Below are 44,199 nucleotides of genomic sequence, written 5' to 3'. Positions count from 1 at the left end.
CCACACACCCCCCTAAAGGGGGGTGGTGAAGTGGGGGGCGAGGTGGGGGCCTGGGCTTTCCCCACTTCCCCACCTTTCCCCACCTGCAATTTAGAGGTGGGGAGAGGCATCGCAGCGGCCCCGGTCATGCCCGTTCTCCGACGACGATCACAGGCTTGTCTCGACCCTTTGCCTTGTCGTGAAGTCGCTCGATTTTTAGGATCTTGTTGCCGATCCAGGTCTTCAGCATCGCCTTGATGCGAAGCTTCCCGCTGGCTGAGTCGGCATCGATTGAGAGGGCGCTGCCGATGGCGAAGCCGGCCCAATTGCTTGCCTGTGCGCTCTCGGCCCAGACCCCTGAGGCGATGGCGTCCTGCACCTTCCTGAGGTCGCCGATGTCGACGGCATCGAACAGACCCGGCATCCTCCACGGTGCGACCACGCCCACGAAGTCCTCAGGGCCATCTGGGCCATCGTTGCCCAGCCCGACGCCGACTAGCTCGCGCCATTCCGCCTTCTCCAGTGGCGGCGCCATGTTCGACTTGCCGTCGTCGACCCGGAAGAAGCGGCGGCGGTCGGCCGGCGCCACCTCGGCCTTCTCGGCCTCCTCCAGCGACATCACGTTGAGCACGCGCGCCGAACGGACGGCACCGATCAGCGCGGAGCCGCCGCGGGCATCCTCGACCGTGTACGTGGTCTGTCCGGCGCCGGCCTTGCGGACGTGGTGGACGAGCTCGACGCAGCAGTTACCGGCCTCGCTGATGCCCCCCCAGGTCTTGGTCACCCGGTCGATCGCGCCGTTGTCGTTTTCCGGTACCGCGTGGCAGGAGACGAACGGATCAATGGTCATGACGTCGATCCGACGCTCGCGGATCTCCGCGGTCACGGCGTCGACGACCGGGCGCATCACCGTCACGCCCTCGCCGAGCTTCTGAGCGATGACGATCGGCGTGTCGCGGCCGCTGTCGATGAACAAGCGGTCGCCGATGTCCTCGGCCGCAATCCCGTAGTGGAGGCATGCTGCAGCGATACGCCGCTCGATCTCCTCGCGTGGGTCTTCGCCGTTCCAGATCCAGACCCGCAGCCTTTCTGGCACCGGCACGCCGAGCAGCGGCTTGCCTGTCACCATCGCCAGCGCCTCGACGAGCACCAGACTGGTCTTCCCGAGGCCGCCGGGCGCCACCGTCGCCGTCGGGTAGCGCCGGATGTAATGGCGGCCATAGAGCCAGCGGCGACGCGGAATTGACTTCGGATCGATCCACACGAAGGGCGTCGCTCGGATCGACGGTACGGACTCGACCAGATCCAGCACGGGCGGCGCAAATCGACCGTCCTCCTCGGGCACAACGAAGCTGCGCCGATCGTAGAGAGGCTCGACATTGGGCCGCCCAGGCAACGTCATGCCGCCACCTCGGCGCGGAGGACATCGTTCATGTCCTTGCCGACTCGCGGCATGACGACGTCAACTAGTCGGCCAGTCTCGTGCCAGCGGGTCCCGACCTGGTTGCAGGCCGCGTCGCTTGCGCCGGCATCGCGCTCCCCGAGCACAGTCAGGCACTCGATGCCGTCAAGCACTGGGAAACTCGCAATACCGGCCGTGCTGCCGAGCGCCCACACCGGCCGGATGCCGAGCTGCCGCGCCGCGAGGCACGATTCGATACCCTCGCCGATGGTCAGCCCGGTCGCGACGTCCTCCGGCGGATCGAGCATGATCGCGGCACCGAGCGCGGCGCCGAGCATCTTGCGCCCGAGCTTCGCGCCGGCGGGCGACAGCGCCGTCCTATGGATGCCGACGACCGCACCCGTTCGCACGCAACGGAAGGGGGCGACCATCGCCATCGCCGTCTCGCCCTTGCCCCACGGGCACCGCTTGCTGAAGCGCAGGGCATCGCCGGCGATATCAGCGGGCAAACCGAGGCCGCGACTGGCCAGATAGGCTTCGACGACGGTCGCCCGAGGATCGCTGGCGGCTTCCCAGATTGCCAGGGCCTGCCGCTGCCGACGCGCGGAGTCTGCCCGCTCCTGCGTCTCGGCCTGCCGGCGCGCCTCGAGCCGCCGCTGCCCTGCCGCCGGATCGGGTCGTTCGTCGCGCCGGCGCAGATGCTCCGGCAGCTCGCCAAGGATCTGCAGCGCACGGTCCTTCGCAGCGAGATCGTCGGTCCGACCGCCGCCGTTCCGCACGGTGACTAGCAGCCCGTCGGGCGCGCCCGGCGAGTCGGTGTACGACGTGCCGCGGTCGGACGGGCCGTGCCCGATCGTCGGGGCGTTCAGCGTCCGCCCGCTGATGTCGCCGCCGAGGGCGGCCTTGAGGATGCGCAGGCGCGACGTCATAGGCCGCGCTCCAACATATCCAGGCGGTCGACGATCTCGGTCAGCCAATCCGCTTGCGTGATCGAGAGCTCGCGCTTCCACTTGATCGCTTCGCCGACGAACCGACGCTCGGACGCGGACAGGTGATTGCCACCGACACGGTGCACCCACAGGGCCATGTCGCGATGGCGCCGGGTCTGGCGGTCCGTGAAGACGTGGATTGGTTGCCGCCAAGGCCTGTAGGCCGGCGCACGCCCGATGGCCGGCATCGGAAGCCGCGGCGAGAGCCCGTGCAGCTCGAGGATCGCGGCGTGGCTTGCGGCGGCTTCGTCCCGCGGCGGCAGCATGATCAATGCTGCCTGATTGGTATCCCGATAATCCGAAAGGATTGTGCGGACGCCCAAGATGCCGGGATTGATTTCGCGCAGAAGCCCAGTGGAAGTGAGGAGGCCGCTCATAGGGAGGCCTCGGCATTGGACGAGCCGAAAGCGAGTTCGGCCACCACGGCTGCGATAGAGGCCGACAGTCTGCAACGGACTGCAATGCACTGCGCTTGGCGAGTGACGAGTGAAGCGCTAAGATCCAAGGTGTCGGGCTGGAATTCGACAATCTTGGAAGCCCGAGCGCTTGGAAAAGCCTCGGGCTTCTTCATGCTGCGTCCCGCTGTGATAGGCCAAGCAGCCGTAAAGCTTCTGCACCTGGAACCACTGCGGCGCGGCCCAACCAGACTGCTTCCAATTCTCCCCGTTTGATCGCTTGATATAGAGCGTTTCGGGATCTCCCGCTCGCCTCAGCGAGCGCAGGGACTTTCACAGGAAGCCCTTGTTGCGCTCTGCGAACTACCTCCTCCAAGATCATCTCGCCCTCCAAAATGCGTCACGGGTGACGCAGCGTTCTCAGTGCTACGAGAAGGCCGCCTTGCTTGTCAATCTCTCTGCGTGCTAGGTGACGCAGAGCATTTCATCGCCTGGTGGATGAGAATGGATGTCTAGGAAGCTGCCGGAAGGCGAAGGCAAGCGTGTGCCCCTGAACATGCGCTCGACTCGAGAACTTAGAGATCGTCTAGAAACTGCGGCCGAAAAATCTGGACGCTCGATCGCACAAGAAGTGGAGTTCAGATTGGAGCAGTCTTTTCGCGAGAGCGATTTGCATGCGATTCTCCTTGGCGGAGACCGAACTGCAAAACTGCTACAATATATTTCTACAGCGATAAAAACTTCAGTTTCAAAAGATGGTAGAAACTGGGAGAATGACCCAGCTCTGGCTAACACCGTCGGGATGGCCTTCTATTATCTTACTTTGAGTTGTAGTAAATCACATCTCGAAGCGATAGGCATGATGCGTGGTGACGAAGATTTTGAAAGACGCGCAAAGTACGCCGCACAAATCATCTCAAATCAGACGATACTCTCATATCGCGGCGACTTAGATCAAGCTGGCGATGAGAAGGCAGGAATTATCACCGCGCCCCAGGCCATTCAACGCTTTATCGTCGATGGAGAGAAGGTCTAGAACTTAGCTTGATGCCTGATTTATCGACCTGCTCGCTGGCGATGATGCTTGATTGCAGCATCCAGCCCCAAGACAGGAGCACTGCGGTCCGCACTGTGGGGTGTTGTGTCCACGACTGCAATCTTGGCGCTCGTGCTTTGACGCTGCTCGTATGCTAGCAGGTCCGGCTCCCTGACGCGGAGCAGCTTACCACCGGCCCGGAACGCCGATAGCTCGCCGTTGTCGATCAGCCTGCGGACGAAGCTGGCCGAGCATTTCCAGCGACCTGCAACCTCGGCGGGTGTGAAGCAGATCACTAGTGGTTTTTCAGCGTGGACGTCCACGTTTGGCGGTTTCAAGCTTCACACGCGCGCCAGCTAGTCGCGTGCAAAACTGAAAGCTCCAGCGTCGCGGGCCCTACAGTCCGGCCGCGTAGAACAGAAGCGGCCCAAGTGCCGGGGCCACGTTTCCGCAGCCAGCCTCATGCCCGGTCTGCTGCCAATAACGTGATTGCATATAAGGGGTGTGTTACGGAACACTTCGATGCAACATCCAAATAGGCCATTGCGGCACGCCGCCTCGCCCACCAGTCTGTAGAGCAAGATCAATATCCAGTAGTTGCTTGAACAGTATTTTTATACCTGAAATACAAGCGTTTACATCGGTATCGTTTGGTGTCTGCATCGAATGCGCCCAGGCGTTGCGAGCCTTGCGACCTTTTTCTAAATAATTGTAGACATCGGCGGAAAGCACGCCGCTAAGCTCTAAGACCTCGGTCATAACAGAAGCTGTATAGTCGCGACCGGTAAGTTTATCGATCCGTTTCCCGGTCATGATGTTATGTTCATTTGTAGATTTCTTACTATCGAGCAATCGCTGCCATGCAACTGAGACTAGTTGCTCGCAGACAGTCCAACCAAGCACGACGCTCTCGCCGAAGCGTTTCTCAACAGATCGCGAGGCCGCCATATACGCACCCTCGACCATTGCGACGGCAGTCGGCGATGAAGCGATAACTTGATCCAAAAGATCAAACGACTTCGCAACAACATCTAATTCCAATAATCTACGCGACATATCGTGCTCACGACGGATCTCATAACTATTGTTGTAAACATTCCGTGCGACAGCACGCTCATCCTCTGTGTCGTCGTAGTATGGCGGGACAGCGTCTAGGCTAATAGATTTGAATGTGTTCCAGGCGTTGACTGGGAAGCCCATTGCCGCGCTTCGCTGACGAACGAGTGCCTCAGCGGTAGTCAGACAAGCTTGATGAGCGTTCATGATCTGCGCGCGAAAAATGGCAATGTTCTCCGCCTGCTGCTCAGCAGCGGTATGCTCTTTTGGCACGCGATGAGGTGCTTCCGGATGTATGTAACCAGGAATAATTGTGTAAGTTGCGGGTAAAAAGTCAGTAAAGTCGAATGCAAATAGTCCGTCCCGTTGGACTCGAATCTTTATACCGCATGCCATCGTGAGGCGCAGTATGGTCTCATGCCCCCAAGTGATTGGTAGCACTTGATTGACTGGAAGCGTAGGCTGCTCACCGATCCAGACGGGCGGAACACGGAAGTAGCTCGCTACAGTTGGTGATGCCCGATCCGGTACGATGTTGGGTCGAAGTACGCTATCTTGGAACTGCGCAGGGTTTTCGCCCTGCTTTACCCCTCGTCCAATCGGGATCTGATCGGCTGCCATAGCTGCTTCATTCTCGTAATCAGTGTTTTGGGACGATGCGCCGTCGTCGAGCCTCACTCAACGGACCCTAAGCGCTCGCTTCTAGAAACAATGCGCGGCGAGCACTATAGCAGTTATAGGCGCGAAGCTGTCGACTATCGTTGCTCGTGCGGATCGCTGCCCTTGCTATCAAGCCGATCACGTGCGCCCAAGCAGAGATCCGTTCTTAGCGGCCCATCAGTGTCACCGCCCCGCTACCATCTCCAGCAGCACCACGCCAGCTGCCGAGACAATGTTGCCCCTGCCGCCCCATGCGAGGGGAGCGGGCGAGGTCACGGCATCCTTGGCCGTCACGATCGGCAGCACGGTCTCCGGTGCCCCCGCCTCGCGATCGCGCTCGTTTCCGTGCAGCCACACGACCTGCCTGCCATGATGGCTCTCGGGTGCGGCGAGGGCGGGTCCAGCGTCCCTGCTGTCCTCGTGGTCCGCATCGCCGTCCATCCGGTCGAGGATCGCGAGCAGGGCGTCGGCAGTGTCGAGGGCGGTCTGGGCGGCTTCCTCGATCATGTAACGGGTCTCCGCCGGCGAGGGCGGAGGCGGCAGACGAGCGGCCGTTCGCGGGCGGAAGGGGTGAACGTCACCCACGCTCAAGCCTCCGGCCGCTCAATGACAGGCAGACCGAACCGCTCGGCAGCGAGACGATGTAGATCGGCGCAGGCGCTCTCCTCCCACCATTCGCCGAGGCCGTTGAGCGCGACCTTCAGCAGGATGGCCGGCAACGTCTGCATAGGAATCTTCTCGAACTCCTCGACCAGAGCGACGAGCTCCATCTCGATCGCGTTCGCCGCCTGCCAAGCCGCGTGATAGCCGTTTGCGTCCCGCGCCTCGTCGCAGCGTTTCGACCAAGCTAAGCACGCGGTATCGTCGTTTGGCCCAGGCCAACGCCCTGCAATGCCTTCAGCCTCGTCATAGAGGCGCGTCATCTCCGCATCTGCCGGGATGATCCGGTGCAGCAGCGGCAGGACGGCGGGGAGTACGGCCAGAAAAGCGGCCTCCTCAGTAGAAAGCGAAGGTGCTGATGCGAGCGCCGGCAGTGGAACGGCGGCAGCAAGAGAGCCCGCCATCACGGCCCGACGCGCCGGATTGGTTTCGCGCTCGACAGGCGCCGGCTCGGGCTTCGGCTTTGGCTTCTGCAGCATGATCCTCGCGGAGGCCGCGGCCTTGCCGGCGCGGGCCGTTGCATCGCGGAGGCCGGCCTTCGTTGCAGTCAGGCGCTCGCGAAGGGTCGGCTTCGTCTCGTCGCTTGGGTGGCGGTTCAGGGGGTTGCGCATATCGGGTTCTCCATAGGGGAAGCCCGCGAGCCGGCCGGCCCGGGGCAAGGGGCAGGACGGGTTTTCAGAGGGTGGTGGCGAGGCCGACGAGCCAGGCGCTGGCGCCGAAAATCGCGATGGCCGAGATCAATTCGTTGGCAGCGCCGACCCCGTGGATGACGTGCAGGTGCAGCGGCATGGGCTGCGGCGCCTGCATGTGGACCACAGCCGCCGGCACCATCCGCCCGGACGGGAATGCCGGCGGGATCGCGGTAGGTGGCATGCCGCCGCCGAGGAGCAGCTGCAGGTCGGCAGCGCGGGCATGGGCCATCTGGAAGGACGGCCACCAGCCGTCGGCGAAATCAGCTTCCTCTGTGAGGAAGGTGCGCAAGTGCGCCAGCAAGGCCATTGCGCCGACGCGGCTGGCACAGGCGGTGACGACCAGAGCGTCGAAGGCAGCGTCGACTTCGTTGTTCGTGATCAGGCTCGGCGCGGTCCGGTAGTTGTCGAGCGCAGCGCAGTGCCGCTGGATCGCGGCGTGGATCGGGTCGGCCGGCGTGGGATGTGCGATCGGTGTCCGGGACGGCAGGTAGGTCGAGAAATCGGGGATACAGGCGTGCTTCATCGTTCGGGCTCCAGAGGGCTCGTGGCGGTGGTGAGGGATGGGGAAGGGAAATACTGACGCCGGACGGACCGGCGCGCGATCAGGCGACCGTGATGGTGATCTCGGTCAGGTCGGCGACGATCGCCGCGCGCTCACCTCCGGTCTCGGCGAGGCGGTGCAGCTGCAGTTCCGTCGCGCCGGCAACAGCGGAGGTACGCAGGAAGGCGACGAGTGCGGGGAGATCGCCCTCGAACGCCAGAACCCCGACGATGCAGGCGAGGCCGGCAGCGTTACGGCTGATCGCGATGAAGACGGCGGGCGCCTGATCCGCGTCGACGACGGGGACGAGGTCGTGAACGCCGGTGACGTAGCGGCAACCGGACCGGCCACGCCAAGCGTAAAGGGCGATGGCAGGTGTGCCGCGAAGGCCGGCGGTGCTGCGCAGACGCTCCTCGCGGATGTCGGCGCGGGATGCGCGGCCGGATTTCAGATCAAGGAGAGCGGTGGTCCAAGAGAGGCGGTCCTTTGTCATGACAGTAACTCGCATATCGAACGGTATCCAGCATACAGATATACGGTAGCTTGTCAACAGGACGGTATCTGGGATACAGTTTGATGCGTCTCCTACTGGTCAGGCCATGTCCATCAAGCTCACGCCGCGCATGTGTCGCGCTGCCCGCGCCCTCGTGGGTTGGCAGCAAAAGGATCTTGTCGAGGTGTCTGGCGTGCCTGGATCGACGATCGGCGCCTTCGAGACGAAGGAGGAGACTGCGCGGATGGCGACCATGAACAACCGCGCCCTGGTCGAGGCCTTCGAGCGCGCCGGGCTGGAGTTCATCCCCGAGAACGGGGGCGGCGCCGGAATCCGGTTCCGGGAGCGGAAGGCGCCGTGAGAGGGCCAGCTCGGAAGGGAGAGCTACGCCCGAGCTTGCACTACATGCTGACCCTGTTGCCCCGGGGGCCGCGGTTCTACAGTGAGTCGCTGGGCGAGATCCTTCGGCTGCCAATGTGCGGCTACGCCATATTGACCGGGGTCACCGCTGCCGATGGTTCGCGGGAGTTGGCGACCACTGATGCCGGCCGCACCCCGTCGCAGGCCTACGCCAGGAACGAAGCCGCATTGCCCGCGAGGCCTAGCATCCAATTCCAGGATGGCGGTGCCCGACACCGAAAGCGATAGAAATATGAGCGAGGAACCTGAGACCAGCGTCCGAATGGGCATCGACGAGAAGCTGCAGCGCTTCAATCAAGCTCTCCTGGGCGAGGACGAACTTGGGGCGGTGGTGCGCGGCCACATCTACATCGAGAGCGAACTAATCGACTTCATCCGAGCGCGCCTCCCCAACCCGGCGGGGATCAAGGATCTCGAGATCGACTACTATGGGCGCATCAAGCTCGCGATCGCCTTGGGCCTAGATGAAAGCTTCGGTCCAAGTCTGAAGTTTGTAGGCACGCTCCGCAACCGTTTCGCTCACAGGCTCGACGCCGCAATTGGCAAGCAGGATGCCGATGCCTTCGAGAAGGCGCTGGGCCCGCACAAAGCGGTGACCAGTGAAGCCTTCAAGACCGCCCACATCAAGAGAGGCACCTTCGAAACGACTGTGGCTATCAAACAGCAGGAGCCAAGAGATCGTGTGACGTTAGGCTTCGTCACCCTTTGGGCAGCGATGGCCGTAGCTGTCTATCAGGCGGCGCGATTGGATATCACGACGTAGAGACCTAGAAACAATAGACAGTACTGACTGACTAATAAATTTTTGGATTGCAAGATGCCTTGGATGCCAAGAAAAACACATATCGCAAATAAAATACCGCCCTACGATCTATCAGAAGCCTTCAAAGATTTTGACTATAAGGATGAAAAATACGGTTCCCTTGTTAGGGCTCTTCGTAACATTGAAGCTGTTAGATCGATCAATCACGACCTTAGCGAAGCAAGGCAAGCGTTTGATACAGCTAGTACAACCTCTTTCGAAAATCGAAAAGATTCTGTCGAGGACGAGTCGGCAATAATTACTGAGGCATTGTTCGTTCACGCTATGATGCTTTATTGTAGGGCTGTACATTCAAGCTCAAGCGCTCGATTTAAAATTGATGTAGTCGGCAAGATGAACGCGAATGAAAAAAGCGATCACAAATATATAACAAAAATACGCGATACAGTCATAGCTCATTATGGTTCTGGTGAAAACTTAGAGCCAACGGCATGGAATAAGGACCATGTCGTTCTGCATCTTAAGTCTCCAAAATTTGAATTCACATACCCAACAATTAGAATAGCACACACTGCAGTTGCTTCCGAAAGACTATCAAATATGATAAACAGATGCATAGAAATCATAATAGAGATAGGAACTATAAAACAGAATATTTTGGCCGAAGAGCTGATGAAACAATTTAGCAACAAAGAATTTATGAAAATTATAGAAGGTAGTGTGTTTGACGAAAGAAGTTTTTTCGGCAAGCTTATGCCTGCCGGTACAACCGGAAGACACGTAGTTCCATCAGGTGAGAAACCTTCGGATTAGAAAATAAACACTGGTAAATTAGAGGTAATGAGGCGACCAATCCGCATCCCAGACGCGTCGGAGATCACCGACGAGACGCCGCTGCTGCTCGACGTTGCCGCGCGCATCGCTTTCCCTGATGGTTCCCTTTCCGGGCTCGCGCTGCGTAATGCGATCGGCCGCGACGAACTCGGCTATGAGCGGATCGGCGGCCGCCTCTACACCACGCTCGAGGCGATCAGGGAGATGCGCACGGCATGTCGGCGGAAGCCAAAGGCCCAAGGCTCTGGTTCAAGCGGGGTAACCTCGGCGCCGACGGCAAGCGCAGGCCCGGCACCTGGACCATCAAAGACGACGGAGGCGTCCGGGTCAGCACAGGCGTCCGCGCTGTTCGCGCTGGAAAACCGCCTGAAGCAGCTCAAACGGCCCTCGCCGAACAGTCATCGCAAGACAGGGCGCCTTGATTAAGTTTAGTTCACCCTCGAGAACATGGGGCCGGGTGACATGGGGCTTCGATTTTAACCTATGACAAGCGACCATCGTGTTGCGCGATCGTTCCTCAGGGGAGTGCAGCATACTCTTGAAATTGTAGCAGAAGATCCAAATAGCTCTCGATCTCATGAGAGACTTATTAACGCAAATATTTTATTAAATGCCGCTGATAACGCCGTAAAAAGATTGGGTAGAGAAAAGGAATACTACGAATCTATGTATTACATAACTTTCAATGGAGGCGATATGGAGCGAAGGTGGCTTAACAGTATCGACCTCTTGCTTGAAAAGTCAGGAATGGCGAGAGCTACCGACGCAAAGCTTCTTGCGAAGGGTACGCGCGAGTGCGTGCGCCTTTTGTACGATGCAGAGCGAGGTGCTCGACGACTGGCTCGGCGACGTGGACTAGCCCCGTCTCGCTGAGAAAGCATCAAAGGCGAAGCGGGCTTGACTAGGACCGCAGGAGGTCTGGTCGCTGATCCAGCGTTCGCCTATCGTGTTGGGGAAGGAGCGGGGCGCCTAAGAATCTATTGTGGCGGAGCCAGGTAGCTTAGAAGGCCGTTGCGATATGTGGCAGCGGTGACAACGCCAATGTCGTTAAGATCAGCCAGAATTAGTCGCCGCCTCTCTTCGATTATCGGCTTATCTATTTTATGAATTCTTTGGAATATTTCCGCATGAGAGGCGCTTGAAGGCAATGAAGTGTCGTATACGCAATACGAAGGGTTTAAATCCAGATCACAATGAAAATCTCTAACTCGTTTGCAGAGAAACTTTGCTACGCCATAGACCCCTGCCTTAGAGTTGCCAGAAGAGCGAGCTGTTTTTACAAGCGTTTCGGCCGTTTCTTTTATTTCTTCGTCAGTGGCTTGCTCCTCCCGGAGTACTGATAGACCGCTGACTTCAGCTACACTGATAGCTCCCTTGAGCAATACGCCTTTTCTTCTGTCGACGTGAAACGGAGATATAAGTATCTTTGTAAGGATTTCCTCATCGCCGACAGGTCCAGATGAAAAATCGCTTGAAATGAACGCTTGGCAGCATCCATTCGGGTGTCTCCGATCAAGTATATCTGCTCGAATTTTTGCTAGCGTCGGATCTTCGAGCCATGCGAAGGTCGACCGGCAGTATGCGCATTCCAAGTGAAGACGCCCTACTTCCGAATGAGAGCAGTCTTGATCAATTCAGGTATGATAGCCCCGTCGAAAGCAACTTCGCCCGGCTCAATACCGTCAATTGAATAGATAATATGGCCTACCTCTCCGAAGTTTAGAGAGGCATCGACCTCATCATTCATTTCCAGGATGGCAGAACCATCAGCATGCAGCGTAGCGATCAAGCGCTCGGCCAAGCCCTCCGCTGGCACGCAGGCATGGACAAAAAGAACAGCCTGAGTGATCGAATCCTGGTTGGGTTCGGCAGCGTCTTCCCCGTCCCAACCGGCCAGAAGCGTCCGAAATCCGGCCAACTCCCGAATGACAGGATCACCAGCGCGCCGCGGACCTATCACGAGCGGAGCGGTTTCAGATACGGCCGTCGTTGCACGTGCAATCTTGCCAGCGACAGCCTCGGAGGGGGCGCCCGCGAAGGATCGAGTAATGGTCAGCTGCTTGCGCTTTGGTGCCTGCTCTGGCGGACGACTCGTAGCTTCAACCAAATCGCCCTGGCGCACATACTCACTCACGGTGTACCCAGCAGCCACAGTGGAAACGATTTCGAGCACGAGGGCGCCTAGGGGTTGAGTGCGATACGATCAGAAGCCGCATCGGTGATAGCGTCCGCTAGCACGACCTTCAATATGGTATGCATCTCATCCAACGTCGAGTAGATCGCGGCAGCTGATTCAAGGGGGGCGCCCGGCCTCGGGGTGTCCTGCACCATGGAGTAGATTCCGACCGATCGCTTTTGGGCCGGCTCGGCCATTACAGCGCCGGCTTCGGGGGCCTCAGCGATATCGACCACATCGATGTTCAAGTTGACTAAGCGCCGTTCGGACGATCCAGGCTCCACGAAAAGCCCAACGTGGGAATGCCATAAGCCTTCTGTTTCAAATCCAAACTTTGGCACATATTTTGAGGCAATATCCAAAAGCCCTTTGTAGTCAGCCGCGTCCGCACTATCTTCTGATACAAACCTATCCCAATACTCAATCTTTATTGCGCCAATGTTTACTGTATTCAAAGCAATGCTTATATGGTTATTCAGCGCCTCTGCAAACCGATTTCTCAAGCTGGCCCACCCGCCATAGAAAGTTGTAGTAAACAAAAACATATTACGAGCAACGATTATTTCGTCGCGCGCCTCGCCGGCTTCGATATATTGGAAGTTTCTAGAGAAGGGAATGCCGCCACCAACATTCCCAAATGCGACGGGATTTGCTCCGATATTAATTACTAGTTGCGCAACGCCGGGGGCGCTCTGTGGCAGGTTTTGCGCCAGCTGTGGCGCGTCCGGAGCAGCTTGAAAGCCTAACTTCGATAGATCCCGCGTCGCAAGTGGAAGCAGCATCTGCCACGGTTTCGTGGAGATATGTTCCGCGAACATCAACGTGACAGTTACGCGTTCAATGGCGTGTGTTTCATGTGCCGGCTGCCAACGCATCGCGATCGTTCGACTCCTACGTTCTGGAAGCATCCTCTTGACACGTTAAAGGACGATTGCCGGGGGGTACACCCGGGTAAGCTAAGCCGGACCTGAACACGCCTGCACCTTTCGGCTCTCACAGATTGTCGGCAGGGCCGTCCCAACCTGAGATTTACCCGCGCGGCGCCCGCCACCCGGCGGCCTTGGCCTCGTTCTCGCTGCAGAACATGCGCTCGCCGGTCTTCGCGTCGATCCTGGTGCGGTTGTAATCGCGCGAGCCCGGCAGATGATAGACCCGCTCGCCCTTCCGGCTGATGTTGCCCTTGATCGTGCAGCTGCCTGCAGCCGGCAGCTCCGCGCGTAAGACCGGCGCGGGGATCGGCCCGTCCGGCCCGCCAGGCGCAGCGAAGCCCATGAACATGCTGCGCTCGCCCCGGCGCCATTCGGACGGGGTCGTGAACGAGCCGGCCCAGATGCCGTGCTTGGCCGTCTTGGCGGTCGTCTCGGCCTCGACGTAGTCCGCGGAGTAGCGGCGGTAGGCGACGGCGTGGCCCTGCGCGACTATCCAGGCGTTCAGATCCTCTGCTCCTTTCCGGCAGACGGCGACGGTGCGGCCATAGCGATCGGTGTCTCGTGGCTCACACGAGATGGGGGATCCGCCGATCCGGTCGGACAGCGCGAGAGCGGCGGCCTGCCCGCACTGGTAGGACTTACCAGCGACGTCCTGGCAGAGCTGCGCCCTCTCGGGCGCGTCGATGCCGTGGAGGCGGATGCGGATGTCGCGGATGACGACCGTGTCGCCGTCGGTAACGCTAGCTCGTCCAACGATAGGCTCAGCGGCCAAAGCGGGACCCGTGAACAGCATCAGCAACATCGGACCGGTGTAGCGCATGCCTACACACTACGGGCTGCGAAGCCGCTGTCGAGCCATCGGTTCTGTTCAACCGCGGCCCACCCTCACAACATCATGCAGTGGATGAAGAACTTGGCATAGCTTCATGATCACGCAAGCGATTGAGGCATTCAATAGAGTGCGGTACCTTGCTACCACATGGCGCCAAGCGCTGGTCCATCTGCCTTCGCCAAGTCCCTTGATCGCCTGGTCGCGGCCCCGCTTCACCAGCGGCCATCCCGTAGCCCCTTCGAGGCCACCCTGACGCGACGGCGCATCCTCGGAGAACCACCATGCGTCTCGTCCGGCCCGCTCTCCTGATGTTCGCTCTGCTGACGGGCGGCCCCGCATCGGCACAGCAGCAGAACAATGGGGTCTACCGGTCGGCCGCGCCGATCACGCCCGGCACTCCCGTTCCCTACGGCGACGGCGTCGTTCTCGCCTGCTCCGCACCGGGGACGATCCGCCTCGTGATGCAGGACGGGTCGCCCTTCGACGTCTACGCGACACAAGGCACCGCGATCCTGGATGATATGGCGGTGCGAGATGTGAATGCCGCGGCCACGACTGCGACCTGCACCGTGACGGTCCTGCGTCGGTTCGGCGTCCGCTGATGCCCCGCCTGCCGTCCGCCGACGACCTCGGGCCCGCCGGCTCCCTCGCCAGCCAGCGCGGTATCGCGAGCTACGACCTGTCGCCGCTCGCCCGCGGGGAGGCGGCCATCGGTGCCGGCATCCAGAAGATCGGAGATGCCGGCCTCGGCATCGGCCTCGACATGATCTCGAAGGACCAGAAGGAGGGTGCGGTCTTCGACAAGGCCCGCGCCGATGCCGCCTTCATCCCAGCCCATACCGATCTCCTCCTGAAGCAACAGGACGCTCCGGACGCAGACGCCTACCAGCAGGGCTCGCAGACCGCGCTGCGCGAGGCGGCCGCCAACATCCGAGACCCGCAGGCTCGCGAACTTTGGATGCTGAACCATGCCAGCACGCTCGCCAGCGGCAAGGTCACCGTGAAGGGCCTCACCGACAAGCGAGACGCCGACCACGAGCTCGCCGGCATCCGAACGGACGAGGACCGCGGCCTCCACACCATCGTCAACGCGCCGAACCAGGCCGATGTCGACACGATGGTTCGTGCGGTCGGGGCCCGCTACGACGAGGCGGCGTCGAAGGGCATCATCACCGAAGTGCAGGCACAGGCCGCCAAGAAGGCCTTTGCCCTGCGCGGCATCACCGCCCGCATCGGCATGCTGGATCCTGAGGACCAGGTCGCAGCATGGAAGGGGCCGGTCACCGGCCGCAACGGCGTGATCGACCGCATCATCGGCGTGGAGTCGAACGGCAACGCCACCGCCCGGAACCCGAACTCGACCGCCACAGGCGCCGGGCAGTTCACCGAGGGCACGTGGCTCGCCACGATCCGGTCGCACCGGCCGGACCTGCTGCAGGGCCGCTCTTCAGCTGCCGTGCTGGCGCTGCGCAACGATCCGGACCTGTCGCGCGAGATGGTCGGCTTTCTCGCCGACGACAACGGCAAAGCGCTCGCGGCGCAAGGCCTGCCCCAGAACCCGACCACCCTTTACCTGTCTCACTTCCTCGGCTCCGGCGGCGCGGCCGCGGTGCTGAAAGCCAAGCCCGGCACGCCCGTGAGCGACGTGCTCGGCGACGACCAGATCGCGGCGAACCGCTCGATCCTCGCCGGCAAGACCGTGGACAGCGTGATCGGCTGGGCCGGCCGAAAGATGGGGGACACGCCCGAAGGCAAGCTGGCCTCCATCATCCCGGAAGACGTCCGTGAGACCGGCCTGCGCCGCGCGGAGTCGCTCTACGCCACGGAGAAGCGCCGGCAGCAGCAGGCGGACCGCGAGCAGGCCGGCGTGCTTCAGGCCCGCATGTCCGACGACCTCGCTTCGATCGAGGCCACCGGGCAGGGCAACGCGCAGTTGCGGGCGGAAGACGTCTCGCAGGCGCTCGGCCCGCAAGCTGCGAAGGACTGGCTCGCCCAGCGCGCGCGGTCCCGCCAGGTGCATGAAGCGCTGGACGGTATCGGATCGTTGCCCGAGGGCGACATCGAGCGGCGCCTGCAGACGCTCGAGCCGAAGCCCGGCGTCGACGGCTTCACCGAGGACATGGGCGCTTACGTCAAGGCTCGGAAGAAGGCCGATGCGCTGATCCAGGCCCGCCGCGCCGATCCGGCGCTCGCGGTTGAGGATCTGCCGGCGGTGAAGGCCGCGCGAGAGGCGGCGCAGTACGAGGGGCCGGCAGACCAGAAGGAGATTACGCCGGCCAGTGCACAGGCGATCGTCCGCGCCCGCCTCGCCTCGCAGAGGCAACTCGGCATCCCCGAGCCGATGGCGGTAACCCGGTCTCAGGCGATGGTGCTCGCGCGCCAGCTTCGCGCGATCGGCGACGACGACACGGCCGGCTTGAAGGCGTTCGTCGGCAAGCTGCAGGGCACCTATGGCGAGTACGCCGACGAGGTCCTGACCTCGACCATTCAGCACCAGAACATCAACCGGGATCTCGCCGTCGCGGCGACGGACGTGCTCGGCAAGATCAGCCGCGGGCAGGTGCCGAATCCGTTCGATCAGCGCCGCCTCGACCGCGCCAACGACGGGCAGCGGCTCGACGACGCCATGGCCGGCCGCGGTGTACAGCCGGCATCCCCCGCGCCGCCGGCCGCCGGCGGTCAGTCCTCCGCGGTAAGCCCGGCAACGCGCAACCCAGGCGCAGCCCCGACGGCTGCCGTCGAGCTTGAGGCCCGGGCGAAGCTCGCCGACCTGAAAGCGCTGATCCAGAACCGCGCCGACCCGGCCGTGATGACCGAGTTCGACGCAACCTATGGCCCGGGCGCCTCGAAGCGCCTTCTCGCCGAAGTCGACCGCCGCCTCGGAACCGGAGCCCAGCGCTGATGCCGCCCGTCGAGGAAGGTCTGATCGTCCCGAATTTCGAGACCGCGGCAGAGGAGCCCCGTGCAGTCGTGCCGCCGGGCTTCCGCGACGAGATCGGCATGGCACTGCCCGAGCCGACGCCGCCACGGCCGCGCACCCGGTTCGACCCGGAAGGGCAGGGCCCGCGCCAGGGCATGAGCTTCGGCGAGAACTTCCAGGGCACGCTCGGCAGCGGCACGATCGAGGGCGCGCTGGATGAGGCGGAGGCGCTGCGCATCGCGCGCGGTGGCGTTCCGATGCCGGAGACCGACGCCATCGGGGTCGGCTCGGGCTTCGTGCCGGAGTTGACGATGGAGCGGGCCGAAGCCGCCCGCGCTGCTGCCCGGGATATGGTGCTGCAGCAGATCCTCTACGACACCGCGCCGACCAATATCACGCCGCGGAGCGTGGCCGGCTCCATTCTCGGACAGGTGGCGGCTCCGTCCAACCTGCTCGGCTTCGGCGGCGGCGTCGCGGCCCGTGCACTCGGTGCGCGTGGTTTCGGGGCGACGGCGCAGGCCGCCGCGACCATGGGTATCCGGGCCGGCGCCACCGACCTCGCGGTGCAGGGCATCCGAACCACGTCGGGCGACCAGGAGCATTTCGAGCCGCTGGAAGCCGTATTGGCCCCGGTCGCCGGCGCAATGCTCGGCGCCGGAGTGCACGCCGCCGGCCAGGCGATCGGCAAGGCCGCCGGCGGCGTTGCAGAGTTCGTGCGGAGCCGCCGAGCGCAGCGGGACGCACTCGGGATCGACCTGCCGCGCGAGGCCCTGCCAGGAGCCAGCGATGTACCTCGCGAGCAGTCGGAGGCAGTGGCGGGCAGTCTGGATCGCATTGCCCCGGCAGAGGCCGCACTGCGCGCCGCGGAGCCGGCGCGAGGGATGCCCACGGCCGAGTCGGACCCAGCTGCGCCCGTGTCCCGCGAGCAGGCGGACGGGCGGGCCGAGGGAACGGGCGGTGTCTCTCCCCCCGCAGCGGGGGAGGGCGGCGTGGAAGCCGCCGCGGTGGATGCGCCCGTAGTGATCCGCGACGAGCCCGTACCGGCGCCGCCGATCGCCCGCACCGAGCCGCCTCCCTTCAAGGCTCGGACCCGCGCCGAATGGGACAACATCCGCCCTGCAGCCGCACCCGACGCTCCGGCCTGGGCTCCGAAGGTCCAGAGCACGCTCGACGAGCTCGCCCGCGGCTTCGACATGGAGCCGCCCCGCGTCAGCGTCGCCAAGCCGAAGTTCGACGATGCGCCGCTGTTCGGCATGAACGACCGGCAGGGCAACATCCTCCTCGCCGAGGGTATGTCTGAGCACCACGCGCTGAACAACGCGGTCCACGAGTTCGGCCACGAGGTCCAGTTCCGGCTGTACGACGCCGCGCCGGCCCAGACGCAGGACGCGATCCAGGCCGCATTCCGGGCGGCGACCGCCCGCGATGCCGGCACCACCAGCCTGAACCAGCTTCGCCCGGTCACCGCGACGCGCAAGCTCGGCGACGCCGGGCAGCCGAAGCGGATCAAGTACCGGCGCACGGGCGATGAGCCGATCCCGGCCGGCTCCGCGGCCGCCGGCTATCAGCACAGCTTCGAGGAGTGGTTCGCCGAGCAGGTGTCGCGCTGGGTGACCCAGGACGCGAAGCCAGTCGGCGTGGTCGAGCGGTTCTTCTCGGGCGTCGCCGACGCCTGGCGGAAGATCTACGCCAAGGTCGCCGGTCACACGCCGCTCGACGCCGAGGTGAAGGCGTTCCTCGACGGGCGCTGGCAGGGGAGCGAGGCCGGGCGGGTGACGCGCGAGCCGGCGCCGAAATTCACCCTTGCGCCCGCGGATCACGACGAGCTCGGCATGGTGAAGCCGGGCAAGGTAGACGATCGCGTTTACCGCATCCTCCGAGACGGCGAGCCGGTCGGCTACACGAATGTCCGGGTGGATGGCGAGAGAGCCGACGTCCGGGACATCTTTACCCATCTCGGCGGCGGCAACATCGACCTGTCGCGCGGGGTCTTCGGGCCGCGGGCGATGTCGCAGATCATGCAGCAGTTCCTCGCCGAGAACCCGGGCGTGAAGCGCCTGACCGGTGAGCGAACGAGCGGTGCGCGCCGAGGCGGCAAGCATGGATTGCTCGGCACGGGCGAGCAGGTCGACATCTCGATCCCGGCTCGCCGCGTCGGGCCGGTCGCGGATCTTGAGCAGACGCTGGTGGCGCGGGGCATCGATCCTCCATCCGCACCGGGCCTGCTGACCAGCCCCGAAACCAGCCTCGTCGAGGCGGCGACCCGTCTGCATGGTGCGCCGGCCGAACGCACGATCCCCCTCGACGAGTTGCGCGCCGCGGTGCCGGGCCAGTCCACGGCCGACCTCGATCTGACCCTCGCTGCCCTTCGCGAGCGCGGCGTGGCGAAGGTCACGGACCGCGGCGTCACCCTCGATCATGCCGGTGTCCGGCAGGTGCAGGAGGCGACCGAGCGGTATGTGCGCGCCGAGGCCGAGGAGGTCGGCGAGTTGCTGTTCCGGAGGCGCGCGCCGGCCAAGGGCATCGAGGAGCCGGATCAGATCCGCCAGGGCCGCCCGGTCGAAGATCAGGGCACCGCCCCGATCGAGGGCGACGCCCGGCCGGAACGCCTGGAGGCCTTGGGCACCCGCTTCGCCGCCGACTTCGAGACGATCCTGCGCACCGGTCGCGTCCAGGCCGGCGCCCGCGGGCAGTTCAGCACGAGTACCGGCGTCGCCCGGGTGCGCTCGCTCGCCGATCTCGACACCACCATCCACGAGATCGGGCACAGCCTGCAGCAGAGCCCGCAGACCCGCGCGGTGGTCGATCCTGTTGTCATCGGCAACCGCGGCGAGCTGGCGCCGCTCGGCGCTGGCACGGGGGAGACCGGCGACGCCGAGGCCTTCGCCGAACTGTTCCGGCTCTACGCCACGAACCGGGCCTATGCCGAGCGGACCTATCCCAACGCGACGGCCGACCTGGAGCGCACGTTGCGCGAGGGGCTGCCGGTACAGGCCGCGGCGCTCGACCGGCTGCGTGCCGATCTGGACGTCATCCACCGGGCCGACAGCGGCGCCGTGGTCGGATCGGACGTCATCACGCCCAAGCCCGATGGGCTGTTCGCCCGCATCCTCGACGTGTTCGGGGCGGACTTCCTCGGGGCCGCAGCGACCGACCCGCGCGGCGGGGTCTACTATGCCTGGCGGGACGCGCTCTACACCCGCCTGCTCTCGCCGCACCATCCGCTCAATCGGGCGATGGACGCGCTCGGCCGGGTCTTCCGCGAGAACACCGGCAAGACCCTCGACCTGCTTCCGCAGGATCACGCCTACATCCTGGCGCGCGTCGGATCCGGCGCCAACGTGACCGCGCAGTCCATGCTCGAGCACGGGGTGCGGGGCGCTCGCAGCGATACGGCGACCGGCGCATCGTTCCGGGATGCGATCGAGGCGGCGATCGGCAAGCGCTACACCTCGGGGCAGTGGCACGATTTCGGTGCCTACCTGACGGCCCGCAGCATGGTCGCGGACTACGAGCGCTTTGCCGCCGGCGAGATCCCCAACCCGCCAGGCAAGCTCTCGGCCGGCGACTACGCCCGGGCGGTGCAGGAGTTCGACGCCAAGTTCCCGACCTTCGCCGATGGCGCGGAGAAGTTCTACGAGTTCAACACCAACCTGTTGCAGCGCCACTACGACAAGGGGCTGTTCACGAAGGAGTACCTCGACGCCTCGCTGGCGCGGAAGGACTACGCGCCCAAGCTGCGCGACATGGAAGACCTTGGCACCAGCGCCCTGACGGGTGGCGGCGCCCGGCGCGACGGGGCGTCGATGATGAAGACCTTCCGCGGCTCGCAGCGCTCGGTCCTGAACCCGCTCGATAGCACCGTGAAGAAGGTCTACGACCTGGAGCAGGCCGCGGCCCTGAACGACACGAAGGCGGCGCTCGCCCGGCTTGCGGAGATCGCCGGCCCCGGCTCCGGCTTCATCGCCGAGCCGATTCCGGCCAACAAGCTCTCGTCCGTCCGGATCGATGTGGTCGACGCGCTCCGCGCCGCCGGCAGCCGCGCCAACGTCGACAGCCTCGACCTCGGCGCCCTGATCCATCAGGCCGAGGGCATGCTGGGCGACGACGTTTTCGCACACGTCTTCCGGCAGGAGCCGATCCGACCCGGGCAGGAGCCGATCACGTTCTACTACGTGAACGGCGAGCGCCGAGCGCTGCGCCTCGCGGACGACGCCTTCGGGCGGGAGCTGCACACGGCCCTGAACGCCATGACGACGCCGGAGCGCAACATCTTCCTCTCGGTGCTGCAGATCAGCGGCGCGGTGCTGCGGCAGGGCGTCACCAAGAGCCTCGGGTTCATCTACCGGAACTTCACCCGCGATCAGGGCACCTCGGTTGCGACCGGAGCCAGGGGCTACATCCCGTTCATCACCGCCTTGCAGGGCGGCTTCGATGTGGTCCGCGGCGGTGGCGACTTCGAGAAGTACCTGAGCTTCGGCGGCTTCGCCGGCGGCGTGATCCATGAGGCGGTCGAGGGCAGCGCCCTGGCCCGCGGCGGCGCGCAGCGGATGTTCCGCGAGAAGAACGTCGTCAGCCGTCTGCTCGGGGCCGGCGCGAAGGCTGCCGAGCTGTCGGAAGCGGCGACGCGGGCCGGCCAGTTCCAGAGCTACGTGAAGCAGGCCAAGGATCTCGGCTTCGACGCCTACAACGCGTCGCTCTACGCGACCTTCAAGGCGAACGACTACATCGATTTCCGCAAGGTCGGCTCGCACATGGCGACCGTCTCCCGGTGGGTGCCGTTCCTGAACGCGTCGGCGCAGGGCACCGACAAGGAGGCGCGAGCACTCATCGGCGACATGGTGCGCCTGGAAGGGAAGCGGGCCCGCGGCGAGGAGCTGTCGCGGATCGAGGCCGACAGCTTGAAGGACTCGCGCGCCGCGTGGGTGAAGACCATGGCCTGGGGCATGATCTTCGGCGGCGGTGTCGCCTACCTGAACAGCGAGGATCCGGAGTGGTTCGGGGCTGCCGCGTGGCGCCGGGACCGCGGCTACAACCTGACCAAGATCGGACCGGACGGGAACTGGTTGTCGTTCCCGAAGCCGTTCGGCTTGGTGCGCAACGTCTCCGACCTGTTCGAGTATGGGGTCGAGTACATGATGCGCAGCGACCCGACGATCGCCGCCAAGCTCGGGAACGCCCTCGCCGAGGCGCACCACCTGCCGTATAGCAACCCGTTCATCGACACGTTCTACGGGGCACGCGCGAACTACGACGCCTTCCGCGACCGGCCGATCGTGCCGCCGTCGCTCCAGGCTTTGCCGCCCTCGGAGCAGTACACCCGCTACACGTCGGAGATCGCCAAGGGCATCGGGCAGGTGACCGGCTGGTCGCCGATGAAGGTCGATTACGCGGCCAAGAACCTCGGCGGCGGGACGGCGATCGACTTCCTGCGCAACGCCGACAGCCTGATCCACTGGATGCAGGACAAGCCCGGCGGGAAGGCGAAGACGATCTGGGACCTGCCGCTCGCGCGCGAGCTCGTCCAGAACCTCTCGGTCGGGGCCGAGGCGACGACCCGGTTCTACGGCCTCGTCGGGCAGAAGGCCGGCACGCTCGAGCAGGCGGCCACCGCCTACGGCCAGAAGATCGCCACCGGCGATCGCACCGGTGCCGAGAGCTACCTGCGCGGCCTGCCGGCGAACGAGCGCGCCTACGCAACCCTGCAGAAGCAGGGCTTCGACGCTAGCGACAAGCTCCTGCACCCCCTGGTGCTGGCCCGGGCCTACAACGCGGTCATCGCCGGCGTCTCGCGCGCGATCGGCGACCGGAACCTGATCCCCGAGGGCGACCTGGACCGGTCGAGCCTGACCCTGTCGCGGCGCGACGCGAAGCCGATCGAGGTGGACGGGCCGACGGGGGAAAAGCTCCGCAACGCGCTCGACGCCTACGCTATGGTGACGGCGCGCAACGCCCTGATCGCGTTCGGTGCCGACGGCATGCAGGGCGTCCCGGTGAAGGACCCGGCCGAGTTCCTGGACCGGATCAAGATCCTGTCCCCCGACGTCGCGCGCGAGCTGCGCGGCCGGCTGGCGGCGAAGCGGCTCTACGATCCGGCTGTGGTCGCGGAACGGTGGCCGGAGGCGAAGGCCCGGCTGCTGAAGGATGGCGAGAACGCAGACCTCTCGGACCTGCTGCCACGGCAGCCGAAGAGTGGAAATCGAGAGCGGAAGAGGGCCATGTCCGATGAGTGAGCAGCAGATCCACCAGCCCGGCAAGCACGAGGCCGCAGGCCTGGTCTCGATGAATGAGATCGAGCGGCCGACCACGCCCGTGACGCGGCACGTCGTCGTGCACCGGGACAAGATCGGCGCCTACGTCGCGCACGCCTGGAACCGCCAGACCAGCGGCTGGGATCGGGAGCGGGGGCTGGTCGAGGGTGCGATCCGCGCGCACGCGCTCGCCTTCCTGGTCCCGCTGGTGCCGTTCGCGAACGTGGCGATCACCGATCGATGCGTCGACTACGAGGAGCTTCGAGGCTTCAGCCTCGCGGAATTCGATGACTGCGCGTTCTACCCGGACCGCACCGTTCTGTGCCCCGAGGGTGTCCCGAACATGCCCGACGAGTGGGTGAGCGTTGGCTTCGGTCGCAGCCCTGCGTCTATTTCCGCCCCCTGCCGCTTCGCGAAGGTCAGCCTCGCCAGCAGATTCCAAAACGTGGCCTTCCATCAGCCAGGCACTCGCGAGGCGCCGACGGTCCTCGTGCGTCACGACGTGGCCGCGCGCGATCTCGTCTCGAAGGAGCGCTGGGGTATCACCGGCCGGCCGGACCTGATGGGGCGCATGGTCGACGACGAGCTGCGCCGCCGACAGCAGGACGAGGAGGCGACGCAACGCCTGATCCAGCAGCCAGGCGGGCTCGACGTGCACCGCCGGCAGCAGCGGGTCGCCCGGCAGAAGGCGACGGACCGGGCGGGCACGGGGCACTAGAACCTTGCCCGTCGTCAGTGCCTGTGGTGTGATACCTCTGCTGCTACCGTGCTTCTTGCCGTGACGCTGCCGTACCTACCGCGCTCCTACCGCCCCTTGCCGTGCGTAGGCGGCTTCAGCACGTGGAGCGGTCCGGTCATGTCCGTCTGGCGATGTCACGACGCCCCCGGTCACGCCATGCAACGTGCGGCCAACCTGCTCACACAGTCCCAGAACGCGCGGGAGTGCCGGGGTCAGGCGTAGGGCGACTGTCGGGGTTCGAAAGACCCATTCCCCGACCATAGATTTGCCGACACGTTTTCCCGACGGTCTTGCGCCGCTTTTGCGTGTCAGATCCGAGCACTCGTCAGAATGACGGGAAAACGGTCGTTTCACTTACTGGCGTTCCTGCTGCGCCTGGCAACTTACCGCACGCCTTTTGCGCGCCGCGGAACCTTCAGCTGTGAGCAGGCTGTAGATATTGTAGGTCTACCGGTCAGCGGTCTTCTATGGGGCTGCCCATGGCCGTACCTGAGGTTATAGCAAAGGCGTAGGCGGTTGCGGGCGATGTTCTTCTAAATGGCTGATGTGTAGGTGTCTGTTGCCCCTACCAATATCAACGCGTCTGACCACACGAGAACCCTCGTAGATTGTCTCTCTAGCCGAGCTATGAGGACAATACGCCCACGTAACATCGCATCAGGAGAGGTCGCGAACCCAGCGGTCGCCGGCCTCGCGAAACCCGGCGTCGCGGTAGAGGCCGGCGCAGAGGTCGTTCCGACCGGTCGGAATGTAGACGGCCGAGAGGCGCGCATGCCCTTCGCCTGCGGCCTCAGCCGCCGCATGTGCCAGCATCGCCGCTTCAACGTCGAGGCCGATGACTCGGCAGCTCATCACGCATTGGACGAGCGCGTCGCCCTCGCGCACGACGACGCCGACGAGCCCGTAATCCGTGAACGTGTCGGCGACCTCGAAGGCGTGGAGCCGCAATCCCTGCCGGAAGCCCGCCTGCATTCCCTCCAACGTCCAGCGCTGGCCGGTGGTGTTGAACTGGTTGGTCTTGTTGATCAGCTCGAAGGCGCGGCGGAAGCGCCCGTGCTCCGCATCCGTAATCGTCACCGGCACGATTCGGATGGCGAGGGTGGCGAGGAACGCCTCACGGGACAGGACCTTGCGCGACTGCTCCCGCACCACCTGGGCCTGGATCATCTCCGTGCGGCGGCCGGATTCGTCGGTGATCGGAGGGCCCTGCGTCTCGGACGACCACAGCAGCGCCCTGCGGATCCCGTAGAGGTCGGCGCCCAGCGTCCGGAGACCGGGAAACGCCGCAGACACGGCCGCGCGCTCCACTGGGTTGTCGTCGATGAACACGACGCTGCTGGGCAGGACGTTCACCTGCTCCAGGATGTCGGCGACGTTGTCGACCTTCGGGTTCCAGTTGATGCGGATCACGGCGAAATCCGAGAGCTGGAGGCGCCCGCCGAGCAGCGGATCCCAGATCGCGCGGATCTTGGCCTCGTCGTTCTTGCTGGCGATGGCCAGGACGATGCCACGGTGCTTGAGGAAGCACAGGGCCTCGATGATCCCCAGGGGCCAGCCCTCGTAGACCGTCGGCGAGAGGTCGCCCTCCTCCGCGACCACCCCGCGCCAGAGCGTGTCGTCGAGATCGACGATCACCAGCTTGACCGCGTCGGCTTGGCGGATCGCCCGGTACATCGCCGCGACCTCCGCCTGGACGGCGTCGAAGAAGGCTTCGATCTTGAGGTCGGAGCGCCGGCTGATCGGTTCGGGCGGGTGCAGGCGCCGCTGATCGTGGGCGTGGTCGTAATCGCTAAGCGTCGAGTTGTGGCTCAGCATCCAGAGGTGGTCGTCCTGGACGTGCATCCGCCCGATCGTCGCGGCGATCTCGTCGAAGTCCAGCACGTAGCTGTTGGCGTAGCCGGCCACTAGTTCCGCGAGCCGCTCGTTGAGACGATCGATGAAGTAGGCGAAGTTCCGCAGGTCGTTCTTGGGCGTTAGGCGCCCGAGCGGATTCTGCTGCGGCCGCAGGAAGTTCACCACGAAGGTCGTCAGGCCGGAGGTCTTGTTCCACGCCATAGCTGCGTCAAGCATCATCATGAGGCGCTGCTCTGCCGCCGCGAACAGGGCGGGATACTCGTCTGGTCGGTGATACCGCAGGTGGGCGAAGCTGTTGTCGGGCAGAATTGCGCGCATCGGCAGCTGCACGATCTGAAGGTCGTAGCCATCGAGGCCGCGCGGGGGAGCCTGCGGCAGCCGGCTTGCGAAGTTGGCGAGGACAAAGTCGCCCTGCACCGGCCGCGTGCGGGCGAACTCGGCCACGAGGTTCTCGACGAGGCAGGATCCCACCACGAGGATCGTCTCGGGGCCCGACGCCGTCGCGGTCAGGTCGTCGGGCACCCGGTAGGCGGCGGCCGTCGGGGCGGTCCCGGCCGGCGCCGCGTCATCGTCGGGCGCCCGCCGCCAGCCCTCGTAATTCTGCGCGAGGCCGTGGACCATGAAATGCGACAGCGGATCGAAACCGGCCGCGGCCACGTCCGGGTGTGCGGTAAGGTAGGCCTTGGCGTCGAAATGGGCGTTCGGGTCGCGATGCTCGCCACGCCCAATCTGGCGGTAATGATCGGCCGGGCTCAAACCGGATTCAGCGACATCATCATAAGCACGAACGTAGTAATCTGGATCGAATCCAGGAATTATTTGAGTTTTTTTCTTTTGAAACGCAATTTTTATAAATCTCGACAGAAACATAACGACCTTTTATCTACGTTCAATGAAGACGGGTTGCGACGATGTTCGCAGGTTCCTGGCGCCGATCCTCCTGACCTAGCTGTTGGAAGAGATCCCATAGTGCTGGCGACGACCCCGCCCCCCGAGCGGACGATCGAGGGTGCAGATGGCGACCGCTACCATGTCTGATTGATGACCTCTTCCCGAAAGGTCAGATCACACAATTTGTTGCCGAACAGACACTGAGCAGCTCGGTCAGCCTGAAGCGCAGCACCCTGCGCCCGTAGCGCCTCGATCTCCGTATGCATCTCGCCGGCATCGATAGCCGCTTCAATCAGCAGTTCCTGCGCCTCGGCGAGCGCCGCGCGCTGCTCCGCGTTCTCGGTCGCGAGCGCTTGGATCACCGCCGCCGTGTCTTCGCTCATCCTTCAGCAACCTGTCCGGCGCATTCTGATCCACGTTGCATCTGCGGCCGGCTGATCCCCCCCGATCCGCTGCGGCGGTCCTGTTTTGCCCCCTATAGCAGGACTGCCACCTCTCCGAAGCTATGAGCAGGCCATAAGCCGGCGCGACGGTTCCTGTTCCCCGCGCCACCGACCTTCACACGACCACCCGACTTAAGGCGTCACGGGCGCGATGCCGGGAACTGGCCCGCATCGGCCTGTCATCGTCTGCTCTCGGTGCGGGGCGGCCTGACGACGTTCGCGACCGCCGCCGGCGCGCAAGCGTCGAGAGGCGCGTGCTGTAGTAGGTCGAAGCGTGTGCGGCTCATCTTGATTGCGTGAGGTAGCCTGCCTCGCGGAGGTCGTGCTTCACAGCCTCGTGGATGAGGTGTTCGAGATCCTCGTTTTGCGCAGTAGGCGGAGTAAGTGGCCGCATCGTCGGGAAGGGAAGTGCGACCGCGGCTAGCATGGCTGCCGCGTCGCCCTGATCCTGCTCAACGACAGGCTGATCCAGCACGCGCTGTGCGGATGATTTGAACCAGCCAAACATTGGCGCCTCCTGATTTAGCTCAGACACAACCCGCGCCAGCGAGTTCTGTTCTGCCTCACGGGGGGATTGCTGGTCGTCCGCTGTGCCGAACGCCCGCCTGCGGCTACCGCATGGCTCGGCCGGCTCTACGCACAGTAGAGCTTAGCAGCTAGGCTCTGTCTACGGCGTCAGAACACCACCGCTGGCTCATTCAGCTCCGCTCCGCTGCCTCCTGCTGCTCGAGCGCGCTCTTCGTGAGAATGAAGGCGAGGCGGCGGCCGACGTCCACAGCATCGGCAGTGATCAGGGGGGCGTCCGGGTCGCCGGCGTGGGTGATCTTCTCGCCGTACTTTTTCGGAGCGCATTTCGCCATGGCCCACTGCAGGGTCGAGATCTGCAGCCGCCGGTGCTGCCAATCCTTCGTCTCGTCGTTGGAGATGTCGATGATCTGCTCCAGGAAGGCGTCGGGCCGGGCTTGCATCGCTTCGGTGTAGCTCTGGCGGAACTCGGGGTTGTCGCGGACCCAGCGGCGGACGGTCTCACGGCTCGGCATGCTTTCGCCTTGGCAGATCCCTCTCAGCGACTCGCCGTCGGCGATCCGTTCGACGATCAGGACGGCGGTCGTGGAGCTGTAAGCGGTCATCGGCTGCGCGGTGTCGTAGTTGCGATTGCGGTAACAGAATACCGCATGCGCGTCATGTGGCCAATATCGCGTGCGCGAGGTGATCACGCGACGACCGGCCCTGGTGATTCGTCCGAAGGTGGCCGGCCGCCGAACAGGTCGGATAGCGCCTTGTATTCCCCGCGGCCCGGATTGGCCGGCGCGTCTTCCCCGGCCGCCGCCGCCTCGCATGCCGCCCGTGCTGCCGCTTGCGCCCGCTCCTGGGCGACGTGCCGGATTGCCCGGACCTCGTCGAGCCGGGCGATGGCTCGGGCTGCCGCCAGCATCAGGTCGGTCTCAAGGATCTCGTTCAACACCTCCCGGGGGAGGGCGCTCTTGATCGCCTCGTAGACGTGGACGACGTCCTGGTCGTACGCGCTGGCGCCGGCCGAGTTCGGGCGGTCCGGGAAGCCGATGATCTCTCCCATGCTTAGGCCTCCTCGTCAGTCACAGGCAGGGGCTTGAGGAGGTTAGCTGCCTCCCGGGCGAAGGTGCGCAACGCTTCGACACTGACAGGGTCGCGCGGCCCGGCCATGTCACCCTCGCCCTCGATGATGTCGGCGCTCTGCTTCGCCAGGCTGATCGCGCGTGCGACCCCGGCGTTATGGGCCAACCTGATCTGTTCGTTCATGGCTTCATCTCCGAGAGTGCGGCCCATGCCGCGGTGATCGTCGCCCGACGCTCGTCTGCCCAGTCGGGGTTCGCGGTGCAGACCGTGTCCAGCGCTGACCGCATCGCCTCGACGCCGCCGGCCTTGTGCAGGTTCTCGCCGTGCCAGCGGAGCGCGCTTGCTGCCGCCATGATGGTGACCTCGCTGGCCTCGATCGCCGCAAGCAGCTTGCCGAGGGCGTCCGTGATCCGCGCCTCAATGCTGGGTTGGAACCGCTGCATCAGGCGTCGCACTGCGGGCTCATGCCAGGGCATCAAACCCTCCGCCCTCGATGATGAAATCTCCTGCGGGGTGAGCCTTCCTGTGGTTGCCAAACCTCTCCAAAACCCCACACGAAATTGCGAGATGAGGCCTCCCGATTTGGCAACCGAGGCCTTTGTTTTTGTTATCTTTTTTTGGAAGAAGTAATTTCTTTTAATCTGTAGGTCTTGGGTTCGAACCCCAACGCGCTCACCATCATTTTAGCCCGCCTGGTCAATGACTTGGCGGGTTTTTTCTTGGCGGCAGGAACCTCAATCCGTGTTGCAGCGGCTTGCAACACGAACCTAACGTTTACAACGGGTTACGGCCGAGCGTAGGCTGGTCCGTGCAACACGGATGGAACACGATGAGCCTGAATGAAAAGCTTGCTCAGCTCGCAGGACGACAGGCCGAAGAGGCTCGGCGGAAAAAAGCTGTTCAGGAGGCTCAAGAGGCGGATCGCCTTGCGCGAGAGCAAGTACGGCAATCCGTACAGGCGTCATGGTCCGTTAATATGCAAGTATTGACCGAAGCTATTGATAGAGTGAATAGCGCTCTGTCACAACACGGCAAACCTCTATATCTGATCGCAGAGCAAAAATCGGATAGCGACAGAGTATATAAAGGAAAAATTGGATACACTCGCAAGCCCTTCCCGTTCGACGATGGAGATATGCAGAGAATACTTATGGTAGTCGAAAATAATGGTGATATCAATTTCAAACTTGGAACAAAGTCAAGCTTTCCACGCAAGAGCATTACGCTCAAAATATCAGAAGCTGACATTGATGCATATACGAATGTGTTGATCGAATTTATTGACATGAACACTCCTTAAATTCCATATAAATTAATTTTACATCCAAGACTAAGAAAATAATTTACAATAGTGATAGCTGCGCTTCAACAAAGTATCTTTGTTTTTAATGTGTCTATTTAAACCGGAGCCATTTAGATGAAACAATTGACCGCCGCAGAGGCAAGAGCGATTCTTGAGGCTAACGTTGCCCAGGCCGAAGAAACTCTCGATCTCGCTCAATCGCTAGCTCGATCCAATCCGGGCAACCTTCGCGCTGGCCAACACATCAGAAAAGCACGACGAAGCCTTGAGACTCGCCAGGCGCATCTCGCATCACACAAAGAGCAGTTCCCCGACGCCGATTGAAGCTGCCAGATCCGTGGCTCGGTCGGATCCTGCTGCTACTGATATGCGTCGGGCGTGCGACGGATTAAGCCGGGATCCGACACCTGAGCATCGCGGATCTGCCGCGCCTCGTGCACGGCTTTGCGGGTGAGGCCGAGGTCGGTGACGGTGGCAGCAGGGATGTTACCGTCTGGAACATCCCTCCTACCCTGGCCGCCGTGCCCTTGGACTTCACCCCGCTCCTGCGCCGCGTCGTACTCGTCGGTGCGCCGGCGCTTCGCCCGTCCGTTCGCCCCTCCGGCAATGTAGCTTTTGCCGGCAGCGACGACCTGCCCTAACTGCAACATTCTGTTGAATCGCGGTCCGACATTGCGGATTCTGTCTGCCCCTCAAATGACCGATTTGATATAGCGACGATACAAGAACGAGTGCTCTAGGGAAGGACGATAGCTTTTCATGGCCGATGATATCGCTGTCGAGGCGGACGATGCCCCGAATGTCGTTGCAGAACAAGATGAGGTAGAGACGCCCACAAAAAATGCCGCTCTTTCAGTTCTTCAGTGGGCTAAAGAAAATCATCTACTCTCTCTTTCAGGTATGGAAGAATCGATAGAGACGGAAGACGAAGAAGCCGTCGCAGATGTTCCCGGGACGTTTAACGCCCAGAGGGTCCAGGACGTATTTCGAAAACGCGCGATCAATCTTGTGGGCTTCGATGAAGCCGGCAGGCGAGTTGTAATTTTTACCAAAGGCAAACTTACGGCAACAGAACGAAAATTTATGCCGAGCAATTGGCCTGGTGGCTTTGCCGTCGAATATATTTATGGTGGTATTGCTCAGGTAAAAGGTAATCCTCCGCCGCCACAGGCGCATCGTCCTTACTTCGAGCACAATGGAAAGTACTGTTGTGGTAGCTCCGTATTTCCAGCGAATTGTATGGGCGCTGGAACGATCGGACTGCTCACGCGGGATGCCGATGGCGTGCTGCATGGCGTAAGCAACAACCATGTTTCAGGAGCGTGCAATCACGCTCAGCCGGGCCTACCGATCCTGGCTCCCGGCCCCGTCGACGTGACCGCCGAACACCGTGCGCCGTTCACGATTGGAAGACATGTGCGCTTGCTGCCTATCAACGATGGGATCCCGGAGAATGTGGACATCAGCGTCAACTGGGATGCATGCTGTTTCGAGATAGTGGATCCAGAAAACGTGACCTCGATGCAGGGGAATGCCTATGATACCCCGCTCGAGGTCGCTGATCCGATGCCAGGCATGCTCATGGAAAAAGTCGGCAGGACCACGGGCCATACTCATGGCCAGATCGTCGCGCAGTCTGCCTCGCCCGTTCCGGTGGCTTATAATGTCCGGGAGTACGGCATCACGAAGAGCGTTTTTTTCGAGGAGACATTCATCATTCAGAGTTTCCCGACGCCATTTTCAAAGCCAGGAGACTCTGGTTCTCTCGTCGTGAGCCGTGACGCTCAGGGCGTGCGGAGAGCCGTCGGCTTGGTTTTTGCGGGGGACCCTGACAGAAATCTGAGTTTTATCCTGCCGTTAAGACCTATCCTGGATAAGCTTGAACTTCAGATTGTTGCGGGTCACAATCTTTGATGTCCGACGTTTCACCATTGGTGGCAGCGAAACGCTTGGCGGCTGATCTGAATCTGCCCGCCCAGCGTGGGTCTGTATTTGTCTGGCACACTGACGCGGGTCTATGCTTGGTAGTAGCAGCAGACCCAGAATGGCTCGAAAATCACCACTTTAACATGCATGAGTACCTAGGTTTTCCTGTTGAGCGGCGCGACCGCTTGAACGGCATAGCTTTTCCCGCTCACCACTAAGTTTCGATGCATATCTTGTTGGGGCGATGCGGCCTCACGGCCATCGGCCGAGGATACCCCTGACGGCGTCAGGGGAGAGAGTCCTCACTCTGCTATCCTGGTGGGGTGGGGACAACCGCAGACGCATCCATGATCTGCCCGAGCGTCACGAGCGAAACGAGCGCCCCGAGACTGATGCTGCCCCAGGCTGTCCACATAGCCCATCGGATGAGCTTTGCCGCTCGCTCCAGCACAGCGCGATTGGCGGTAATGCACTCAGCGCTGTCCTCGAGAGCCTCGGCCTTCGATAGCCCGAGGGGCTTCTTCCCCTTCACGTCCGCGACCCACCCCGCCGGCGTGTTGCCCACATAGCTGAATGCATCGGGCATCGCAGAGAGGTTGGCGAGCACCATGGCAGCCAGCAATCCAGCGACCACCGCCAATCCGATGATGCCGAACGGGAGGAAATCGGGCTTGGTCACTAGGACGGTGACGCTCGCCGTTGCGATCACCGAGGCGGCCGTCGCCAGGAACCCAAAGAAGGTCATTGCTCGCTGATTACCAGCCAGCGCCACCGTCAACTGTGCACCGAGATAGGCGTCGGCCTCTCGCTTGATCAGATCGAGCGTGCCATCTTCGGCCGTCGCGAACGTATCGGTGATCTCAGACATGACTGCTGGCCTGGATGCTCATCCTGAGAAACGCCCGACGGGCACGAAAAGCCCTGGAGCTGATACACATCGCATCGACGAGACCAAGCGGGCGCCCGCGCAGGATCACGTGATCAAAAGCGACGATCATCCGAAGCGACGCCTGCCGCAACCCGAGCAGAAACCCCCGTCCAAATCACCAGAGAAACCTGCACCGAAGCCATTAGGTGGCGATAGAAAGAAGTAGCCATCAGCAAGAGGCTATCGCATCTGATCGGCTTTCGCCGGGGCCGGCCCTTCGTCCCAGCGATCCGGACTTCCCCTCCCGCTATGGGGCCGGCGAGCGGCCTCAGCCCCTCAGGCGCCGGCCGCCGGCCCGATAGTGTCAGGAAGCGGTCCCCGAGCTTCTGCGATTTGGCCGGCAGACCGCGCCTCCATCTGGTTGAGGATGATGTCGAGCGAGCCGTCGGGATGCTACCGCACCTCAGCAGCGGTGACCGGCTCACCATTGTTGGTGACGTTTACCGTGGAAGGTGCAGCGCTGGTGTCCGAATGGACGCTACTCGACAGGTCGTCGGCAACGCGTAGGGTCATTCGCATGCGTCACGCCCTGCTCACCGCCATCATCATGTTGCAGGGTGGGGGCGCATTCGCTGCCGAGCCGATCATCGGCCGGGCCAGCGTCACCGATGGCGACACGGTGGTGATCCACGGCATCCGCATTCGCCTCTTCGGCATCGACGCGCCGGAGAGCGCCCAGGTATGCGAGGACGCCGCCGGCAAGGAGTACCGCTGCGGACAGGTTGCTGCCCTCGCGCTGTCGGACCGGATCGGCGAGGCGCCAATCTCATGTGAGTCTCGGGACACCGACCGTTATGGTCGCACCGTTGCCATCTGCAGGAAGGGCCCTGAGGACCTGAACGCCTGGATGGTGGCGCAAGGCCATGCCATCGCCTTCCGGCGCTACTCGACCGACTATGCTGGACAGGAAGCACAGGCGCGTGCGGCCAAGCGAGGGATTTGGGCCGGCACGTTCGAGGACCCATCCGGGTGGCGTCGAGCGCGTCGAGGTGGAGTGGCGGCGCGAGCAGCTGACGAGCCAACACCAGCCGGATCGAATGCCTCCATGACGTGCACGATCAAGGGCAACATCTCGGCCAGGGGCGATCGGATCTACCACCTGCCAGGGACGAGCGCCTACACGCGCACCGTGATCGACGAGAAGGCCGGCGAGCGCATGTTCTGCACCGAGGACGAGGCGAAAGCAGCCGGGTGGCGGGCGCCGCGGGGCTGAGATGGATCTAGAGGAGGCAGCGTTCGGCTGTCGACCATGAACCAGCGGTGACGCTAACTCGGTTCGATCTGGATGCGACCACCACGATTGCGAATGGCATTGCGCATATGATTTCGGTGCGAGGCGGCCCGCCATCTCGGGTCAGGTGAGTAGCCCGAATTGACGGGCTAACAGCACCATCGTCTCCATGATCATGTGAGCGCACAGATGCGCGGCCATGTCGTTTACGTCATGGGGCGGGCTAACGGTGTTGAAGTCGACCGCGACGATGTTCAGGTCGGTAAGACTGCGAAGGAGCTCGATACCTTCCCGAGCACTAAGGCCACCCCAACTTGGGGTGCACACGCCTGGTGCGACCGACGGGTCGAACACGTCCATGTCCCAGCACAGATAGACGGGACGTCCAGCGACGGCGTGGCGGAACTCCGCGATGGTCTGTTCGAAGCCGCGTCGCAGCAGCGTCTCGGTGGTGACCACGCGGAAGCCAAGATGGTTGGCATGGTCGAGGACGCCGTCACGATAGGTGAACCCACGGATGCCGACATGCCAGGAGAGTGCGGCGTCGACGAGACCTTCTTCGGCCGCGTTCGTGAACTGGGTTGCGGCGTTGTAGCGATCTTCCGGAACGTAGGGGTAAGCGTCGGTATGGCTGTCGATGTGCAGCGCGACGAGGCCGGGATGCTGTCGAGCCGCGGCCCGCATCAGCGCAAGCGATACGGAGCCGTCGCCACCGATGCCGATCGGAACGGCCCCGGTCTCGAGGATCGACGTCGCCGCGGCCTCGATGCGGGGGAGTGCGTCCTTGATGCGGCCCGGCGTCAGGATCGCATCTCCGCAATCGACGGCACCGAGCAGTGTGAGCACGTCCGCATCGGCCAGGGCCGGGTGATACCGGCGGATCAGGCCGGATTGCTGCCGCACGTGCGTCGGCCCCTGGCGAGCGCCGACGCGGAAGGGATGCGTGCCGCAGTCGAACGGTGCGCCTAGGATCGCGGCACGGCAGCCCGGGCCTGGACGTCCGGCCGGCAGCCCCATGAAGGTCACGGGTTGGTGGAAGAGGGGTTCGGTCACGACGCGTCCTGAAGCAGATCGAAGGCGGTCAGCGCATGCACTCGTACGACCTGGTCGAGATCGCTGATGAGCACGAACTCGTCAGGGCTTCCCATTCCGTGGGGCGTGGGTCCGTAGACAACGGTCGGCAGCCCGGCCATCCGGAACCAGCGAGCGTCGGATCCCCCGACGCGCATGTTCACGGCGACCGGTGCGCCGGTGACGGCATGCGCGGCAGCCGTGCACGTCGTGACTACGGGATGAGAGGGATCCGTGTGGTTCGGGGCGAACCGGCGCAGGACCCGGTAGCTGATGCTGGGCTCATCAAGCGCGCGAGCAAGGGCCTCTTCCACTACCTCGATGGAGAGACCGACCGGTATTCGGATGTCGAGTGCGGCGCTCGCACGGGCAGGCACGAGGTTCGGCGATGTGCCACCCTGGATCAGCCCGATGTTCACGGTGCAGCGTCCCAGGACCTCCGCTTCGCCGTCGCCGGCGAGCGGCTCCGAGATCGACTTCGACGCCGCGATCGCCTGACTTACTGCGAGCGGGGCATTCGCGAGCAGTTCGCGTAGGCCGGAGAGGCGGTCGAGGGCGCGCCGAAGCCGGTCGATAGCGTTGTCGCCCCGATGCACGTGCGCCCCGTGTGCCGGACGACCCGAGGCCACGACCTCGACCCAGAGGAACCCCTTCTCACCGAAGCGCAGCACCCTCGGCGAACCAGCATCTGCGATGAGGACGGCATCGCCCGTCGCCCAGGGCAGGTTGTCCATCAGCCAACGCGTCCCGAGTGGACCCATGGTCTCCTCGTCGCCCGCAAGCGTCAGCACGAGCTCGCCGCACCAATACGATCGGACCTTTGCAAGGGCGGAGAAGGCGAGGATCGCCGCGGCGATGCCGCCCTTCATGTCGGACGCTCCGCGGCCGTAGAGCCTGTCCCCGTCCAGCACGCCGGAAGGATCCACGGTCCAATCCTCTGGTGCGCCGACTGGGTAGGTGTCGAGGTGCCCGTTGAAGATCACGCGGGGGCCCGGCCCTCGGCCATGGATGCGGGCAGCGAGGTTGACGATCCCGGGCGCGGGTTCGTGGCGCACAATCTCCGCGTCCGGAACATGCTCTCTGAGGATCGCTGCGGCGACATCGGCAGCCTCGCGCGTCGATCCAGGCGGATTCGGCGAAGCAGCCCGAACGAGGCGGAGGGCAAGTTCAGCGACGGCGTCCGCACGCGTCTCTGCAAGGCGGTGTCGGATCTCAGCGACTGGCAGAGTGTCGGATGCAAACGAGGTTTCAACGGCAGGCAAGACGGCGCTCCCACATGCGGATCGACTGCGTCAGGGGCCAGCAGATCGCGAAATAAACCAGTCCGATGAAGGTAAAGATCTCCAGCGGTCGGAAGGTGCTCGAGGACAGCTCCATGCCTCGCCGCGTCACCTCGCCGACCGAGATCACCGAGGCGAGCGAGGAGTATTTGATCAGCTGCACGAAGTTGGCGGCGAGCGGCGGCAGGATCAGACGCACCGCCTGAGGGAGGACGATGCGGACGAAGGCTTGTCCCTGCGACAGCCCGAGGACCTGCGCCGCCTCTCGATGGCCGACCGGCACAGCCTGGATGCCCGCCCGGAAGACCTCCGCGATGAAGGCTGAGGAGTAGATCGACAGACCGATGATGCTGGCGGTAAGGGCGTCGAGCCGAATGCCGAGCAGCATCGGAAGAACGTAGTAGACCCAGAGGAGCTGGACGAGGATCGGCGTGTTGCGGATCACCTCGCCGAAGGCGTAGGCGACCGCCCGCGCTGGCCATAGACGCGACGCGGACATTGCTGCGATGACGAGCCCGCCGAACGTCGCGAAGACGAGGGTCAAGGCAGAGATGAGGAGCGTCATCCCCACGCCCGACATCAGGAAGCCGATGTTGGCGGGGATGACGTCCCAACGGAATTGGTAGGCCCCCATCACGGCGCGACGATCGGACCGAGGCCGTTGCGCTCGGCGGCTTTGGCGAGCCGCCCGTCCAGTTTGATCGTCTCGACGAAGAGGTTGACGTAGTTCAGCCAGATCTGGTCGCCCTGCGGCACCACGTAGGCGTAGGGCGTGACGGCAAGCTTCTCGGGCGGCGTCAGGAACTCGGTGCCGAACTCCTTCTTCATCTTCAGTGCGGTCGGAAAATCCGACATGATGACGTCGGCACGATTGGACATCATCTCTGCCTGCACCGTCGCCGGCGCCGTCACAGCGGTCAGGCTGGCGTTCTTCAGGTAGCCGCGCATGAACGGCTCGATGTAGCTTCCTAGCGTCACCGCGACCGCGACGCCCTTCTGGTCGATGTCGCTCCACTGCTTGACCCGCCCGCCCGGCCGGATCACGGCGTAGATGTTGGTGACGAGGTAGGGCCGACTGAAGGCGACCGCCTGCGCGCGCTTCATGGTGGCGCCGACGCCGAACATACCAATCTCGCACTTGTTGGCCTGGAGATCGGCAGTGAAGGTCCCAAACGAGGTCTCGACGTATTCGAGATCGACGCCGAGATCCTTTGCAAACTCCTTAGACAAGTCGGCGTCGATCCCCTCCAACTGGCCGGTCTGAGGGTTGCGCATCGTGATCGCGTAGTAGAGCGGCCAGACGCAGACGCGCAGCTTGTGCGCCTTCGTCACTTGGTAAAGTCGGGATTCCGCCTGCTGGGCCTGCGCCGCGCTGCCAGCCAAGGCCAACGCGAAAGCACCGGCAGCCGCCAGGGTCTTGAACCGTCCCATCGATCTCTCCTCGGTTCTAGTCAGTCTTCGAGTTGTGAAAGAAAGCGCTGCGCCCGGGCGCTTGCGGGCGCCGCGAAGAAGCGCTCGGACGGCGCCTCCTCGACGATCTGACCCTGGTCCATGAACACGATCCGGTCCGCGACGCGGCGGGCGAAGCCCATCTCGTGGGTCACGACCATCATCGTCATGCCCTCCTCGGCCAGGGCCTGCATGACGACGAGGACCTCCCGGCGAAGCTCGGGATCGAGGGCGCTCGTCGGCTCATCGAACAGCAGCACCGACGGCCGCATCGCCAGGGCACGCGCGATCGCGACACGCTGCTGCTGTCCGCCCGAGAGACGCGTCGGGTAGACATCACGTTTGTCCGCTAACCCGACCTTCGCCAGGAGCAGCTCGGCCTGAGCGATCGCTTTGTCTTTCGGAACGCCGCGAGCGCGCATGGGCGCCTCGATCACGTTGGCCAGGACGCTCATGTGCGGCCACAGATTGAACTGTTGGAAGACCATCCCGATGTCGGCGCGCACGCCCCAGGCTGCCTTCCGAACCTCAGCGCTCTGCCGCGGAGCGCCGACGATCTGGTCGCGCATGACGATGCGGCCGCCCTGAGGCTCCTCCAACAAAGCCAGGCATCGCAGAAGGGTTGTCTTGCCCGATCCGCTGGGGCCGATCACGCACACGACTTCGCCCTCGCGTAGGGCGAGGTCGACCTCACGGAGGACTGGCGTGCTGCCGTAAGCCTTCGTCAGCGCCTCAGCGGCGAGAATCTTTGGTGGGGCCCTGCTATCCATAACTCAGGATTAGCAATGCTTATGCCAATCTTGTCAAATCAGTTATCAAACTGAATTTTTCGTTTGATAGCCGCTGTTTGGACCCATAAACATCGCTTATGGATATCAGGCAAATTCAGATCTTCGCTGCGGTTGTCGAGAGCGGCTCGATGACGGCGGCAGCCCGCTCGCTCGGGGTAACCCAGCCTGCCGTCTCGGCGGCACTCGCTCATCTCGAACGTCACGCCGGTTTCCAACTGTTCGCCCGGGAAGGGCGCCAAATCGTGCCGACGGCGGAGGCGCTGTTGCTTCATCAGGAGGCGCTGCGAGCGTTGGCTAGCCTGGCGCGGCTCGACGAGGCGGCTGCCGGCATCCAGGCGGCGACCCGCGGACACCTGACCATCGCGTCCAATCCGGGACCAGGCATCGCGTGGCTCCCGCAGATACTTGCGGCTTTTCGGGCGTCGCGTCCCCAGGTCACAGTCCGTTTCCTGACTCGCAGTTCACGCGAGGTGCGTGATCTTGTTGCGACGCGTGCCTTCGATCTCGGCATCGCCGAGGCGCCGTTCGATCGGACCGACGCCATCGTGCATCGCTACCGGTTCGACTGCGTGGCGGTGCTACGCATCGACCATGTGCTCGCTAATGAGGCGCAGCTCACCCCGGCCCTCCTAGACGATCATCCATTAATTGGGTTGCTGCCGGACCACGGCACGACGATACCAATCGCCCGCGCCTTTGAGGCAGCGGGAACCCGCGCAAATATTGTCGCCGAGTGCGAATTCTACGCAACGGCTCTAAATCTCGTCCTACACGGGGTAGGAGTTTGCATCTCTGATCCGATCAGTGCGGCTCAAGCGACTCTCGGTCGATCTGATCTCGTCGTTAGGCCCTTCATCCCAACTATTCCTTACGAAGTCGGTGTTTTGCGGCCTTCACGGGGAGGCACGTCGCATCTTGCAGAGCGCTTCATTGAGACCTTAGACGAATTCGTTAGGCCCTACCTTGTGACTTCGTAACCAAGTGATAGAGCATCCGACGTGAACAGAGGCGCGCCGCAGAAGTCGTTCAACCACGGCGCACCTCTCGAGACGCTCGCAGGCACGATCGAGCGCGTCACCTTCCACAACGCCGAGACCGGCTTTTGCGTGCTCAAGGTCCAAGCGCGGGGAAAGCGCGACCTGGTACCGGTGATCGGCCATGCACCTGCGATTGCCGCCGGTGAGTGGATCACGGCAACCGGGATCTGGTTCACAGACCGGCAGCACGGGCTCCAGTTCAAAGCCGATACGCTCAAGGCCACACCACCGACCGGGGTCGAGGGCATCGAGCGCTACCTCGCGTCTGGCTACATGCGCGGCATCGGACCCGCCATGGCCAAGCGCATCGTGGCGCTGTTCGGAGAAGCCACCTTCGAGGTCATCGAAGCCGATCCCGAGCGCCTGAAGGAGGTCTCCGGTATCGGCCCGACGCGGGCGGCTCGCATCGTCTCAGGCTGGGCCGAGCAGAAGGCCGTGCGGGAGATCATGATCTTCCTGCACGCGCACGGCGTCGGCACTGCGCGCGCGGTGCGGATCTTCAAGACCTATGGCTACGAGTCGATCGCCGTGATGACCGAGGATCCCTACCGCCTCGCCCGTGACATCCGCGGCATCGGCTTCCGGACCGCGGACGCGATCGCGATGCGTCTCGGGCTGACCAAGGAGGCGCCCCAGCGGCTCCGGGCCGGTGTGTCGTTCGCGCTGCAGACTGCCATGGACGAGGGGCATTGTGGCTTGCCGATCGAACGGCTGATCGTGCTCGCTCAGAAGCTCCTTGAGGTCGACGTTGCTCTCGTCCGCACTGCTGTCGCCGACGAGCTCGCGCGTGGCGAGGAGGTCGTCGCCGACACGGTCGACAACGAGCCCTGCGTGTTCTTGAAAGGCCTACATGCCGCTGAACGAGCGATCGCCGAGCGGCTCGTCACCCGGGCTCGCGGCTCACCCCCGTGGCCCAGCATCGACCTCGACAAGGCTCGCCCCTGGGTCGAGGCGAAGACGGGCAAGACGCTCTCGCCTTCTCAGGAAGAGGCCATCCGTCTGATGCTGGTCTCGAAGCTCTGCGTCATCACCGGCGGGCCAGGTGTCGGCAAGACCAGCACCCTCGACTCGCTCCTGCGTATCCTCACGGCCAAGGGCGTGAAGGTGCTGCTCGCCGCACCGACAGGTCGCGCCGCCAAGCGGATGACCGAGCAGACCCGGCTCGAGGCCAGGACCATTCACCGCCTGCTGGAGATCGACCCGAAGCGCGGCGGCTTCTCGCGCAACGAGGAGAACCCGCTGGACTGCGACCTGCTCGTGCTCGACGAGTGCTCGATGATCGACGTGCCGCTGATGAACGCCCTCCTGAAGGCCGTGCCGGAGCCTGCAGGGCTTCTTCTCGTCGGCGACGTCGATCAGCTCCCCTCGGTCGGCCCAGGCCAGGTGCTGGCCGACGTCATCGCCTCGGACCGCGTGCCCGTGGCACGACTGACCGAGGTGTTCCGCCAGGCAGCCGAGAGCCGGATCATCGTCAACGCCCACCGCATCAACCAGGGCCAGATGCCGGAGCGGCCACAGCCGGGCGAGAAGGCCGACTTCTACCTGATCGAGATCGACGACCCCGACGTCGGTGTCGCCAAGCTGATCGAGGTCGTGACCAAGCGCATCCCACGCTCGTTCGGGCTCGATCCGATCCGGGACGTGCAGGTCCTGACGCCGATGCTGCGTGGCTCGCTCGGCTCGCGCAACCTCAACCACGAGCTCCAGCGCGTGCTGAATCCGAACCCAGCCCAACAGATCGAGCGCTTCGGCTGGCGCTTCGCTCCCGGCGACCGGGTCATGGAGACACAGAACGATTACGACCGCGACGTGTTCAACGGCGATCTCGGCATGGTGGCCCGCATCGACGAGGAGGAGGGCGCCGTCGTCGTCACCTTCGATGGGCGTGAGGTGATCTACCCCTACGGCGAGCTCGACACGCTGGTGCCGGCCTTCGCTACGACGATCCACAAGAGCCAGGGCTCGGAGTATCCTGCCGTGGTGATCCCAATCGTGACACAGCACTTCAACATGCTGGCCAGGAACCTCCTCTACACCGGCGTCACCCGCGGCAAGCAGCTCGTCGTGCTGATCGGTCAGCGCAAGGCGATCGGCATGGCAGTTCGAGGTGGCAGTGCGAAGCGACGCTGGACGAAGCTACGGGAATGGTTGGCTGGGCCAAATCAGGTGCCATCGCTACGCGATCCACGAGCAACCTCCATTATACCGGCGTCTGGCAGCGGCCGCTGAAGCTGCAATGCCCCCTCCGCCGGCGCCTTCAAGCCACGTGCGCCACTCCTCCGGCGTGGTCAGCAGAAGCCCTACGACGCTCAGCAGCAAGCGCGGTTCGAACAGGTCAGGCGGCCGCGCTTCTATCGACGACCGCCTTATCGGCAGCACTCAAGCAAGCATCCACACCGTCGCGCAGCGAAGAAACATAGGCATCCGCCCCAACCTGCCGGCCGAGCGCAGCATTGGTGAGAACCTCTTCTCCGACGGGCCACAGGCCGACTAGCACGGGTACGCCGGGCGCCCGTCGTTTCAGCCGCTCCAGCAGGTAGCGCAGGTGCGATGGGTTCCCGGTGATGTCGAGGTAGGAGATGCAGATCATCGCTACGCCGGAGAGTTCGAGCTCGCGGATGCCCTCGCGCGAGGCGGATTGATAGGGCGTCACGCGCGCGCCGAGCCCGTGCTTGCGCAGTAGCTGCGCCAACATCGCCGAGGAGGCCTCATCGAGCGGGCCGCGTCCGGCAAGGCACAACACCGGCGCCTCGCCGCGCCACGCCTCTGGGAGTGCATCCCGCGGCGGGGCCTGGGCCGGCACCGCCTCGGTCTTCGTGTGCGTCCTCTCGGCCAGCGTCGGGGTGTCGGACGGATTGACCGCCTTGGCATCGACGGCCGGCTCAACGTCGTCGTGGCCTTCGAAATCCTCGACTAGCGAACGGGCGGAAGCGCGGATGTTTTCCAGTTGGCCGGGGGTAACGACCCCACGCGCGAAGTCGTTGGCGGCGAGCTGCAGGCCCTTCAGCGCCACCTCATCGTAGTACGAGGACAGCGAGCGATCCTTCAGCATGCCTTCGGCCACCTCCCGTACCTCGTCCGGGTCACCGGCGAGCATGCGTTGGTAGAAGTTCTCCACCGGGGTGAGTGGCGGCCGGTCACCGAGCAAAACGTCGAAGAACTCCAAGCTGTCGACGTGACGGCCGAGCACAACGAGGCAAACGGTGAACGGGGTGGCCAGGATCAAGCCGATGGGACCCCAGAGGAAGCCCCAGAACAAGGTCGAGACGATCACCGCGAAGGGCGAGAGCCCGGTCGAGTGACCGTACAGCAGCGGCTCGATCACCTGCCCGAAGATCGGCTCGGCGATCAGGAAGAGCGCCGCAGTCGCGATGACCATCGACCAGCCCGGGTCCACCGCGGCTGCCAGGGCGACCGGGAAAACTCCTGAGATGAAGGCGCCGATGTAAGGCACGAACCGCATCAGCGCCGAGAACACGCCCCACAGGAGGGGGTTGGGTACGCCGATGATCCAAAGGCCGACGCCGACGATGCCGCCGAAAGCGGCGTTCATGCCGAGCTGGGCGAGGAAATAGGTGCCGAGCCGGCCCGCGGCATCGTCCATCGCCACCGTCGTGCGGTGCAGGTCGCTCGACCCGAACAGGCGGATCATCCGGTTGCGCAGGTCCTCGCGCTGGAGCAGCAGGAACACCACCACGACGAGCACGATGCCGACCGTGGTCAGGGGCTCGAAGATTGGGCCAAGTACCTTCTCAGCCAGCGCCAACGGGGAGATCTCAGGTTCCTGGACGCGGACCAACTGAGCCTTCGGCGTGGCGCCCGCGGGGCCTGTCGCGGCCGTGGTCCCTGCGGCATCCGCCTTTTGAGTGGCGTCGTGAACCTCGTGGCTGAACTTCGCGATGACCTTGTTGGCATCGCCGAGCCAACCCTGCTGAAGCCCAGCGAACTTCTTTTGCACGGTGGCCTGGTATTGCGGCAGGTTGCCGGCAAGCCCCGCGACCTGGGTTCCGATGACCGCGCCGATGCCACCGATGACGCCGAGTGCCAGCAGCACCGCGACGATAACGGAAGGCACGCGTCCAAGCTTGATCCGACGAAGGAGGTTGACTACCGGGGCCAGGACGAAGCTGAGAAGCACCGCCAGCACCAGGGGGATGAACACCTCGCGACCGAAGTACAGGGCGGCCACCAGCACCACGCCGACCGCAAGGGTCAGGAGCCCGCGCAAACCCGGGACAAGGGGCGGCGGTACCTGGGCAGGCGGCTTCGGAGCTTCGGTCGCGCTGGTCGGCATACGGCGGTTTCCTGGAAGCCCGACGCGATCGCAGGGCGCACCGCCGTCAACGCCAGTGACGAGATTTTGTCCCGTATCCTTTATACCCCAGGCCTTGAGGCCCGGTGGCCCACGCGATGATGGCGTTGGTTGATCGGGCTTAGAGCGCCTAACAGAACCGCCTGATTTGGTTGAGGGTGATGAGACTGGCGGCGAGGTTGGTGAAGGCCTTGTAGATGTCGGCGCGACGCTCGTAGCGTACGGGCAGGCGTCGGAAACGGTTGAACCAGGCATGGGTGCGCTCGACTACCCAACGGTGACGCCCAAGCTTCTCGCTGCTGTCGATCCCGCGCCGAGCG

The 44,199-nt window shown here is 63.6% G+C and carries 42 protein-coding genes and 1 pseudogene; 15 read left to right on the top strand and 28 right to left on the bottom strand.

The window, feature by feature from the left end; genetic code table 11:
- Positions 1–124: 124 nt before the first annotated feature.
- The 3 genes from FV227_RS15050 to FV227_RS29060 are packed head-to-tail and all read right to left on the bottom strand — an operon-like array spanning position 125 to position 2,747.
- Complete coding sequence (locus FV227_RS15050; protein WP_147859358.1) at positions 125–1,381, bottom strand: AAA family ATPase; 1,257 nt, start codon at positions 1,379–1,381, stop codon at positions 125–127.
- A complete protein-coding gene (locus FV227_RS15045; protein ID WP_187274822.1) occupies positions 1,378–2,310 on the bottom strand; it encodes a toprim domain-containing protein in 933 nt (310 codons plus the stop codon). The genes FV227_RS15050 and FV227_RS15045 overlap by 4 nt, the downstream gene beginning before the upstream one ends.
- On the bottom strand, positions 2,307–2,747 hold the full coding sequence (locus FV227_RS29060) for a hypothetical protein (RefSeq protein WP_187274821.1): 441 nt from the start codon (positions 2,745–2,747) through the stop codon (positions 2,307–2,309). Before FV227_RS29060 ends, FV227_RS15045 begins: the two co-directional genes overlap by 4 nt.
- A 526-nt stretch (positions 2,748–3,273) precedes the next feature.
- On the opposite strand from FV227_RS29060, the gene FV227_RS15040 reads away from it, so the two are divergent.
- On the top strand, positions 3,274–3,801 hold the full coding sequence (locus tag FV227_RS15040) for an Arc family DNA-binding protein (protein ID WP_147859356.1): 528 nt from the start codon (positions 3,274–3,276) through the stop codon (positions 3,799–3,801).
- A 507-nt stretch (positions 3,802–4,308) separates the two neighbouring features.
- Here the strand turns inward: FV227_RS15040 and FV227_RS15030 are convergent.
- The 5 genes from FV227_RS15030 to FV227_RS15010 form a co-directional block, all read right to left on the bottom strand.
- Positions 4,309–5,535 (bottom strand): hypothetical protein, encoded by a 1,227-nt coding sequence (locus FV227_RS15030; RefSeq protein ID WP_147859354.1) that lies wholly within the window; start codon positions 5,533–5,535, stop codon positions 4,309–4,311.
- Positions 5,536–5,700: 165 nt separating this feature from the next.
- Positions 5,701–6,024, bottom strand: coding sequence for a hypothetical protein (locus FV227_RS29055; RefSeq protein WP_187274819.1), 324 nt, complete (start codon positions 6,022–6,024; stop codon positions 5,701–5,703).
- A gap of 80 nt (positions 6,025–6,104) precedes the next feature.
- On the bottom strand, positions 6,105–6,788 hold the full coding sequence (locus FV227_RS15020) for a hypothetical protein (RefSeq protein WP_147859353.1): 684 nt from the start codon (positions 6,786–6,788) through the stop codon (positions 6,105–6,107).
- A gap of 64 nt (positions 6,789–6,852) precedes the next feature.
- Positions 6,853–7,392: a hypothetical protein gene (locus FV227_RS15015; protein WP_147859352.1), complete on the bottom strand. Its 540-nt coding sequence runs from the start codon at positions 7,390–7,392 to the stop codon at positions 6,853–6,855.
- 79 nt (positions 7,393–7,471) lie between these two features.
- A complete protein-coding gene (locus FV227_RS15010) occupies positions 7,472–7,960 on the bottom strand; it encodes a hypothetical protein (RefSeq protein WP_246686647.1) in 489 nt (162 codons plus the stop codon).
- A gap of 49 nt (positions 7,961–8,009) precedes the next feature.
- Between FV227_RS15010 and FV227_RS15005 the strand changes: the two genes are divergently transcribed.
- The 4 genes from FV227_RS15005 to FV227_RS14990 all read left to right on the top strand — a co-directional run bounded on the left by FV227_RS15005 (position 8,010) and on the right by FV227_RS14990 (position 10,346).
- Positions 8,010–8,264 carry an XRE family transcriptional regulator gene (locus FV227_RS15005; protein WP_147859351.1) on the top strand — a complete coding sequence of 85 codons (255 nt, stop codon included), beginning with the start codon at positions 8,010–8,012 and terminating at the stop codon, positions 8,262–8,264.
- A gap of 264 nt (positions 8,265–8,528) precedes the next feature.
- The gene (locus tag FV227_RS15000; protein WP_246686648.1) at positions 8,529–9,086 is read left to right on the top strand and encodes a hypothetical protein; all 558 of its coding nucleotides are present in this window, start codon (positions 8,529–8,531) and stop codon (positions 9,084–9,086) included.
- Positions 9,087–9,140: 54 nt separating this feature from the next.
- Positions 9,141–9,899 carry a hypothetical protein gene (locus tag FV227_RS14995; RefSeq protein WP_147859350.1) on the top strand — a complete coding sequence of 253 codons (759 nt, stop codon included), beginning with the start codon at positions 9,141–9,143 and terminating at the stop codon, positions 9,897–9,899.
- A 27-nt stretch (positions 9,900–9,926) separates the two neighbouring features.
- Complete coding sequence (locus FV227_RS14990; protein ID WP_147859349.1) at positions 9,927–10,346, top strand: excisionase; 420 nt, start codon at positions 9,927–9,929, stop codon at positions 10,344–10,346.
- Positions 10,347–11,523: 1,177 nt separating this feature from the next.
- Here FV227_RS14990 and FV227_RS14985 read toward each other — a convergent pair.
- The 3 genes from FV227_RS14985 to FV227_RS14975 form a co-directional block, all read right to left on the bottom strand.
- Positions 11,524–12,093 carry a hypothetical protein gene (locus FV227_RS14985; protein ID WP_147859348.1) on the bottom strand — a complete coding sequence of 190 codons (570 nt, stop codon included), beginning with the start codon at positions 12,091–12,093 and terminating at the stop codon, positions 11,524–11,526.
- A gap of 8 nt (positions 12,094–12,101) precedes the next feature.
- Complete coding sequence (locus FV227_RS14980; RefSeq protein ID WP_147859347.1) at positions 12,102–12,971, bottom strand: hypothetical protein; 870 nt, start codon at positions 12,969–12,971, stop codon at positions 12,102–12,104.
- A 154-nt stretch (positions 12,972–13,125) separates the two neighbouring features.
- Positions 13,126–13,818, bottom strand: coding sequence for a thermonuclease family protein (locus FV227_RS14975; protein WP_246686582.1), 693 nt, complete (start codon positions 13,816–13,818; stop codon positions 13,126–13,128).
- Positions 13,819–14,138: 320 nt separating this feature from the next.
- Here FV227_RS14975 and FV227_RS14970 point away from each other — a divergent pair, with 320 nt between their 5' ends.
- The 4 genes from FV227_RS14970 to FV227_RS14955 are packed head-to-tail and all read left to right on the top strand — an operon-like array spanning position 14,139 to position 23,746.
- Positions 14,139–14,459 (top strand): hypothetical protein, encoded by a 321-nt coding sequence (locus FV227_RS14970; RefSeq protein ID WP_147859345.1) that lies wholly within the window; start codon positions 14,139–14,141, stop codon positions 14,457–14,459.
- Entirely contained in the window at positions 14,459–16,759 is a 2,301-nt protein-coding gene (locus FV227_RS14965) for a hypothetical protein (RefSeq protein WP_147859344.1), read from the top strand. The genes FV227_RS14970 and FV227_RS14965 overlap by 1 nt, the downstream gene beginning before the upstream one ends.
- On the top strand, positions 16,759–23,010 hold the full coding sequence (locus FV227_RS14960) for an LPD38 domain-containing protein (protein WP_147859343.1): 6,252 nt from the start codon (positions 16,759–16,761) through the stop codon (positions 23,008–23,010). Before FV227_RS14965 ends, FV227_RS14960 begins: the two co-directional genes overlap by 1 nt.
- Entirely contained in the window at positions 23,003–23,746 is a 744-nt protein-coding gene (locus tag FV227_RS14955) for a hypothetical protein (RefSeq protein WP_147859342.1), read from the top strand. The genes FV227_RS14960 and FV227_RS14955 overlap by 8 nt, the downstream gene beginning before the upstream one ends.
- 678 nt (positions 23,747–24,424) lie before the next feature.
- Here the strand turns inward: FV227_RS14955 and FV227_RS14950 are convergent.
- The 7 genes from FV227_RS14950 to FV227_RS14920 form a co-directional block, all read right to left on the bottom strand.
- Positions 24,425–26,377, bottom strand: coding sequence for an HAD-IIIC family phosphatase (locus tag FV227_RS14950; protein WP_187274818.1), 1,953 nt, complete (start codon positions 26,375–26,377; stop codon positions 24,425–24,427).
- Positions 26,378–26,646: 269 nt separating this feature from the next.
- Positions 26,647–26,895 carry a hypothetical protein gene (locus FV227_RS14945; RefSeq protein ID WP_147859340.1) on the bottom strand — a complete coding sequence of 83 codons (249 nt, stop codon included), beginning with the start codon at positions 26,893–26,895 and terminating at the stop codon, positions 26,647–26,649.
- Positions 26,896–27,238: 343 nt separating this feature from the next.
- On the bottom strand, positions 27,239–27,463 hold the full coding sequence (locus tag FV227_RS14940; RefSeq protein ID WP_147859339.1) for a hypothetical protein: 225 nt from the start codon (positions 27,461–27,463) through the stop codon (positions 27,239–27,241).
- 190 nt (positions 27,464–27,653) lie between these two features.
- Complete coding sequence (locus FV227_RS14935) at positions 27,654–28,172, bottom strand: hypothetical protein (protein ID WP_147859338.1); 519 nt, start codon at positions 28,170–28,172, stop codon at positions 27,654–27,656.
- A complete protein-coding gene (locus FV227_RS14930) occupies positions 28,169–28,531 on the bottom strand; it encodes a hypothetical protein (protein ID WP_147859337.1) in 363 nt (120 codons plus the stop codon). Before FV227_RS14930 ends, FV227_RS14935 begins: the two co-directional genes overlap by 4 nt.
- A gap of 2 nt (positions 28,532–28,533) precedes the next feature.
- Positions 28,534–28,734, bottom strand: a complete 201-nt coding sequence (locus tag FV227_RS14925; RefSeq protein ID WP_147859336.1) for a hypothetical protein — start codon at positions 28,732–28,734, stop codon at positions 28,534–28,536.
- The gene (locus FV227_RS14920; protein ID WP_147862982.1) at positions 28,731–29,027 is read right to left on the bottom strand and encodes a hypothetical protein; all 297 of its coding nucleotides are present in this window, start codon (positions 29,025–29,027) and stop codon (positions 28,731–28,733) included. The genes FV227_RS14925 and FV227_RS14920 overlap by 4 nt, the downstream gene beginning before the upstream one ends.
- 353 nt (positions 29,028–29,380) lie before the next feature.
- Between FV227_RS14920 and FV227_RS14915 the strand changes: the two genes are divergently transcribed.
- Entirely contained in the window at positions 29,381–29,851 is a 471-nt protein-coding gene (locus tag FV227_RS14915) for a hypothetical protein (protein ID WP_147859334.1), read from the top strand.
- A gap of 117 nt (positions 29,852–29,968) precedes the next feature.
- Entirely contained in the window at positions 29,969–30,178 is a 210-nt protein-coding gene (locus FV227_RS14910) for a hypothetical protein (protein WP_147726049.1), read from the top strand.
- Between the two features lie 35 nt (positions 30,179–30,213).
- Here the strand turns inward: FV227_RS14910 and FV227_RS14905 are convergent, their stop codons facing one another.
- A complete protein-coding gene (locus tag FV227_RS14905; protein WP_147726048.1) occupies positions 30,214–30,504 on the bottom strand; it encodes a hypothetical protein in 291 nt (96 codons plus the stop codon).
- A 109-nt stretch (positions 30,505–30,613) separates the two neighbouring features.
- Here FV227_RS14905 and FV227_RS14900 point away from each other — a divergent pair, with 109 nt between their 5' ends.
- Positions 30,614–31,768: a hypothetical protein gene (locus tag FV227_RS14900; protein WP_147859333.1), complete on the top strand. Its 1,155-nt coding sequence runs from the start codon at positions 30,614–30,616 to the stop codon at positions 31,766–31,768.
- A gap of 322 nt (positions 31,769–32,090) precedes the next feature.
- Here FV227_RS14900 and FV227_RS14895 read toward each other — a convergent pair whose 3' ends face one another.
- Positions 32,091–32,648, bottom strand: coding sequence for a hypothetical protein (locus FV227_RS14895; RefSeq protein WP_147726046.1), 558 nt, complete (start codon positions 32,646–32,648; stop codon positions 32,091–32,093).
- 577 nt (positions 32,649–33,225) lie between these two features.
- On the opposite strand from FV227_RS14895, the gene FV227_RS14885 reads away from it, so the two are divergent.
- The gene (locus FV227_RS14885) at positions 33,226–33,921 is read left to right on the top strand and encodes a thermonuclease family protein (RefSeq protein WP_147726045.1); all 696 of its coding nucleotides are present in this window, start codon (positions 33,226–33,228) and stop codon (positions 33,919–33,921) included.
- Positions 33,922–34,062: 141 nt separating this feature from the next.
- Here the strand turns inward: FV227_RS14885 and FV227_RS14880 are convergent, their stop codons facing one another.
- The 5 genes from FV227_RS14880 to FV227_RS14860 are packed head-to-tail and all read right to left on the bottom strand — an operon-like array spanning position 34,063 to position 38,509.
- Entirely contained in the window at positions 34,063–34,992 is a 930-nt protein-coding gene (locus FV227_RS14880) for an arginase family protein (RefSeq protein WP_147859331.1), read from the bottom strand.
- Positions 34,989–36,272 (bottom strand): M20/M25/M40 family metallo-hydrolase, encoded by a 1,284-nt coding sequence (locus FV227_RS14875; protein ID WP_246686613.1) that lies wholly within the window; start codon positions 36,270–36,272, stop codon positions 34,989–34,991. The genes FV227_RS14880 and FV227_RS14875 overlap by 4 nt, the downstream gene beginning before the upstream one ends.
- Entirely contained in the window at positions 36,259–36,924 is a 666-nt protein-coding gene (locus FV227_RS14870; RefSeq protein WP_147726053.1) for an amino acid ABC transporter permease, read from the bottom strand. Before FV227_RS14870 ends, FV227_RS14875 begins: the two co-directional genes overlap by 14 nt.
- The gene (locus FV227_RS14865; RefSeq protein WP_147726043.1) at positions 36,924–37,721 is read right to left on the bottom strand and encodes an ABC transporter substrate-binding protein; all 798 of its coding nucleotides are present in this window, start codon (positions 37,719–37,721) and stop codon (positions 36,924–36,926) included. The genes FV227_RS14870 and FV227_RS14865 overlap by 1 nt, the downstream gene beginning before the upstream one ends.
- Positions 37,722–37,741: 20 nt before the next feature.
- On the bottom strand, positions 37,742–38,509 hold the full coding sequence (locus tag FV227_RS14860) for an amino acid ABC transporter ATP-binding protein (protein WP_281406241.1): 768 nt from the start codon (positions 38,507–38,509) through the stop codon (positions 37,742–37,744).
- A 98-nt stretch (positions 38,510–38,607) separates the two neighbouring features.
- On the opposite strand from FV227_RS14860, the gene FV227_RS14855 reads away from it, so the two are divergent.
- Together FV227_RS14855 and FV227_RS14850 are read left to right on the top strand one after the other, a co-directional pair.
- On the top strand, positions 38,608–39,507 hold the full coding sequence (locus FV227_RS14855) for a LysR family transcriptional regulator (RefSeq protein ID WP_147859330.1): 900 nt from the start codon (positions 38,608–38,610) through the stop codon (positions 39,505–39,507).
- A gap of 21 nt (positions 39,508–39,528) precedes the next feature.
- Positions 39,529–41,796 (top strand): ATP-dependent RecD-like DNA helicase, encoded by a 2,268-nt coding sequence (locus tag FV227_RS14850; protein ID WP_147859329.1) that lies wholly within the window; start codon positions 39,529–39,531, stop codon positions 41,794–41,796.
- On the opposite strand, the pseudogene FV227_RS29870 reads toward FV227_RS14850, so the two are convergent.
- The 3 genes and pseudogenes from FV227_RS29870 to FV227_RS14840 form a co-directional block, all read right to left on the bottom strand.
- Positions 41,736–41,865 (bottom strand): annotated as a pseudogene (locus tag FV227_RS29870) (SOS response-associated peptidase); the annotation flags it as partial. The gene FV227_RS14850 and the pseudogene FV227_RS29870 sit on opposite strands and share 61 nt — an antisense overlap.
- A gap of 37 nt (positions 41,866–41,902) precedes the next feature.
- Positions 41,903–43,861 carry an AI-2E family transporter gene (locus FV227_RS14845; RefSeq protein WP_147726040.1) on the bottom strand — a complete coding sequence of 653 codons (1,959 nt, stop codon included), beginning with the start codon at positions 43,859–43,861 and terminating at the stop codon, positions 41,903–41,905.
- Positions 43,862–44,009: 148 nt separating this feature from the next.
- Positions 44,010–44,199: transposase (locus FV227_RS14840; RefSeq protein WP_147728214.1), on the bottom strand; the 190-nt coding region annotated here is incomplete at its 5' end.

The sequence above is a fragment of the Methylobacterium sp. WL119 genome (genome assembly GCF_008039875.1).
In the GTDB taxonomy this organism is placed as follows: Bacteria; Pseudomonadota; Alphaproteobacteria; order Rhizobiales; family Beijerinckiaceae; genus Methylobacterium.
This window is presented reverse-complemented; position numbering and strand designations above follow the sequence as displayed.

Bases quoted from the DNA above. Each gene is read 5' to 3' on its own strand.
- FV227_RS14865 (WP_147726043.1), bottom strand. From the start codon at position 37,721: ATGGGACGGTTCAAGACCCTGGCGGCTGCCGGTGCTTTCGCGTTGGCC.
- FV227_RS15005 (WP_147859351.1), top strand. From the start codon at position 8,010: ATGTCCATCAAGCTCACGCCGCGCATGTGTCGCGCTGCCCGCGCCCTC.
- FV227_RS14905 (WP_147726048.1), bottom strand. From the start codon at position 30,504: ATGTTGCAGTTAGGGCAGGTCGTCGCTGCCGGCAAAAGCTACATTGCC.
- FV227_RS14975 (WP_246686582.1), bottom strand. From the start codon at position 13,818: ATGCTGTTCACGGGTCCCGCTTTGGCCGCTGAGCCTATCGTTGGACGA.
- FV227_RS14960 (WP_147859343.1), top strand. From the start codon at position 16,759: ATGCCGCCCGTCGAGGAAGGTCTGATCGTCCCGAATTTCGAGACCGCG.
- FV227_RS14885 (WP_147726045.1), top strand. From the start codon at position 33,226: ATGCGTCACGCCCTGCTCACCGCCATCATCATGTTGCAGGGTGGGGGC.
- FV227_RS14925 (WP_147859336.1), bottom strand. From the start codon at position 28,734: ATGAACGAACAGATCAGGTTGGCCCATAACGCCGGGGTCGCACGCGCG.
- FV227_RS14995 (WP_147859350.1), top strand. From the start codon at position 9,141: ATGCCTTGGATGCCAAGAAAAACACATATCGCAAATAAAATACCGCCC.
- FV227_RS14965 (WP_147859344.1), top strand. From the start codon at position 14,459: ATGCCCCGCCTGCCGTCCGCCGACGACCTCGGGCCCGCCGGCTCCCTC.
- FV227_RS14980 (WP_147859347.1), bottom strand. From the start codon at position 12,971: ATGCGTTGGCAGCCGGCACATGAAACACACGCCATTGAACGCGTAACT.
- FV227_RS15040 (WP_147859356.1), top strand. From the start codon at position 3,274: ATGTCTAGGAAGCTGCCGGAAGGCGAAGGCAAGCGTGTGCCCCTGAAC.
- FV227_RS14870 (WP_147726053.1), bottom strand. From the start codon at position 36,924: ATGGGGGCCTACCAATTCCGTTGGGACGTCATCCCCGCCAACATCGGC.
- FV227_RS29060 (WP_187274821.1), bottom strand. From the start codon at position 2,747: ATGAGCGGCCTCCTCACTTCCACTGGGCTTCTGCGCGAAATCAATCCC.
- FV227_RS14895 (WP_147726046.1), bottom strand. From the start codon at position 32,648: ATGTCTGAGATCACCGATACGTTCGCGACGGCCGAAGATGGCACGCTC.
- FV227_RS15020 (WP_147859353.1), bottom strand. From the start codon at position 6,788: ATGCGCAACCCCCTGAACCGCCACCCAAGCGACGAGACGAAGCCGACC.
- FV227_RS29055 (WP_187274819.1), bottom strand. From the start codon at position 6,024: ATGATCGAGGAAGCCGCCCAGACCGCCCTCGACACTGCCGACGCCCTG.
- FV227_RS14945 (WP_147859340.1), bottom strand. From the start codon at position 26,895: ATGAGCGAAGACACGGCGGCGGTGATCCAAGCGCTCGCGACCGAGAAC.
- FV227_RS15050 (WP_147859358.1), bottom strand. From the start codon at position 1,381: ATGACGTTGCCTGGGCGGCCCAATGTCGAGCCTCTCTACGATCGGCGC.
- FV227_RS14855 (WP_147859330.1), top strand. From the start codon at position 38,608: ATGGATATCAGGCAAATTCAGATCTTCGCTGCGGTTGTCGAGAGCGGC.
- FV227_RS14940 (WP_147859339.1), bottom strand. From the start codon at position 27,463: ATGTTTGGCTGGTTCAAATCATCCGCACAGCGCGTGCTGGATCAGCCT.
- FV227_RS15015 (WP_147859352.1), bottom strand. From the start codon at position 7,392: ATGAAGCACGCCTGTATCCCCGATTTCTCGACCTACCTGCCGTCCCGG.
- FV227_RS14910 (WP_147726049.1), top strand. From the start codon at position 29,969: ATGAAACAATTGACCGCCGCAGAGGCAAGAGCGATTCTTGAGGCTAAC.
- FV227_RS14900 (WP_147859333.1), top strand. From the start codon at position 30,614: ATGGCCGATGATATCGCTGTCGAGGCGGACGATGCCCCGAATGTCGTT.
- FV227_RS14990 (WP_147859349.1), top strand. From the start codon at position 9,927: ATGAGGCGACCAATCCGCATCCCAGACGCGTCGGAGATCACCGACGAG.
- FV227_RS14930 (WP_147859337.1), bottom strand. From the start codon at position 28,531: ATGGGAGAGATCATCGGCTTCCCGGACCGCCCGAACTCGGCCGGCGCC.
- FV227_RS14920 (WP_147862982.1), bottom strand. From the start codon at position 29,027: ATGCCCTGGCATGAGCCCGCAGTGCGACGCCTGATGCAGCGGTTCCAA.
- FV227_RS15045 (WP_187274822.1), bottom strand. From the start codon at position 2,310: ATGACGTCGCGCCTGCGCATCCTCAAGGCCGCCCTCGGCGGCGACATC.
- FV227_RS14845 (WP_147726040.1), bottom strand. From the start codon at position 43,861: ATGCCGACCAGCGCGACCGAAGCTCCGAAGCCGCCTGCCCAGGTACCG.
- FV227_RS14915 (WP_147859334.1), top strand. From the start codon at position 29,381: ATGAGCCTGAATGAAAAGCTTGCTCAGCTCGCAGGACGACAGGCCGAA.
- FV227_RS14860 (WP_281406241.1), bottom strand. From the start codon at position 38,509: ATGGATAGCAGGGCCCCACCAAAGATTCTCGCCGCTGAGGCGCTGACG.
- FV227_RS14955 (WP_147859342.1), top strand. From the start codon at position 23,003: ATGAGTGAGCAGCAGATCCACCAGCCCGGCAAGCACGAGGCCGCAGGC.
- FV227_RS14970 (WP_147859345.1), top strand. From the start codon at position 14,139: ATGCGTCTCGTCCGGCCCGCTCTCCTGATGTTCGCTCTGCTGACGGGC.